The 57,671-nt window shown below is 45.5% G+C and carries 52 protein-coding genes (1 of these 52 only partly in view); 22 read left to right on the top strand and 30 right to left on the bottom strand.

Features of this window, described 5'->3' with window-relative positions:
* Positions 1 to 381, top strand: the 3' end of a protein-coding gene (locus A3IE_RS0102085) for a 3-deoxy-7-phosphoheptulonate synthase (RefSeq protein ID WP_020393922.1). It extends 690 nt beyond the left edge of the window; only the last 381 of its 1,071 coding nucleotides appear in the window; its start codon lies off the left edge, out of view; it ends in the stop codon at positions 379 to 381.
* A gap of 71 nt (positions 382 to 452) precedes the next feature.
* Here the strand turns inward: A3IE_RS0102085 and dinB are convergent, their stop codons facing one another.
* Positions 453 to 1,523: a DNA polymerase IV gene (dinB, locus tag A3IE_RS19665; protein WP_020393921.1), complete on the bottom strand. Its 1,071-nt coding sequence runs from the start codon at positions 1,521 to 1,523 to the stop codon at positions 453 to 455.
* Between the two features lie 94 nt (positions 1,524 to 1,617).
* Here dinB and betC point away from each other — a divergent pair, with 94 nt between their 5' ends.
* Entirely contained in the window at positions 1,618 to 3,144 is a 1,527-nt protein-coding gene (betC, locus tag A3IE_RS0102075; RefSeq protein WP_020393920.1) for a choline-sulfatase, read from the top strand.
* Here the strand turns inward: betC and A3IE_RS0102070 are convergent.
* On the bottom strand, positions 3,133 to 4,077 hold the full coding sequence (locus tag A3IE_RS0102070; RefSeq protein WP_020393919.1) for an alpha/beta hydrolase: 945 nt from the start codon (positions 4,075 to 4,077) through the stop codon (positions 3,133 to 3,135). The two genes, betC and A3IE_RS0102070, sit on opposite strands and share 12 nt — an antisense overlap.
* Positions 4,078 to 4,251: 174 nt before the next feature.
* Between A3IE_RS0102070 and A3IE_RS0102065 the strand changes: the two genes are divergently transcribed.
* The 5 genes from A3IE_RS0102065 (at position 4,252) to asd (ending at position 10,627) form a co-directional block, all read left to right on the top strand.
* Entirely contained in the window at positions 4,252 to 5,850 is a 1,599-nt protein-coding gene (locus A3IE_RS0102065) for an ABC transporter substrate-binding protein (RefSeq protein ID WP_020393918.1), read from the top strand.
* 76 nt (positions 5,851 to 5,926) lie between these two features.
* A complete protein-coding gene (locus A3IE_RS0102060; protein ID WP_020393917.1) occupies positions 5,927 to 6,883 on the top strand; it encodes an ABC transporter permease in 957 nt (318 codons plus the stop codon).
* Positions 6,880 to 7,773, top strand: coding sequence for an ABC transporter permease (locus tag A3IE_RS0102055; protein WP_020393916.1), 894 nt, complete (start codon positions 6,880 to 6,882; stop codon positions 7,771 to 7,773). Before A3IE_RS0102060 ends, A3IE_RS0102055 begins: the two co-directional genes overlap by 4 nt.
* Positions 7,763 to 9,403: an ABC transporter ATP-binding protein gene (locus A3IE_RS0102050; RefSeq protein WP_020393915.1), complete on the top strand. Its 1,641-nt coding sequence runs from the start codon at positions 7,763 to 7,765 to the stop codon at positions 9,401 to 9,403. Before A3IE_RS0102055 ends, A3IE_RS0102050 begins: the two co-directional genes overlap by 11 nt.
* A 105-nt stretch (positions 9,404 to 9,508) precedes the next feature.
* Positions 9,509 to 10,627, top strand: coding sequence for an aspartate-semialdehyde dehydrogenase (asd, locus tag A3IE_RS0102045; RefSeq protein ID WP_020393914.1), 1,119 nt, complete (start codon positions 9,509 to 9,511; stop codon positions 10,625 to 10,627).
* Between the two features lie 11 nt (positions 10,628 to 10,638).
* Here the strand turns inward: asd and A3IE_RS0102040 are convergent, their stop codons facing one another.
* The 7 genes from A3IE_RS0102040 to A3IE_RS0102010 all read right to left on the bottom strand — a co-directional run bounded on the left by A3IE_RS0102040 (position 10,639) and on the right by A3IE_RS0102010 (position 18,784).
* Complete coding sequence (locus A3IE_RS0102040; RefSeq protein WP_020393913.1) at positions 10,639 to 11,517, bottom strand: nickel/cobalt efflux transporter; 879 nt, start codon at positions 11,515 to 11,517, stop codon at positions 10,639 to 10,641.
* 175 nt (positions 11,518 to 11,692) lie between these two features.
* A complete protein-coding gene (locus A3IE_RS0102035; RefSeq protein WP_020393912.1) occupies positions 11,693 to 13,525 on the bottom strand; it encodes a SulP family inorganic anion transporter in 1,833 nt (610 codons plus the stop codon).
* Positions 13,526 to 13,654: 129 nt separating this feature from the next.
* The gene (gene glmS, locus A3IE_RS0102030) at positions 13,655 to 15,490 is read right to left on the bottom strand and encodes a glutamine--fructose-6-phosphate transaminase (isomerizing) (protein WP_020393911.1); all 1,836 of its coding nucleotides are present in this window, start codon (positions 15,488 to 15,490) and stop codon (positions 13,655 to 13,657) included.
* Positions 15,490 to 16,884, bottom strand: a complete 1,395-nt coding sequence (gene glmU, locus A3IE_RS0102025) for a bifunctional UDP-N-acetylglucosamine diphosphorylase/glucosamine-1-phosphate N-acetyltransferase GlmU (protein WP_020393910.1) — start codon at positions 16,882 to 16,884, stop codon at positions 15,490 to 15,492. The genes glmS and glmU overlap by 1 nt, the downstream gene beginning before the upstream one ends.
* A gap of 29 nt (positions 16,885 to 16,913) precedes the next feature.
* Positions 16,914 to 17,606, bottom strand: a complete 693-nt coding sequence (gene mtnC / locus A3IE_RS0102020) for an acireductone synthase (protein WP_020393909.1) — start codon at positions 17,604 to 17,606, stop codon at positions 16,914 to 16,916.
* Positions 17,606 to 18,151, bottom strand: coding sequence for a 1,2-dihydroxy-3-keto-5-methylthiopentene dioxygenase (locus A3IE_RS0102015; RefSeq protein WP_020393908.1), 546 nt, complete (start codon positions 18,149 to 18,151; stop codon positions 17,606 to 17,608). Before A3IE_RS0102015 ends, mtnC begins: the two co-directional genes overlap by 1 nt.
* Positions 18,152 to 18,154: 3 nt before the next feature.
* Entirely contained in the window at positions 18,155 to 18,784 is a 630-nt protein-coding gene (locus A3IE_RS0102010; RefSeq protein WP_020393907.1) for a methylthioribulose 1-phosphate dehydratase, read from the bottom strand.
* A 222-nt stretch (positions 18,785 to 19,006) separates the two neighbouring features.
* Between A3IE_RS0102010 and A3IE_RS0102005 the strand changes: the two genes are divergently transcribed.
* Together A3IE_RS0102005 and A3IE_RS0102000 are read left to right on the top strand one after the other, a co-directional pair.
* Positions 19,007 to 19,300 (top strand): hypothetical protein, encoded by a 294-nt coding sequence (locus A3IE_RS0102005; RefSeq protein ID WP_020393906.1) that lies wholly within the window; start codon positions 19,007 to 19,009, stop codon positions 19,298 to 19,300.
* 114 nt (positions 19,301 to 19,414) lie between these two features.
* Positions 19,415 to 19,762 carry a DMT family protein gene (locus A3IE_RS0102000; RefSeq protein ID WP_026154727.1) on the top strand — a complete coding sequence of 116 codons (348 nt, stop codon included), beginning with the start codon at positions 19,415 to 19,417 and terminating at the stop codon, positions 19,760 to 19,762.
* Positions 19,763 to 19,803: 41 nt separating this feature from the next.
* Here the strand turns inward: A3IE_RS0102000 and A3IE_RS0101995 are convergent, their stop codons facing one another.
* From A3IE_RS0101995 to rpoE, 4 genes are read right to left on the bottom strand one after another with little or no spacing between them, the layout of a single operon-like run.
* The gene (locus tag A3IE_RS0101995) at positions 19,804 to 20,361 is read right to left on the bottom strand and encodes a SoxR reducing system RseC family protein (RefSeq protein ID WP_083900562.1); all 558 of its coding nucleotides are present in this window, start codon (positions 20,359 to 20,361) and stop codon (positions 19,804 to 19,806) included.
* On the bottom strand, positions 20,351 to 21,307 hold the full coding sequence (locus tag A3IE_RS0101990) for a MucB/RseB C-terminal domain-containing protein (RefSeq protein WP_020393903.1): 957 nt from the start codon (positions 21,305 to 21,307) through the stop codon (positions 20,351 to 20,353). Before A3IE_RS0101990 ends, A3IE_RS0101995 begins: the two co-directional genes overlap by 11 nt.
* Positions 21,297 to 21,929: a sigma-E factor negative regulatory protein gene (locus A3IE_RS21805; RefSeq protein ID WP_020393902.1), complete on the bottom strand. Its 633-nt coding sequence runs from the start codon at positions 21,927 to 21,929 to the stop codon at positions 21,297 to 21,299. The genes A3IE_RS0101990 and A3IE_RS21805 overlap by 11 nt, the downstream gene beginning before the upstream one ends.
* Positions 21,930 to 21,966: 37 nt before the next feature.
* Positions 21,967 to 22,542, bottom strand: coding sequence for an RNA polymerase sigma factor RpoE (rpoE, locus tag A3IE_RS0101980; RefSeq protein ID WP_020393901.1), 576 nt, complete (start codon positions 22,540 to 22,542; stop codon positions 21,967 to 21,969).
* 137 nt (positions 22,543 to 22,679) lie between these two features.
* Between rpoE and nadB the strand changes: the two genes are divergently transcribed.
* The 4 genes from nadB (at position 22,680) to A3IE_RS21795 (ending at position 29,360) form a co-directional block, all read left to right on the top strand.
* On the top strand, positions 22,680 to 24,293 hold the full coding sequence (gene nadB, locus A3IE_RS0101975) for an L-aspartate oxidase (protein WP_020393900.1): 1,614 nt from the start codon (positions 22,680 to 22,682) through the stop codon (positions 24,291 to 24,293).
* Positions 24,293 to 25,084: a tRNA cyclic N6-threonylcarbamoyladenosine(37) synthase TcdA gene (gene tcdA / locus A3IE_RS0101970; RefSeq protein WP_020393899.1), complete on the top strand. Its 792-nt coding sequence runs from the start codon at positions 24,293 to 24,295 to the stop codon at positions 25,082 to 25,084. Before nadB ends, tcdA begins: the two co-directional genes overlap by 1 nt.
* Positions 25,085 to 25,108: 24 nt before the next feature.
* A complete protein-coding gene (locus A3IE_RS21800) occupies positions 25,109 to 26,041 on the top strand; it encodes a hemerythrin domain-containing protein (protein ID WP_020393898.1) in 933 nt (310 codons plus the stop codon).
* A gap of 367 nt (positions 26,042 to 26,408) precedes the next feature.
* A complete protein-coding gene (locus A3IE_RS21795) occupies positions 26,409 to 29,360 on the top strand; it encodes a cadherin-like domain-containing protein (protein WP_020393897.1) in 2,952 nt (983 codons plus the stop codon).
* Between the two features lie 47 nt (positions 29,361 to 29,407).
* Here the strand turns inward: A3IE_RS21795 and A3IE_RS0101955 are convergent, their stop codons facing one another.
* Positions 29,408 to 30,451, bottom strand: a complete 1,044-nt coding sequence (locus A3IE_RS0101955; RefSeq protein ID WP_020393896.1) for a threonine aldolase family protein — start codon at positions 30,449 to 30,451, stop codon at positions 29,408 to 29,410.
* Positions 30,452 to 31,017: 566 nt separating this feature from the next.
* Here A3IE_RS0101955 and cas1f point away from each other — a divergent pair.
* Positions 31,018 to 31,977, top strand: coding sequence for a type I-F CRISPR-associated endonuclease Cas1f (gene cas1f, locus A3IE_RS0101950; RefSeq protein ID WP_026154726.1), 960 nt, complete (start codon positions 31,018 to 31,020; stop codon positions 31,975 to 31,977).
* Positions 31,974 to 35,276 carry a type I-F CRISPR-associated helicase Cas3f gene (gene cas3f, locus A3IE_RS0101945; protein WP_020393894.1) on the top strand — a complete coding sequence of 1,101 codons (3,303 nt, stop codon included), beginning with the start codon at positions 31,974 to 31,976 and terminating at the stop codon, positions 35,274 to 35,276. The genes cas1f and cas3f overlap by 4 nt, the downstream gene beginning before the upstream one ends.
* Before the next feature lies 1 nt (position 35,277).
* Here the strand turns inward: cas3f and A3IE_RS0101940 are convergent, their stop codons facing one another.
* Both A3IE_RS0101940 and A3IE_RS0101935 read right to left on the bottom strand, forming a co-directional pair.
* Entirely contained in the window at positions 35,278 to 35,700 is a 423-nt protein-coding gene (locus A3IE_RS0101940; protein WP_020393893.1) for a type II toxin-antitoxin system VapC family toxin, read from the bottom strand.
* On the bottom strand, positions 35,697 to 35,942 hold the full coding sequence (locus A3IE_RS0101935) for a type II toxin-antitoxin system Phd/YefM family antitoxin (protein ID WP_020393892.1): 246 nt from the start codon (positions 35,940 to 35,942) through the stop codon (positions 35,697 to 35,699). Before A3IE_RS0101935 ends, A3IE_RS0101940 begins: the two co-directional genes overlap by 4 nt.
* A gap of 434 nt (positions 35,943 to 36,376) precedes the next feature.
* Here A3IE_RS0101935 and csy1 point away from each other — a divergent pair, with 434 nt between their 5' ends.
* Genes csy1 through cas6f form a run of 4 tightly spaced genes read left to right on the top strand, consistent with a single transcriptional unit; the run spans position 36,377 to position 40,145 of the window.
* Positions 36,377 to 37,618, top strand: a complete 1,242-nt coding sequence (gene csy1, locus A3IE_RS21790) for a type I-F CRISPR-associated protein Csy1 (RefSeq protein WP_157832819.1) — start codon at positions 36,377 to 36,379, stop codon at positions 37,616 to 37,618.
* Positions 37,615 to 38,511, top strand: coding sequence for a type I-F CRISPR-associated protein Csy2 (gene csy2 / locus A3IE_RS0101925; RefSeq protein ID WP_020393890.1), 897 nt, complete (start codon positions 37,615 to 37,617; stop codon positions 38,509 to 38,511). The genes csy1 and csy2 overlap by 4 nt, the downstream gene beginning before the upstream one ends.
* 11 nt (positions 38,512 to 38,522) lie before the next feature.
* On the top strand, positions 38,523 to 39,533 hold the full coding sequence (csy3, locus tag A3IE_RS0101920) for a type I-F CRISPR-associated protein Csy3 (protein ID WP_020393889.1): 1,011 nt from the start codon (positions 38,523 to 38,525) through the stop codon (positions 39,531 to 39,533).
* Between the two features lie 9 nt (positions 39,534 to 39,542).
* Complete coding sequence (cas6f, locus tag A3IE_RS0101915; RefSeq protein ID WP_020393888.1) at positions 39,543 to 40,145, top strand: type I-F CRISPR-associated endoribonuclease Cas6/Csy4; 603 nt, start codon at positions 39,543 to 39,545, stop codon at positions 40,143 to 40,145.
* A 178-nt stretch (positions 40,146 to 40,323) separates the two neighbouring features.
* On the opposite strand, the gene A3IE_RS0101910 is transcribed toward cas6f, so the two are convergent.
* Positions 40,324 to 41,349 carry a thioredoxin family protein gene (locus A3IE_RS0101910; protein WP_026154725.1) on the bottom strand — a complete coding sequence of 342 codons (1,026 nt, stop codon included), beginning with the start codon at positions 41,347 to 41,349 and terminating at the stop codon, positions 40,324 to 40,326.
* A gap of 61 nt (positions 41,350 to 41,410) precedes the next feature.
* Positions 41,411 to 42,007, bottom strand: a complete 597-nt coding sequence (locus A3IE_RS0101905) for a DUF938 domain-containing protein (protein WP_020393886.1) — start codon at positions 42,005 to 42,007, stop codon at positions 41,411 to 41,413.
* A 144-nt stretch (positions 42,008 to 42,151) separates the two neighbouring features.
* On the opposite strand from A3IE_RS0101905, the gene uvrA reads away from it, so the two are divergent.
* Positions 42,152 to 44,974: an excinuclease ABC subunit UvrA gene (gene uvrA, locus A3IE_RS0101900; RefSeq protein WP_020393885.1), complete on the top strand. Its 2,823-nt coding sequence runs from the start codon at positions 42,152 to 42,154 to the stop codon at positions 44,972 to 44,974.
* Between the two features lie 143 nt (positions 44,975 to 45,117).
* Here the strand turns inward: uvrA and purT are convergent, their stop codons facing one another.
* From purT to alaC, 5 genes are all read right to left on the bottom strand, one after another.
* On the bottom strand, positions 45,118 to 46,314 hold the full coding sequence (gene purT, locus A3IE_RS0101895) for a formate-dependent phosphoribosylglycinamide formyltransferase (RefSeq protein WP_026154724.1): 1,197 nt from the start codon (positions 46,312 to 46,314) through the stop codon (positions 45,118 to 45,120).
* A gap of 88 nt (positions 46,315 to 46,402) precedes the next feature.
* Positions 46,403 to 46,789 (bottom strand): cystatin family protein, encoded by a 387-nt coding sequence (locus tag A3IE_RS0101890; RefSeq protein WP_020393883.1) that lies wholly within the window; start codon positions 46,787 to 46,789, stop codon positions 46,403 to 46,405.
* A gap of 129 nt (positions 46,790 to 46,918) precedes the next feature.
* Positions 46,919 to 48,358, bottom strand: coding sequence for a threonine synthase (thrC, locus tag A3IE_RS0101885; protein ID WP_020393882.1), 1,440 nt, complete (start codon positions 48,356 to 48,358; stop codon positions 46,919 to 46,921).
* Between the two features lie 3 nt (positions 48,359 to 48,361).
* The gene (locus tag A3IE_RS0101880; RefSeq protein ID WP_020393881.1) at positions 48,362 to 49,678 is read right to left on the bottom strand and encodes a homoserine dehydrogenase; all 1,317 of its coding nucleotides are present in this window, start codon (positions 49,676 to 49,678) and stop codon (positions 48,362 to 48,364) included.
* 15 nt (positions 49,679 to 49,693) lie between these two features.
* Positions 49,694 to 50,908 carry an alanine transaminase gene (gene alaC, locus A3IE_RS0101875; protein ID WP_020393880.1) on the bottom strand — a complete coding sequence of 405 codons (1,215 nt, stop codon included), beginning with the start codon at positions 50,906 to 50,908 and terminating at the stop codon, positions 49,694 to 49,696.
* A gap of 127 nt (positions 50,909 to 51,035) precedes the next feature.
* Between alaC and A3IE_RS0101870 the strand changes: the two genes are divergently transcribed.
* The gene (locus A3IE_RS0101870) at positions 51,036 to 51,404 is read left to right on the top strand and encodes an Mth938-like domain-containing protein (protein ID WP_020393878.1); all 369 of its coding nucleotides are present in this window, start codon (positions 51,036 to 51,038) and stop codon (positions 51,402 to 51,404) included.
* A 63-nt stretch (positions 51,405 to 51,467) separates the two neighbouring features.
* On the opposite strand, the gene rpoS is transcribed toward A3IE_RS0101870, so the two are convergent.
* The 6 genes from rpoS to A3IE_RS0101840 all read right to left on the bottom strand — a co-directional run bounded on the left by rpoS (position 51,468) and on the right by A3IE_RS0101840 (position 55,131).
* Entirely contained in the window at positions 51,468 to 52,478 is a 1,011-nt protein-coding gene (gene rpoS, locus A3IE_RS0101865; RefSeq protein ID WP_020393877.1) for an RNA polymerase sigma factor RpoS, read from the bottom strand.
* Between the two features lie 258 nt (positions 52,479 to 52,736).
* Positions 52,737 to 53,375: a tetratricopeptide repeat protein gene (locus A3IE_RS0101860; protein ID WP_020393876.1), complete on the bottom strand. Its 639-nt coding sequence runs from the start codon at positions 53,373 to 53,375 to the stop codon at positions 52,737 to 52,739.
* A gap of 67 nt (positions 53,376 to 53,442) precedes the next feature.
* Positions 53,443 to 53,919: a DUF3106 domain-containing protein gene (locus A3IE_RS0101855; protein WP_020393875.1), complete on the bottom strand. Its 477-nt coding sequence runs from the start codon at positions 53,917 to 53,919 to the stop codon at positions 53,443 to 53,445.
* Positions 53,920 to 53,930: 11 nt separating this feature from the next.
* Positions 53,931 to 54,137 carry a hypothetical protein gene (locus A3IE_RS0101850; protein WP_020393874.1) on the bottom strand — a complete coding sequence of 69 codons (207 nt, stop codon included), beginning with the start codon at positions 54,135 to 54,137 and terminating at the stop codon, positions 53,931 to 53,933.
* A gap of 35 nt (positions 54,138 to 54,172) precedes the next feature.
* Positions 54,173 to 54,601 carry a hypothetical protein gene (locus tag A3IE_RS0101845; protein WP_020393873.1) on the bottom strand — a complete coding sequence of 143 codons (429 nt, stop codon included), beginning with the start codon at positions 54,599 to 54,601 and terminating at the stop codon, positions 54,173 to 54,175.
* Positions 54,598 to 55,131, bottom strand: a complete 534-nt coding sequence (locus tag A3IE_RS0101840) for an RNA polymerase sigma factor (RefSeq protein ID WP_020393872.1) — start codon at positions 55,129 to 55,131, stop codon at positions 54,598 to 54,600. The genes A3IE_RS0101845 and A3IE_RS0101840 overlap by 4 nt, the downstream gene beginning before the upstream one ends.
* 265 nt (positions 55,132 to 55,396) lie before the next feature.
* On the opposite strand from A3IE_RS0101840, the gene ypfJ reads away from it, so the two are divergent.
* A complete protein-coding gene (gene ypfJ / locus A3IE_RS0101835; RefSeq protein WP_020393871.1) occupies positions 55,397 to 56,257 on the top strand; it encodes a KPN_02809 family neutral zinc metallopeptidase in 861 nt (286 codons plus the stop codon).
* Here ypfJ and A3IE_RS0101830 read toward each other — a convergent pair.
* Positions 56,254 to 57,627, bottom strand: a complete 1,374-nt coding sequence (locus A3IE_RS0101830; RefSeq protein WP_020393870.1) for a leucyl aminopeptidase family protein — start codon at positions 57,625 to 57,627, stop codon at positions 56,254 to 56,256. The two genes, ypfJ and A3IE_RS0101830, sit on opposite strands and share 4 nt — an antisense overlap.
* Between the last annotated feature and the right edge of the window lie 44 nt (positions 57,628 to 57,671).

Raw genomic sequence — 57,671 nt, 5'->3', positions numbered from 1 at the left:
CATATTATTTTACGCGGTGGCAAGCACCCGAATTATGATAGCGTGAACATTGCGCTTTGCGAAAAAGCGCTAAGCAAAGCGGGTTTAGCACAGAATATTATTGTCGATTGTAGCCACGGCAATTCCAGCAAACAACACGCTTTACAAGCACTGGTAGCAGAAAATGTTGCGAATCAAATCGCTGATGGGAATAAATCGATTGTTGGCATTATGCTGGAAAGTAACCTTTTCCCCGGCAATCAAAGTATTCCAAGCGATTTAACGCAATTAAAATATGGTGTATCGGTCACCGATGCCTGTATTGATTGGGATACGACTGAGCAATTATTAAAACACATGAGCAAACGTCTGAAAGAAATTCTACCAACGCGTATTGCTTAGTTACATCTGGCAGCTAGCCGTTAATGGCTAGCTGCTAAAGCCCCCCCAATATCCTCAAATTAGCTTAGCTATTACAAATCCAAACTCAACTGCTCTGGCCTCCAAGGCTCAGCAAAATGCACGCCAACTCCCAATAAACGCACCGGCACTTGGCGACGTTCCCATGCTTGTTTAATAAGTGGTAAAAACAAATGTTGTTCTACTAGCGAAGTCGTAGTCTGTGCAGTCGTCAATACAAAGTCATGAAAACGGATTTTTACCACTAAGCTTTTCGGGACTAAACGCTGCGTTTCTTGTGCCTTGGCTAAACGCTGCTTTAATGCTTGAAACAAGGCTGGTAATTCAGCATAGCAACTGACTAAATCCGGTAAATCAGTGGCGAAGGTATCTTCTACACTGATCGATTTATATGTGTTGTCTACACTCACTGGACGATGGTCAATGCCACGCGCAAGATCATATAAGCGTGTCCCAAAACGGCCAAACTCTGCACAGAGCTTTTCCTCCGACCATGTTTGCAAATCAGCACAAGTACGCACCCCTAATTCAGCTAAACGTTCGCTAGTCATTTGCCCTACGCCTGGAATTTTTTTCACCGACAAAGTGAGCATGAATTTACTAATCATTGTTGGGCGAATCACAAACTGACCATTGGGCTTATGCCAATCACTAGCAACTTTAGCGAGGAATTTATTGGGCGCAATGCCAGCAGAAGCCGTGAGCTGTAGCTCTTGCCAAATACGTTGGCGAATTTCACTGGCAATTAAGGTTGCACTGCCTTGATGCTGCGAAGCAGCAGTCACATCCAGATAGGCCTCATCCAAGGATAATGGCTCAATCAAATCAGTATAAGCCGAAAAAATGCTATGAATCTGTGCAGAAACGGCTTGATAAACCGCACGACGCGGTGCTACGCGAATTAAGTTTGGACATAAGCGCATCGCAGTCTTCATCGGCATCGCCGAATGCACACCAAACTGCCGCGCTTCATACGAACAAGTTGCTACCACACCGCGCGCATCAGGTGAACCACCCACAGCAATAGGTTTTCCACGCAAAACTGGATTATCCCGCACCTCAATCGCCGCATAAAAGCAATCCATGTCGATGTGAATAATTTTGCGCAATGAAGTATCAGTCATGTGCAGCAGTGTAGCAAAACTTGCTACTGCAAAATAACTGGCATTTCGCTACGCTAAATTTAATAAACATTATTGAGAGGAGCACGCAAGCACCATGACCCAAACTAATTTTCTGATTTTAATGGTCGATCAAATGAGCGGCTGCATGTTGGCTGAACCCATGCTCAAGTACCTACACGCGCCCAATATCAAGCGTCTGATTGAGCAAGGTGTGAAGTTTGAAAATGCTTATTGTGCGAGTCCATTATGCACACCAGCGCGTGGGAGTTTTATGACGGGGCAACTCCCTTCGCGCTCAGGTATTTATGATAATGCGGCGGAATTTCCTGCCAGCACGCCCACTTTTGCTCACTACTTACGCTTAAAGGGCTATCAAACCGCCTTAAGTGGAAAAATGCATTTCGTCGGGCCTGATCAATTACACGGCTTTGAAGAACGCTTAACCACCGATATTTATCCCGCTGATTTTGGCTGGACACCGAATTGGCATGATCCACTCAACCGTATTGATTGGTGGTATCACAATCTACATTCAGTCACTGAAGCAGGTACAGCGGAAATTAGTAATCAACTTGAGTTTGATGATGAAGTGGCCTATTTTGCTCGCTTAAAGCTGCATCAATATGCCCGCCGCTTGGACACGCGCCCGTTCTGCTTAACCGTGAGTTTCACCCATCCACATGACCCGTATGTGGCACGGCAGAAATATTGGGACTTATATGAAAACATCGATATTCCCATGCCGAGTGTAGCTGCTATTACTTATGCACAGCAAGACCCACATTCACAGCGTTTGTATGATGCGGTGAACTATAGCCACTACAGCATTACAACAGAACACATCTATCGTGCGCGCCGCGCTTATTGCGCCAATATTAGCTATCTGGATGAAAAAATCGGTGAGTTACTGCAAGTGTTAGATGATTGCGACTTTACAGATAACACGGTGATTGTGTTTTGTGCAGATCATGGCGATATGTTGGGCGAGCGTGGGTTATGGTACAAAATGTGTTTTTATGAATATGCGATGCGCATTCCCTTGATACTTCATGCCCCCCAGCAATTTACCGCTAAGCACATCAAAACGCCGGTTGCCGCACAAGATATTCTGCCCACCTTAGTGGAATTAGCCGGTGCTAATCCACACAATTTAGCCTGCCCGATTGATGGCAAAAGTTTAGTTAGCCTCGCACAAGGTGAGGAACAGAACGGGCGCGTGGTGTATGGCGAATATTGTGCAGAAGGCTCGGTGGAACCCATGATTATGATCCGTCAAGGCAGGTTTAAATTTAATTATTGTGAAGCTGATCCGATCCAGTTATTTGATTTAGAGGCTGATCCGCAAGAGCTGAATAATCTAGCGAACCATCCAGACTATGCGCCTTTATTACAAAGCTTTCAGCAACAATTAAAACAGCGCTGGAATCTTGAGCAGTTCAAACAGCAGGTGATGCATAGCCAAGATTGTCGGCGTTTAGTCGATAGTGCGAATCGCCAAGGCCAATTCAAATCGTGGGATTTTCAACCGCAACACGATGCCACCCAACGTTATATGCGGAATCACCTCGATTTGAATGTGTTAGAGGCGAATAACCGCTATCCCAAACCCTCAAGCCACTAAATCGCTAAGTGCTTGTTGAATTCGTGCAAAACTGGCTTGAGCAGCCTTGACTTGATGACGTGCATGGAGATAACCGTGCACTAATCCGGCCTCCAAAACCCAAGTCGCTTGACCACCAACCTCTTGAATCTTTTCACAATACAGTTGTGCTTCATCTACCAAAGGGTCGTATTCAGCACTAAACACAAGAGCAGGAGCTAAGCCTGTAAAATCTTGCTCAGCTAACGGAATACCTGCTAATGCTTGAGGAAGCTCCGTTTGTCCTAGCCATAGCTGCCAATAAGTTAGCATACTGGTGGTGGTAAGCAGCGGGGCTTCAGCATAACGTTGATAACTATCCAAACTCAAATCTGAACCTAGCACCGGATAAATCAGCACTTGTGCTAATGGTGGCTTTGGCGACTGTTTAGTAGCCTGCGCGACATGAGCAGCTAGACAGGCACCTGCACTGTCACCCATGACAATCAGCGGCAAATCGCTCTGTGTTGCAAGCTGCGTATAGGCAAAGACTGCATCTTCTAAAGCAGCAGGATATAAATATTCGGGTGCCAACCGATAATCAATCGAACTAATTTTTAGTCCAGTCCCTGCGCACAAATCCGCACAAATGCCATGATGACTATCCAAACCACCTAAAACAAAACCACCACCATGAAAATAAATAATCTGCGCACGAGCTGATACTTTTTGATGCTGATAAATGCGTGTATTGATGGTGTGTTGCTTGGAAATAAATTGCCCATCCTTAACACTAATGTCCTGCGAAATCGGCACTGCAAAACTCGCCAATATTTGATTATATAAGGCTCTTTGTGCCTCAATCGCTTGCGTTTCTGCACCGACGGGATAGTGCGCATCCACCTGCTGAATAAATGCCTGCAAATCTGGCTCTAGCAAGAGAGTATTCTTTTCTTGCAAAAAAATAGTTGACATAGTTTCTCTCCAAACTCTACTTTGTAAATAAAGTAAAGCATAGACCTTCAAGACTGAATAGAGGAGAGCTAAGGTTTTGAATACATGTACTTATAAAGTGCACGGTTCATCTGGAGCTTATTGATCACTAAGATCGAATAGCCAAGATCAAATTGTAGAGGAGGAGATAAATTTATGACGAACTTACCACAGCTAGAAGCAGAGCTGCGCGCGGGCACCTTATCAAGACGCGACTTTCTAAAAGCAGCTGCCTTGTTTGGATTAAGTGCTGCTGCACCTTCAATTCTCTTAGGCACATCCGCTTATGCCGCTGAACCCCAAAAAGGTGGACATCTCAAAATTGGCACTGGCCACGGCTCTACCACTGACTCCCTAGACCCTGCTACCTATGAAAATAACTGTATGCAGTCGATTGGCAAAACCATTCATAACTACCTCACCCAAGTCGGCGCAGATGGCAAATTAGGCCCTGAGCTGGCTGAGAGCTGGGAAGCGAGTGATGGTGCAAAGAAATGGGTCTTTAAACTGCGCCAAGGTGTCGAATTCCATAACGGTCAGAAAATGACTGCGAAGGATGTGGTAGCCTCGCTCAAGCATCATAGTGGTGCGGATAGTAAATCGGGCGCAAAAGTGATTGTGGATACCTTTGCCGATATGCAGGCGGATGGCGACCACACCGTTATCATTACTTTAAAAGATGGTAACGCCGATCTCCCCTATCAAGTCAGCGACTTCCACCTAGCCATTATGCCTGCAAATGCAGACGGTAAAGTAGATGCCAAATCAGGGATTGGCTGCGGTTACTACAAACTGAAAAACTTTGAACCTGGTGTGAAATCTTCGGTAGAAAAATTTGCGAATCATTGGAACGCAGGCGCAGTCCACTTAGATTCCGCTGAGTTTATTACTATTGCCGATGTGACTGCACGGGTAAATGCCTTAACCACAGGCGAGATTGATGCTGCTGACCGCATGGATGTAAAAACCTTGCATCTGCTAGCACGTAACAAAAATGTGCGAGTGATTGAAACCAGTGGCAATGCGCATTATTCCATGCCGATGCGCTGCGATACCGATCCTTATAAAAACCCAGATGTACGCTTAGCCCTCAAATATGCGGTTGACCGTAATGCTATGCTAGAAACAGTATTGCGTGGACACGGTTATATCGGTAATGACCATCCGATTGGGCGCGCGAATCGCTATCTTGATAATAATTTACCCCAACGCGCTTATGACCCTGATAAAGCCAAATCCTTACTAAAGAAAGCGGGCGCAGAAGGTTTGAAAGTACAGTTGAGCACCTCTGATGCAGCCTTTGCCGGTGCGGTGGATGCAGCCGTACTTTACAAAGAACATGCCGCCAAAGCTGGGATTAATGTAGAAATCATTCGTGAACCTAGCGATGGTTATTGGTCGAATGTGTGGATGAAGAAACCGTTCTGCTTCTGCTATTGGGGCGGTCGTCCAACAGAAGACTGGGCATTCTCAACCGCTTATGCTGCCGATGCTGAATGGAATGATACGGTTTGGAAAAACGATAAATTCAATAAGCTCTTGGTAGAAGCACGGGCGGAATTGGATGAACCCAAACGTGCAGCCATGTATGCCGAAATGCAAATGATCCTTAGCGATGATGGTGGGGCGATTATTCCAATCTTTAACAACTATATTGGTGCAGTCACCAATAAAGTGGGCACACCCGAGGTCATTGCCAATGACTGGGATTTAGACGGTCAACGTGCCGTATTACGTTGGTGGAAAGTAGCCTAAACATCACTTAGCCAGTTAGCAACTCCTTCTTGATTAGAGAAGGAGTTTCCAAGTAGATGCTTTAGGAGCTAGATCAATGGGGTCTATTGTCAATGTCATTTTGCAGCGATTAGGCTTGGGCATCCTGGTTCTATTTGCCGTATCACTGATTATTTTCCTAGGCGTAGAATTACTGCCAGGGGACTTATGCCAAGCCATTCAGGGACAGGCTGCAACTGAATCGACGGTTGCCGCGTGCCGCCGTGATCTTGGTTTAGATCAAGCAGCCCCCGTGCGTTACATCCACTGGTTAGGCAATATTGCGCAGGGGGATTTTGGAACATCCCTAGCTAATGGCCGCAAGATTTCCGAACTTATTAGTGTTCGCTTAGGTAATACTTTTTTTCTGGCTGCTGTGGCTGCTGTGATTGCCGTACCTTTATCCTTAGCCTTAGGCATTTTAGCAGCCCTGTATCGCAATAGCTGGTTTGACCGCTCGATCAATATACTCACCCTATCTTCGATTTCCTTTCCCGAATTTTTTGTGGCGTATATTTTAATTCTTATTTTTTCGGTGAAATTAGCATGGTTTCCAAGCCTTGCTGATGTGAGCCCAGATACGCCGTTTTTTGAGCGCTTGCATAAAGTCTTTCTTCCCGCTTTAACCCTGACTTTAGTGGTGATGGCACATATGATGCGTATGACACGCGCAGCCATTATCAACTTAATGGCCAGCCCCTATATTGAAATGGCTAAATTTAAAGGTTTGAGTCGGGCACATATTATTATGCATCATGCCCTACCCAATGCGTGGGCACCGATTGTAAATGTGGTTGCGTTGAACTTAGCTTATTTAATTGTGGGTGTAGTGATTGTTGAGGTGGTATTTGTTTATCCGGGCTTGGGGCAATTAATTGTAGACTCGGTACAAAAGCGTGATATTCCTGTGGTACAAGCCTGTAGCATTATCTTTGCTGCCACTTATGTGCTGTTAAATCTGACAGCGGATATTTTGTCGATTGCGACTAACCCAAGGCTGTTACATCCACGATGAAACTCGATAGCCCTACAAACCTAAGCACCCATACTGCGGTAATTCGCCCCAGCAAATTAAACCTTGCTTTACGCGAGCTTTGGAAAGCACCCTTGAGCGCTAAGCTTGGCATCATTATTGTATTGGCATATGTCTTTGTCGCGCTGTTTGCGCCTTGGCTCACGCCTTATGGTGAATCTGAAATTGTCGGCGGCCCCTTTGAACTGTGGAGTGAAAAATATCTACTTGGCACTGATAATTTAGGCCGCGATATGTTTACGCGCTTACTATACGGTGCACGCAATACTATAGGGATTGCGTTAATAACCACGCTGCTTGCTTTCTTCATTGGCGGTATTACTGGCATTCTTGCGGCGATTCTAGGTGGTTGGGCTGATCAAATCATGAGTCGCGTTGTGGATGTGTTAATGGCGATTCCTTCACTGATTTTCTCTTTATTACTGCTGACGATTTTTGGTACTTCTATTCCAGTGCTAATCGTGATTATTGCAGTGCTGGATTCAACCCGCGTGTTTCGCCTAGCGCGTGCAGTGAGCTTGAATGTAGTGGTCATGGATTATGTGGAAGCAGCACGTTTACGTGGCGAGGGTTTGGCATGGATTACTTTACGTGAAGTTTTACCAAATATTATGCCTCCCTTAGTCGCTGAGTTTGGCTTACGCTTTTGCTTTGTGTTCTTAACCATTGCTGCGTTGAGCTTCTTAGGCTTAGGCATTCAGCCACCCACTGCTGACTGGGGCAGCATGGTGCGCGACAATGCCACACTCATCTCTTATGGTGACGTTACTCCTCTTCTGCCAGCGGGCGCGATTGCACTCCTAACCGTGGGGGTGAACTTCATTGTGGATTGGTTCTTACAAAAAACCAGTGGATTAAAAGATGGACAATGAAACTCAGGCAAACAAATCCAGTGTGTTATTAGAAATACGTGCTTTACGCATTGATGGAATGCGCGATGATCGCTGGCATGAAATTGTCAAAGGCATTGATCTTACTCTGCACCGTGGTGAAGTCTTGGGTTTGATTGGTGAATCGGGTGCAGGCAAATCCACTTTAGGTATTGCCGCCATGGGCTATGTGAAGCCCGGTTGCCGATTTTCTGGAGGCTCTATTCACTTTGACGGTATTGATATGCTCGCCGCGAGCGAAGCAAAGAAACAGGCTTTGCGTGGAGTGCGTATTGCTTATGTTGCCCAAAGTGCAGCGGCCTCTTTCAATCCCGCTCACCGTCTCATTGATCAATTTGCTGAAACCCCAATTCAGCATCAGCAATGTAATAAAGCTGAAGCCTATGCGGATGCCAAAGATTTATACGGCAAATTGCAAATGCCTGATCCTGAACAGATTGGCTTTCGCTATCCACACCAAGTCTCTGGTGGGCAATTGCAGCGTGCGATGACAGCGATGGCGATGTCCTGCCGCCCTGACTTAATTATTTTTGATGAACCGACCACCGCTTTGGATGTCACCACACAAATTGAAGTGCTGATGACGATGAAGGATATTGTGGAGAAATTTAATACCGCAGCGATTTATATTACCCACGACCTTGCGGTGGTGGCACAAATGGCGGATCGAATTATGGTATTGCGCCATGGCGAATTGGTCGAAGAAGCCCCAACCTGTACCATGCTATCCGCTCCTCAGCAGGACTATACTAAATCGCTCTGGGCTGTGCGTTCGTTTACTAAAACTCGCCTAGCAGAAAATACTGATGAGCAAGCCATTATCAGCGTAAAGAATGTGACGGCTGGTTATGGAATGCTCGATATTTTACACGAGATAAATTTTGATCTACATCGAGGGCAAACTGTGTCGGTGGTGGGTGAGTCGGGTAGTGGTAAAAGCACCACAGCACGAGTGATTACGGGTTTATTACCGCCGCGTATAGGTGAAGTGCTGTTTCAAGGCCAAGCACTACCGAAAGATTATCGGCAACGTAGCAAAGATCAACTGCGCCAAGTACAAATGATTTATCAAATGGCAGATACGGCGATTAATCCACGCCAACGCATTCGTGATATTATTGGCCGCCCCCTGGCCTTCTATTTAGGGATGAATCCTAAGCAGTGCGAAGCACGCACCCGTGAATTACTCGATATGATTGAACTCAAACCTGATCAATTTATTGACCGTTTCCCCAGTGAACTATCCGGTGGGCAAAAACAGCGGGTTTGTATTGCCCGTGCCTTAGCGGCAGAACCCAGTTGTATTATTTGTGATGAAGTTACCTCGGCGCTTGATCAACTCGTGGCTGAAGGTATATTGCGCCTGTTAGATCGCTTACAGCGCGAATTGAATTTAGCCTATATGTTTATCACCCACGACCTTGCAACCGTGAAAGCCATCTCGGATGAGGTCGTCGTCATGCTCAAAGGTCGGATTGTCGAACAAGGCAGTAAAGACACGATCTTCTCACCGCCTCATCATGAATATACCGAAAAACTGCTTTCCTCCGTGCCACAAATGGATCCTGATTGGATGAGGAATTTGGTGGCACAACGCTCGCCACAGCACTAAGCACCCGACCATTTGTGCACTGCACACACTAGCATACCAAGAGCGAAACGCTTTGTGTTACACTCACTCCCCCCACGCAATAAATAAAAGTTGAGGTAGTTTGCAATGCTTAAGGTAGGTTTTGTTGGCTGGCGCGGTATGGTCGGCTCCGTATTAATGGAGCGGATGCAGGCTGAAAATGATTTTAATGGTTTCGAGCCTGTATTCTTCACCACATCTCAGGCTGGCTCGTTAGGCCCAAATGTTGGCACGGGTGCTAAGCCTTTAGAAGATGCGATGAATATCGACAAATTGGCTGAGATGGACATTATTGTTACCTGCCAAGGCGGCGATTATACCACGGCTGTTTATGAGCCCTTGCGCGCACGCTGGAATGGTTACTGGATTGATGCGGCCTCCACCTTACGCATGGCCTCTGACAGCATTATCGTGCTCGACCCGGTCAACCGTTCGGTCATTAACAATGGCTTACAAAAAGGCATCAAAAACTACATTGGTGGCAACTGTACCGTGTCTTTGATGCTGATGGCTTTGGGCGGCTTATTTGAGAATGATTTGGTCGAATGGCTCAGCTCGATGACTTATCAGGCTGCCAGTGGCGCTGGTGCAAAGAACATGCGCGAACTCTTGGTACAGATGGGACAATTGAATAGTAGCGTGTCTGACTTACTGGCGAACCCTTCTTCCGCGATATTGGATATTGACCGTCAAGTGACTCGTAAACTAACTGACGGTAGTTTGAGCACAGAAAACTTCGGTGCGCCGCTAGCAGGTAGCTTAATTCCTTGGATTGACAAAGCGTGGGAAAACGGTCAAACCAAGGAAGAATGGAAAGGTATTGCAGAAACCAACAAAATTCTCGGCTTAACGGAAAGCAAGACGATTCCCGTGGATGGTCAATGTGTGCGTATTGGTGCAATGCGCTGCCACTCCCAAGGCTTCACGATTAAGCTCAAGAAAGATTTACCGCTCACTGAAATCGAATCCATCATTGCCAGCCACAATGAATGGGTAAAAGTGATTCCCAATGATAAAGCCTCTACCTTAGCAGGTTTAACACCGGCAGCGGCATCGGGCACGCTAACCATTCCCGTGGGGCGCTTGCGTAAAATGAATCTAGGGCCACAGTATTTGACAGCCTTTACCGTAGGGGATCAATTATTGTGGGGCGCTGCGGAACCTGTACGCCGTATGCTCAATATTACCTTAGCTTACTTACGCTAAGCTCCATGAGCCTAGCCAGCCTGTGTTAGTGCAGGCTGGCTAGCCGCATCTTGCAGATGATGATAGCCACTATAGCCCACATACAGCCCTACTAAAATAATCAGTACCCCAGAAATATAAGGTGCTTTACGAGCAAATTCGCTAAAGCCGCTCCACTTTTTCGAGGCATGATTCACACTCCAAGCTGCCACCGCGCCCACCGTTACTAAGGTTAAGGCCAGGCCAATACTAAAACACAGAACCAAAGCCGCACCCAAGACAAACTGTTTGAGCTGTAAGCACAGCAATAATACGGTGATCGATGCTGGGCAAGGAATTAAACCACCCGTTAAGCCGAATAAAGCAATTTGCCACGTGGTGACTGTACGGTTGGCAAAGCGTTTTTGAATATCCTGAGCATGAGCGCGCTCATGGGCATCTTGGTAAGCTTGACCGGATAAGTGCGCAAAGTCTTTGTGATCGTAGTCGTGGTCGTGGTCGTGGTCGTGGTCGTGGTCGTGGTCGTGGTCGTCAGTATGATGCCCGTGATGATGAAAACAGGCGCGTTGATCTTGATAAGTACGCCACAACATCCATGCCCCAATCGCGATAATAATCAAAGCTGACGCTAATTGTAGATAAGGCTCTGAGGACTCTGCCCCCCATTGTTGCCCTAAATACATACCACCAAGCGCAATCACCCAAACCACAGCGGTATGTGATAAAGCGGCTGCCAAACCTAATAAAACAGCCTGCCCTATGGTACCGCGCACTGCTACAATAAAAGCCGCCATCATGGTTTTTGAATGGCCTGGCTCTAGCCCATGTAATGCACCTAAGAAAATCGCGCTAGGTACAAATAACCAAGCACTGGTGCCACCCTGTTGCAGTAATGCCGCGAAATCCATCATATGCTTGTCTCATCAATATTGGGTAATCGCTTTGAATTCGCGAATGGCCGCTTGCGTATTCGTAGTTACTTTCGCTTCAAGCAGAATCAAGACAGTAGTCAATTCCTAGGTAATAGGATATACATCAGCAAAAAAGCTGCAATCTTAAGCTGACAGCGCCATAGGCAAATAGGACTTAGGCAGCGCTTATGGGGTGAGCCAACTCATTAGGAATGGTCTCTGATTCATCTTTAACGGACTCTTCCACGTCGGGCTCTGGTAAGGGAATAGTATGCAAGAATGGTTCAATATCAATGGCATTACCAAGCTTGGATTTAGCTTGCTTAATCGCTTGGGTACGCTCACGGAAAAAGCGTTCGCGCCCTATTTTATCGACAAAGCCAGAACGCTCTAAGGTTTTATAAACTACATATTTAGCACGTGCCATAAAGAATTCAATGCCCGTGGATTGAAAACGATCGGCCATTTTAGTCAGCATTTCTTCGCCGGTTGAATCAATATGATCCACCGACTCTAAATCTAAAACCACGACCTTGAGTTTAGGCTTATTCGCCAAGGCATTGAGTAGTTTACCTTCGAGATAACCACTATTAGCAAAATATAACTGCCCATCAAAACGATAAACCGCCACCGTTTCACTGGTCTGTAAATGATGTAGTGCAGCATCACGCAAAGAGCCATCCGGATGACGTACCACCTCCACAAAATTCGGGCGCATCGTGCGATACAAAAACAGCACTAACGATAAAACCACGCCGAGCAAAATGCCTTTATCCAAATGCGGCGCAAAAGCAAGCGTGGCTATGAAGGTTACAACCGCGACCAAACCATCTTGCGGTTCAACTTTCCACGCATGACGAATGGGTGATATTTTAATCAGATTAATCACGGCCATAATAATAACCGCGCCCAAAGTCGCTTGGGGTAAGTGGTATAATAAAGGCGTTAAGAATAATAAAGTGAGTGCCACTAAGAGACCGGTCACCACCGAAGAAAATCCAGTGATAGCCCCTGCCGTAAAATTCACGGCTGAACGCGAAAACGAACCTGATACCGCATAGCCACCAAATAATCCGGAACTAATATTTGCTAAACCTTGCCCAATTAACTCTTGATTAGCGGATAAGCGTTGGCGCGTTTGGGAGGCCATGGCTTTGGCAATAGAAATTGCCTCCACAAAGCCAATTAAACCAATCACTAGAGCAGTCATAAAGAGGGAGCTTAAAACTTTAAACTCCATGTCGACGATAGGTAGATTAAAAGCTGGTAAGCCCGCAGGAATTTGGCCTATCACCTGTCCACCCTGTTGTTCATAGCCTATTGCCCACGCTAATACGGTGGCAATCACAACGGTAATTAGTACGCTGGGTTGGCGTGGTGCGAATTTTTTAAGCCCCAATAATAAAATCAAGGACAGCACACTAAATCCTAGCACTAGCCACTGAGTATTTTTTAGTGCAGCGAGTATCGCCCACATAAATTCATAATGATGATGAAATTTATCCGCTCCAAGTCCTTTTAAACCAAATAATTTGGGGACTTGAGAGCTGGCAATAATTAAAGCACCCGCATTGGTAAAACCTGAGACAACGGGATGCGAGAGGAAATCAACGAGCACACCCAGTTTAAGGACGCCTAAGGTTAATTGGATGATTCCAATCATTAAGGCCAATAAGGCAGCATATAGCACTAAGGCTTCAGGGCCATGACTGGCATACGGCAATAGCGCAGCCGCTGACATTAAGGATACCACCGCTACTGGGCCGGTTCCCAATTGGCGCGAAGAACCAAATAAAGCGGCAATAATGACCGGCAAGAAAGAAGCATATAAGCCCACATAAGCAGGCAGGCCAGCTAATTGCGCATAGGCCATGGACTGCGGCACGAGAATGAGAGCAACCGTAATCCCAGCCAATACATCCGCTTTTAAAATAGCAGGATTTTTAAGTTCTTTAAGCCAATCGGTAAAAGGGAAAAATCGCTCTTTCCATCCTTGAGTACTAGACACGCCATAACCTCGCAGTCAAGATTTTTAGGCTACTGACGTGGAAAACTGCCAGCGCTTACTGGCAGTATCATAAAGGAGATTCAGATTTTACGAATTATCAATAAATGGATAGGCGCAGAAACAGTAGGCTTATTCCACCGTCACCGACTTCGCTAAATTCCGTGGCTTATCTACATCCGTACCTTTTAGGACTGCTACGTGATAGGCTAATAATTGCAAAGGAATGGTGTATACAATCGGCGCAAGCATTTCTGGAACTGCTGGCAATTCAATGACATGCGTTTGTTCATCCGGTTTCATCTGCGCATTTTGGCTGGCAAAGACATATAACTGACCGCCACGCGCATGAACCACTTCTAAATTAGATTTTAATTTTTCCAGTAATAAGCCGGTTGGTGCAATCGCCACCACAGGCATTTCGCTATCCACCAAGGCTAAAGGCCCATGCTTCAACTCACCGGCTGGATACGCTTCAGCATGAATATAGGAAATTTCCTTAAGTTTCAGAGCGCCCTCTAAAGCAATCGGGTATTGTGCACCTCGACCTAAGAATAATGAATGATGCTTGTCGATAAACTGCTCAGCCAATTTTTCAATAACAGGATTTAACTCTAATACTTGCTCGACCAAAATCGGGAGTAATTGCAAATCCTGCGCTAATTTGCGGCTTGCGTCCGTTTCGCCGGTTTTAGCTTGAATCAAGGTGCCTAACAATAATTGCAAAGCTAGCAGTTGTGTGGTGAAAGCTTTGGTAGAAGCAACCCCAATTTCCGGTCCTGCAACCGTCATTAAGTTCATATCTGATTCGCGAACCAGCGAACTTTCTGCGACATTACAGATACTTAAAGACGCCAAGCAACCTTTGGCTTCTTTGATCTTTTCCAAAGCCGCTAAGGTATCCGCCGTTTCACCCGACTGTGAGATCGTCACGAACAGCATATTTTTACGCAGCGGCTGACGACGATAACGGTATTCGCTGGCTACCTCCACGGTGCAAGGAATATCGGTCATGGATTCAATCCAATAGCGCCCAACCATACCCGCGTGATAGCTAGTACCGCAGGCAATAATTTGAATTTCTTCAACTTTTGCCAATGTTTCCATCACATTTTGCCCCACAATGCTTGGCAAAAAATGACCACTGGCTAAACGATTCTCTAAGGTTGACGCGATCGCTGTTGGTTGCTCAAAAATCTCTTTCAGCATGAAATGGCGATATTCGCCTAATTCAGAAGCGCTGTCTTTGGCACGCGACTCACGAATCGGTCTTTCAACCAACTCCCCTTCCTCATTGTAAATTTCGATCTTATGCAAACCCACATAAGCGACGTCGCCATTTTCCAAATAAATGAAACGATTCGTGACGGGCAGCATGGCTTGAATATCAGAGCCGACGAAATTTTCACCAATCCCCAAGCCAATAATTAAAGGACTGCCTTGGCGGGCTACTACTAGCGTATTAGGCTCTTCAGGGGACAAAATCGCTAGCGCATAAGCCCCTTTAAACTCTTGGCGAGCTTTCAAAGTCGCTTTCAACAAGCTACCTTCGCGTTTTAAATGCAGGGCGACTAAATGTGCAATCACCTCGGTATCGGTTTCAGAATCAAAACCATAACCATAACTCCCTAATTTTTCACGTAAGGCAAGGTAGTTTTCAATAATGCCGTTATGCACAACACCTAACCACGTGCCGCTGACATGCGGATGGGCATTCATTTCCGCAGGCTTACCATGCGTCGCCCAACGTGTGTGGGCAATACCGGTTTTACCATCAATAGGCGTTTCCAATAACTTGGTGGCTAACATCGCCACCTTGCCTACCGCACGTGAACGTTGTAAGCGATTCGTACTATCTAATACCGCAAGGCCTGCCGAGTCATAGCCGCGATATTCCAAGCGACGCAAACCTTCAATGAGAATATCTGCCACCGGACGTTGCGCTACCGCGCCAATAATGCCGCACATTATTTTTTCTCCTTGACTGGACGCTGCCAGCCTTCAATCGTTATTTGACGTGCGCGAGACACAGTGAGTTTACCCGCAGGGGCTGTTTTAGTAATGGTTGAACCAGCACCAATCGTGGCATCATTTTCTATCGTAACCGGAGCAACTAATTGTGAATTAGAACCAACAAATACACGATCACCAATAATAGTTTTAAATTTATTCACACCATCATAATTACAGGTAATCGTTCCGGCTCCGATATTCACATCCTCGCCCATATCGGTATCACCAATATAACTTAAATGACTGACTTTACTATTTTTACCAATTTGAGCTTTTTTAGTTTCTACAAAATTACCGACTTTTGCGCCAGCACCTAATACGGTACCAGGGCGAATACGGGCAAAAGGACCAACCTCACAATTTTCGCCTAATACAGCATCTTCAATCAAAGTATGTGATTTGACATGAACATTATCGGCAATTTTTACATTTTTTAAGACACACCCCGAATCAATCGTGACATTCGCGCCTAATTCCACATGGCCTAATAACACCACATTCACATCAATAAAGCAGTCTTGACCCGCTGTGACTTGGCCGCGAATATCCAAGCGCGTGGGATCTGCAACGGTCACGCCTGACAACATTAAAACCTCAGATTGGCGGCGTTGCGCTTCGCGTTCTAAGCGTGCTAATTGGGCACGATTATTAGCCCCCTCGACTTCCAGCGGATCGGCACATAATACCGTTGTTATTTGACCGCCTTCAGCGACCGCTAAACTCACACAATCCGTTAAATAGTATTCACCTTGTGAATTTTTCGGACTTAATTGATCTAGCCAGCGAGCGAAATCCTTAGCACGGGCTGCCATAAAACCCGTATTCACTTCCTGAATCAGGCGTTGCTCGTCCGTCGCATCTTTTTCTTCGACAATAGCTTGCACTTGGCGCTGGTTATTACGCACCATTCGTCCATAACCCGTCGGATTATCGAGACGAGTAGTAAGAATCGATAAAGCCGATTGCTTCAGGCTATTCGCTAATAATTGTAACGTTTGCGGACGAATTAATGGAACATCACCATAAGCAATTAAAACGACAGTATCGTCTTGAGCATATTTCAAAACACTCGGCATCGCTTGTTTAACAGCGTGGCCTGTACCCAGTTGCTGTTCTTGTAAAGCCCAAGCTAAATTCTCACCTTGGGTGCCACGCATTACCTGCTCGCCCCCATGTCCATACACCACTGTAATTTGCCGTGTACCAATCAATAAATTACAAGCGTCCACTACATGTTGCAGCATAGGTTTGCCAGCCACGGGATGCAGCACTTTCGGTAAAGCGGAACGCATACGTGTGCCTTGTCCTGCTGCTAGCACAATCGGAAATAAAGTCGTTACAGTTGGCATAATAAAACTGGGTGTCCTACCACAATCAATTAATAATTCTTGAGATTAATATGTGTAAAATCACTAACCCAAGTATGGGTTAAACCAAGTAAAGATTGCTTTTCACGAACCAAACAGCAAGTTTTTAAACCTGCTTGTGCCGCAGCATCTAACTCTTCGTGAATATCCGATAAAAACAAAATGCTTTCAGGCTCACTATTAATCAATTTGGCAATCGTCTGATATGAGGCAGATTCACGCTTGTGTCCAACTTTCGTATCAAAATAGCCACTGAATAAAGTGGTTAAATCACCAAAATCGGAATAGTAAAATAATAAGTACTGTGCTTGTACCGAACCAGACGAATAGACATACAGTTTTAAACCTTGCTCGTGCCAATGGCGCAATACACTGGCAGCATCCGGATAGATATGTCCGGTAAAATCACCTTGTTGATAAGCATTTTCCCATAGCAAACCTTGCAAGGCTTTTAATGAAGTGACTTTTTTATCCGTGGCAATCCAAGTACGTAATTGCTTAATCACTGACGCTAAATCATCAGCATCACACTCTGCATCTGGCTCTTGGCAAGCTTGCTCAATCAGGCTAGCGACTTCAGGCCGGTTCGCATACTGTGTTACGAACTCAGCTATATGCTGATCAGCATAAGGAAACAGCACATCTTTAACGAAAGACAGGCTAGTCGTTGTACCTTCAATATCAGTTAAAATAGCTTTAATCATTAGTTTTCTAAACGTGGAAAACGATTAGCAATATCATTATTCGTAAAATTCGCTACCCAACCTTCAGGATTGGTGAATAAACGAATCGCTTTAAAATTCGGATTAGGGCCCATATCAAACCAATGCGTGGTTCCCGCTGGGACAGAAATCAAATCACCTTTTTCACATAAGACCGTGTAAACCTTATCGCCTAGATGCAAATAGAATAAACCTTGGCCATCCACGAAAAAACGCACTTCATATTCAGAATGAGTATGCTCATTTAAAAACTTCTGGCGTAACATCGCTTTATCGGGATGATCAGCACTTAAACTAATGACATCCACTGACTGAAAACCATTTTCTTGCATTAAGCGCTCAATATCAGCTTTATAAGCTGAAATGACCTCATCCTGCTGTGCCTGAGTACTTAAAGGCTGACTGGCTTGCCAACGCTCAAAGCGCACGCCCTTTTCAGCCAGTATTGTTGCAATCAGATCATGATTTACATAATTAGCCTCAGGCTGCTCACTATTCGTCTCAGAATAAATTTTTAATTCACTCATGGATTAAATCCTTGCTGTTGCGGCTTGATATAAAGCAGTGTGGTATTCACACGCTAATAAAAACTCCAATGCTTCAATATGGCGACGCGCCTCAATTATGCTTTCTCCCCAAGTATAGAGACCATGCCCTCGAATTAAATAGCCTAAGGTTTGTGGGTTTTCCTCTAAATAGGTATTCACTTGTCGTGCTAACGCTTGAATATCTTGGCTATTGGCAAAAACGGGCAGGACAAGACAAGTTTCATGGCTAGCAATAGTGGGAAAAGCCTTTTGAACTTCATAACCCTCGAAAACAATTTGATCACATTGCCTAGACAGTACGGTTGCCATGACGGAATGGGTATGGAGTACACAACCTAAGGATGGATCACGACGATACATCAGCGTGTGCAGACCCGTTTCAGCGGAAGGGCGTTTGCCCTGCTCCAAGGAAATACCCTCAAGATCAATACATAAAAAGCCAGCTTCATCTAAATAGCCTTTATGTTGCCCTGAGCTCGTAATGAGAATTTCAGTGGGTGACAAACGGGCAGAAAAATTACTGCTAGTTGCAGGAACCCAGCCTTGGCTATGAAAAAACTGACCTGCGGCAATCAATTGCTCGCGTAATAAGGCAAGGGAGTTAGACTTCATTTTTAGTATTCAATACAGACACTAGATAAAGTACTAGCATAACGGATCAACCTTAGACCGACCAGAGCTGAATCAGCGATTGCACTATAAAACCGAAAAATTCTACCGCTAGTCAATCTTCACAGCAGCTTCTGGGATCAATCCTAAACTTAAATAGCGTAGTTATAACGACGCCATGTTGAAATTATAAATATTCATCGACTTAGCATAAGGAACATCGCTATGAAAAAATCTCTGAGCATCACTAGCTTGAGCGCCACTGCACTATTAAGTCTAAGCTTACTCACCGCAACCGAAAGCGTTGAAGCAGCCATGTATCGCCCAGTTTCCAACCCAGCTTGCCCGCAACTCGCTCAACAATTGCGAGCTAAAATCAATCGCTTAAAACAAGTAGCGGCCCAACGCCGTGCTGAAGGCAATTTCTATGGTGAACGTAAATTATTAGCGACTGCGAATGTCGTGGCAGCGCACTGGGGTAATCTACCCTGTGTTGGTAAACGAAACTGTGGTGCTTAAGATCTGATTCTGGAAAGCCTGCCGCTGCGGCAGCTTTCCATATACGGATAAAACTTGCCCAAACTTTGCTAATAGGCTTATAGTGCCGCCACTTGTTCTCAGCGCTATCGCACCATGAATCATCCTGTATTAATTTCCATAGGCTTGTTGATTTGCAGCAATGTGTTTATGACTTTTGCTTGGTATGCGCACTTACGCGATTTAAGTCACAAGCCTTGGCTCTACGCCGCGCTATTTAGCTGGGGTATTGCCTTGTTTGAATACTTATTACAAGTCCCCGCGAATCGTATTGGCTATACCGCATTAAATGTAGGACAGCTTAAAGTTATTCAAGAAGTAATCACTTTATCGATTTTTGTGCCGTTTTCGTATTTTTATATGCGTGAGCCGCTAAAGCTCGATTATCTCTGGGCAGGCTTATGTTTAGTGGGAGCCGTGTATTTCATGTTTCGCTCGCGTTGAGCACGTTGCTTTACATGCTCAATCTTTATAAGATATATTTATTATGCTAAGCTTTTTAATTGATGCAAAGGAAACTGACTTTCTTTATGGCGTAAAATAACGGGCTGACTATTTGCTGAATCAACCAAGTGCTGCATAATCCACGCGACCACGCGCAAGCCACCCAATAAACCCGCCAAACCTGCTAAAATAGCGGAAGCCTCTCGGGGTAAACTTAATTGCAGTGCTAAAGCTTCGCCTAACATAGCGAAGACAAGTAAACTGACTAAAGGCAGTAAATAGGCTAGCATGGAATAAAATACTAAGGCTTGACTATGCAGTCCAATCACTACCATATCACCCGGCTTGGCATGTAAAGGATTAATAGCATAAAGCTTATCAGACTTAGGTTTCATAAAATCAAATAGCTTACTTTTACCACAAGCTATAGTCTTAGTCGTCGCGCAACTAGCACAGTTAGCTATAGACTCAGGCATTACCCATGCGTAATTGCCTTTAATACTTACGACACGTGCGATTTGTTCAATCATCATCCCGTCCCCGTCCTTGTTAGGATTATTCAATATAGTCGGATCGTGGGATGAATTATTAATCAACATACCTTAAGCCCTTCTGAATTGCTTGCAAAGTAGCCAATGGCACCTCCCCAACAAAGGTGAGTGAGTGTCCGGCCATATCATGACTTAAAATATGGGTCGCACCGCTAGCCATCGTAATATTATCTTCGACTTTAGGCGCTCCATTTGGAGAAATGAAAATGGAAACCGAGGTCATACCATCGGATAGGATAATTTGAGGCGCTGCTTTTTCTTCGGTCTCAGATATCACTTTGACCACTTTGAAGCCAGCGGGCAGCGCACTAACATCCCAATGACCAAAGACTAACTTAGTATTGCCAAGTTTAGCATTATCGGGGGTATTGACTTTGGCCGGCTCACGCGCCGCCATACGTGCTATGGGCGCGGGCGCTGTATTGAAAGCTGCTGCTTCAACCATAGTGGCCGTATCCGCTATCGGACTCGCTGCGGTATCAACATCGACCGAGAGTTGAGTAAATACTAACTGTTCTAATACGCGCTGATCCCGATCCATCATGGAATACTTAAGCAACATACCGGTGTCAGGATTAATACAATAACGATGCAAATAACGCAATTTGTCTTTAGGGCGCGCTACGACAACCTTGCAAGTCTGCCCCGCTACACGCATATCCGAGCCAAAATCAAAGGAATAATTTTCTTCTTTGGCTGCATAGAGAGGATCAAAACGCGAGAGTGAAAAACTTTCTGTTTTATCCACCTGCGTGCTTTCACTGGCATCTAAACGCACCACACTGTCTTGCTCTTCACCGGCTTGGTGCGTAATGCGATAAGTGGCTAAATCAGTACCTTGTGAATAGGCGAGTTGCCCCGAATAATTCAAACTACGCAGCGAAGTTTGCATACGTGCTAATAACTGTAGGGCATCATTAGCAAAGGCAGGCGTCATTATCACTGCACCAGCCAATACAATACCCCATTTCATAAGATGTGGTTTAATAATCATCAGAGTTCGACACAGCTCGCACAGAAGGGACAATGGCAGTGGTTGAAGCGTATTTCACATGCTGCGCCATATACATTTTAATCATCTCACGCGTTTGTGGATCAAGACGATTATTAGCTATTTGCTGATCTTTGTTAGACTCACGAACCGTCGAAGCGGCCAAGGCTGGTTGTGGTTCCCCTTTTATTACGGCGGGTTTTACAGTCGGCGTAGCGGGAACTTGGGCTAAAGTGGCTTGCTGTTGAGCATTATTTTGTTGTTGGATCACCCAAATGCCACCGACAAGCGCCAATACTGCGCTGGCGGCCATCGCGTAGCGCCAAATAGGCGCACGTTTTACGGCTGCCCTTGCGGCGGCTGACTCTTTGGCAGCCGGTAATTTAATCGGCTCGACCTTTAGTGCTGGCTCATCATAAAGCTCCGCATGGATACCATCTAGCAAGCTTCTTTTAGCGACAATGGTCTTTTTACTACGCATCGCCTCGCCAATTAAGGCATAGCGGCTAAAAGCTTGCCCCAGCTCATGGTCTTGTTTTAATTCATCCAATAAGCGGCGCTGCTCAAAACTACCGACCTCATCATCTAATAAGGCAGATAAAAACTCGTGTTTACTTGTATTCATTTACTTTCACCTCAAAAAAAGGCGAACCCCTACTTTATTAATTAAGCAGAGGTTGTAGCACCTTATCAATGGCCTCACGCGCACGGAAAATCCGTGAACGTACTGTGCCGATAGGACAGTCCATTGCCTCTGCAATTTCTTCATAACTCATGCCTTCCAGTTCACGTAGCACAATCGCGGTACGCAAATCTTCCGGTAGACTATCGATGGCATGGGTGACCACGGTCTGAATTTCATCGCGTAATATTTCATGTTCCGGCGTAGCATATTCCTTTAGAGCAGACTCACCCTCATATTGTTCCGCATCTTCTGCATCAATATCAAAATCAGGTGCACGCCGCCCTTGAGAAACCAGATGATTTTTCGCGGTATTAATCGCAATGCGATACAACCACGTATAAAAAGCTGATTCACCACGAAAGCTCTGCAAGCCGCGATAGGCCTTGATAAACGCTTCTTGGGCGACATCTTGTGCGGTATCGTGATCATGCACATAACGTATAATTAAATTAATAACCTTATGCTGATATTTTAATACCAGCACATCAAAAGATTTTTTGTCGCCTGACTGGACACGCTGTACCAGTTCAAGATCAGTTAAACTTGCGCCCATACGGGCTTGGCTCCTTATCAATGTGGAAAATAATGCCACAAAAAAGCTATATGCTACCGTGACTGCGACAAGAAGCATAGAATAAGAATAAATCGCCTGACGCATTTTGGTTTAACCACAAAGGATGAACGTAGCGCATGTACGATGTATTGATTATTGGTAGTGGCGCGGCTGGCCTCAGTTTGGCCTTAAGTTTGCCATCCACCTTGCGTATTGCTGTGTTAAGTAAAAATACCATCTACGAAGGTAGCACTTTATACGCCCAAGGTGGCATTGCAGCGGTCTTAGATCAAGATGACAGCTTACAGGCGCACATTAATGACACACTCGTTGCTGGAGCTGGTCTATGTAATGAAGCTACTGTAGGGTTTGTCGTGAATAATGGTCCCCAAGCCATTGCGTGGTTACAAGAACAAGGCGTACCTTTTACGCGTGTAGAAGGCAGTGACGATGAATTGAGTGAGGCAGGCTTACATTTAACGCGCGAGGGCGGACACAGCCATCGGCGTATTGCTCACAGTAATGATGCGACAGGACGTGCGATTGAAAATAGTTTGGTCGAGCAAATCCGCCAACGCAGCCATATTGAAATATTAGAAAATCATATAGCTATTGATTTTATTACGACTCGTAAGCTAGGTTTAGCAGGCAATCGCTGTGTGGGAGCTTATGTACATAAGCGTAGTACCCAAACCACCGAACCGATCCGTGCACGCTTTACCGTACTAGCCTCTGGCGGCGCCAGTAAAGTTTATCTTTATACCAGTAACCCCGATGGCTCCAGTGGGGATGGTATTGCTATGGCGTGGCGTGCGGGCTGTCGGGTTGCCAATATGGAATTTATGCAATTCCATCCAACTTGCCTATATCACCCCCATGCGAAAGCCAATCTCATTACTGAAGCGGTACGAGGTGAAGGGGGGTTATTAAAGTTGCCGGATGGCACACGCTTTATGCCCAATTTTGATCCGCGCGCAGAACTAGCACCTCGTGATATTGTGGCACGTGCTATTGACCACGAAATGAAACGCTTAGGAGTGGACTGCGTTTATTTGGACATTAGCTACAAACCGAAAGACTTTATTCTCAGTCACTTTCCGAATGTCTATGCCACCTGTTTATCCTTTGGCTACGACATGACCAAAGAACCTTTGCCAGTGGTTCCTGCGGCGCATTATACCTGTGGTGGTGTAATGACTGACTTGAAGGGTCGCACCGACTTGGATGGTTTATATTGTATTGGTGAAGCCAGTTATACCGGCTTACATGGCGCGAATCGTTTAGCGAGTAACTCTTTATTGGAATGTATTGTATTTGCGCGTTCCACCAGTTTAGATATTCTTGAGCGTTTAGATGAGCCGTTCCCAATGCCAGCATTGCCAGCTTGGGATGAAAGCAGGGTCACCAATTCCGATGAACATGTTGTCATTACCCACAATTGGGATGAAATTCGCCGTTTCATGTGGGATTACGTTGGTATTGTACGCACTACTAAACGTCTACAACGGGCACGCCATCGTTTAGAATTATTGCTGCGTGAAATTGATGAATACTATGCCAACTTTAAAATTACCAGCGATCTGATTGAATTACGCAACTTGGCGGTCGTCGCTTGGCTCATTATTCACTCTGCCTTGCGTCGTCATGAAAGTCGTGGACTACATTATACCTTGGACTATCCCAACTCCGATCCAAGACTTCAACAGAAACCCACTATTTTAGACCCCCTTAGCATGTCGTATCCGCATTAATGATGACCCTTGATTTTGATTTAGACCGCCGCTTTGGTGGGATTGCCCGTATTTATGGGAACGAAGCATTACAACGTTTTTATCAAGCGCATGTTTGCGTGATTGGTGTTGGTGGGGTTGGCTCTTGGGCGGTAGAAGCCTTAGCACGTAGTGGCATTGGCCAATTAACCTTGATTGATTTGGACAATGTGTCGGAATCGAATATCAATCGCCAACTACCCGCGCTAACCAGCACCATTGGCGCAGCTAAAGTCGAGGTATTGCGCCAACGAATTGTCGATATTCACCCGACTTGCCAAGTACACTTGATTGAAGATTTTGTGGATCAGGCTAATTTGAGTGTAATGCTCAGCCCTAGTTTCGATTATGTGATTGATTGCATCGATAATGCTCGGGTCAAATCCGCCATAATTGCGCATTGTAAACGCCAGAAAATTAAAATAATTACCTTAGGTGGCGCGGGTGGACAACGTGATCCCAGTAAAATCCGTTTAAGCGATCTGGCGCGCAGCCAACAAGACCCACTTTTAGCGCGAGTACGCAAACAATTACGCCAAGATTACCACTTTAGTCAAAATCCCAAACGACGCTTTGAGATACCGTGTGTTTGGTCAGAAGAAGCCATGCGTTTTACTACACTTGACGGAAAAATCAGCACGGCACGCCCCGTCGATACTACAAATACCGGCTTAAGCTGCGCGGGAGGCTTAGGCTCAGTCATGACGGTGACTGCCAGTTTTGCCCTCATGGCGGTGAGTTATGTACTCGATAAACTCGCCCACATATCTTAATGTTGCTCGTTTCAGAGGTTTTATATGAGTGTCGCCCCTAACCCAGCTTTAGCTAAACTACTGCATGAGCATCAGACCTGTATCGCCTTGGCAGACCAATTATTGATTATCGCGGCGGATGGTTCGGAGGATGCAGTCGATCAGGCGGCTGCTTATATTCACAATTATAATGACGCCGAATTAGAGCCTCATTTGCAGCATGAAGAGCAGACGATTTTCGCCCCTTTACTTCAAGAACATCGCGAACATTTAGCGCTTATCGTTCAATTAGGCCAAGAACACGGTCGCCTAAGAACACTCGCTGAACAGGTTATGCAAAATAATAAGCGGCGCAATGTTATAGAATTTGCCGAGCTCTTAAAAAAACACTCCATTTTAGAAGATGAGCACGTTTTTCCATTAGTAGACAAATTATTAACGCAACAACAATTAGCGGCTATCAAAAACTTCAACCCCTTAGCTAAGCGCCCTTACCTACCCGAAAATAATCCACTACTAAAAACCTCTACAGCAACCCATCAAGCTTGGCTCAATGCCGTCACCCAGCATTTTGCACAACACGGATTAACGGGGGGTCACGTGGTGCTATTTCCACGTTATCAACCTGAACTCATGCAAGTTTTGGCAAAACATTTGGGTCTAAGCTTTGTTGACTATCAAAAATTAGTCATGGAACCCTTACGCGAACAAGCAGAATTTATCGAGCTTTCTGCGTTATCAGAAACATTACAACACCTTAGCTCACAACAAGGTTTCGTTTGTCATAATGTGGAAGCCCTATTGTGTGTCAAACCTGAAACAGAACGTCGTGCTTGGCTAGAGAGTTTCCTAAATACTGCTTGGCCTCAGCCCATTGTTGTGCCCTTAACGATTTACCAAGCCGAAATTCCTGAAAACCATCCTCACATTTGCGACTTGGAGTTAATTAAAATTCCGCGCCATCTGCCCCAAGCTTAGAAATTTAATTTTTTCAAAATAGTATTGACTTAAAATTATAAGTTATTTTCTATACTTTATATTGGCTATTGAGCCTTTTATGAATTCTGATAAATGGTTTATGTGGCCAGATAGGTGACCACTCTAAAAAGGTTTAGTAGTGCTATTCTGATTAAGCAAAACTGGAATATCTTTCAAGCTTCTTTTTTAATCATTCTTAATATCTTGGTTACTAACGCCTATAATGGTAGTTAGCCCTTTGCATTACAAAAGATAGTCCGGATTTTTTAATCAGCTTGTTGTGCGAAATAATCACACCCCCAAGAAATTTATTTGGCAAACAAGGCATTGCAGTTCTGGCTGCGTTTAATAAAAGGTATTTATCCTTATGCAACAGCGAAAACTCTCTTCACGTACTAAATTAGCTAGCTTGGTATTAGCATTAAGTGGCTCTCTGTTAGCTTCCTCTACTTGGGCCTTATCACCGCCTAACTTGACAACAAATATTCCTTGGGCAAATGCTGATAATGCGCCTACAACCATAGCAGCGATTGAAGCAGCCTTTAATGCTGCACGCCGCGCAGAAGAAACACAACTCAGTTTGCCTGCTAATAAATTAGGTAATTTAAAGCTGCCTAGCACTTGGTTTAGCTTAACAGATAATCAGAAGGCTCTTTACCTAATCAATGCCGAGCGCACTGCGCGTTCTGGGATGCAAACTGGTGTCCAAGGCTTACCATTGGCCGGTGTCGAAGAAAAGATTTCTGCTATTTCAGCCGCTTATGCGCAGCTTCTGGTCGATAATAGCGCTTTTAGCCATTTCCTGCCTTCAGAAAACGAGACTATCGACAATCCGCCTAAGCGGATCAATCAAGGGGTGTATGACACCAGTGGAGCACTTAAAGCCATAGGTGTTGGGGCAGGCTGTACAGAGCCCTTAGCACGCTCAGAAAATCTTGCTTATTTCTTTAAGCAATCCACTAGCCCTTTGACCGCAGCGAGTATTCCTCTTCCCTTAGAAAGAGCTATTTATGGTTGGATCTATGATGATGCAGGGTCGGCATGGGGACATCGTGAAGCCGTTTTATTACAAGATGGCTCACTAGCAAATCCTAATAATCCTACAACCGGTTTTAAAAACAATAATAGCACTGCGGCTCATGAAGGATTTCTAGGCTTTAAGGTGTTGGGTAGTAGCACATATTTGCCACCCGATGTCGAAATTACTGACTTCACCAATATTTATGGTGTCGTGGTAGTGATGAACATCTATGACCCTGTGAGTGATACAGCCGCGTCGGCTCAAGCTTGTAATTACAATATAACGACTAAAACAGAAGACCTACCTAGTACACCTGCTACCAATGTCGCGCCAGAGCCAAAAGCTGACTCAACCACTACCAAATCTAATACAGCTATTACTATTCCAAACGCTCTCCTGTTAGCTAATGATGTGGACTTAAACAACGATCCCCTAACCATCATTGCTGTGGATAATCCAAGTACACAAGGTGGAACAGTAACATTTAATGCTACAGGGATAGTTTATACGCCAAAAACCAACTGGAGTGGAACGGATACCTTTAAATACACCGTAAAAGATCCCGCAGGCGAAACAGGCGCCGCAACTGTCACGGTGATAGTGACCAATCAACTCCCTGATGCGGTAAATGACACCGCTGATGCGGTGGCTGGGGTTGCTAAAACAATTAGTGTTCTCAGTAATGATACTGATCCTGAACAAGCTAACTTGACCATTCGCGCTGTCACGCAACCTAGTAAAGGTACTGCGGTTATTAGCGCTAGTACGATTATTTATACACCCGCCGCGAGTGCAACCGGTACTGACACCTTCAGCTATACGATTGCTGACGACAAAGGTGCTACAGATACCGCAACCGTAACCGTAGACATTAGTGCGGCAAATAAAGCCCCTACGGCCAATAAAGACACAGCCACCACCACCGTCGCCAAAGCCGTAACGATTAACGTTATTGCGAATGATACCGATCCAGAACAAAACCCCCTGACTGTCACCAATGTGAGCACCCCTAGCAAAGGCACAGCCGTGATTAGCAACAATCAGGTTGTTTATACCCCTAGAACCGGACAGATAGGTGACGATACCTTTACCTATACAATTAGCGACGGTAAAGGGAATACGGCTATCGGCAGCGTAACCGTCACCATTAATCAAGCACCTATCACTATAGATGATACCGCGACTACAACCGTCAACACACCGGTTACGATTGATGTCTTAGCCAATGATACTGATCCGAATAGCACGGATGTCTTACGTATTATCGGTGGGACTTTACCTGCTAATGGGACAGTACGGATTGTTAACAACAAACTGGTGTACACGCCACGCACCGGTTTTGTGGGAACCGATAGCTTCACTTATACCGTGACTGATGACAAAGGCAATCGCAAAACTGCTAAAGTGACTATTACGGTTGGTACTGCGCCTAATGCAAATAAAGCACCTACTGCTGTGCGTGATACCGCTACGACTACCGCAGGAAATCAGGTAACCATTAATGTCTTAGCAAATGATACTGATCCTGAAAATAATACCTTAACCTTGTTAGGGGGTACTTATCCGAGAAATGGAACGGTTTATAAATCTGGCAATAGTGCTGTTTATATACCGCGTACAGGGTTCGTAGGGACTGACACCTTTACTTATTACATCACGGATGGAAAAGGTAATTACGATACAGGCATCGTCACGGTCACTGTAAATAGTGGCAGCACCAACGTTGCACCTGTTGCGGTCGCAGATACTGCCACCACCACCAGTGGCCCCACTCTGGTGAAGCCGGTAACGATTGAAGTGTTGAAAAATGACACCGATGCTAATGGTGATACGTTAAGCTTAGTAGGTGGCACCAATCCCGTTAATGGCACCGTCACCAAATCTGGCAACAATGCGATCTATACACCGCGTTTAGGTTTTATAGGAACAGATACCTTTACCTATACGGTCAGTGATGGCAAAGGCAAAACCGCACGTGGCACGGTAACCGTTACAGTTAAGGCCAATACAGCACCGAAAGCCGTTGCGGATAACGCTAGCGTGACTAGAAACACTGCCACAACCTCACCTAAAAATAAGGTGACCATTAATGTGCTAAACAATGACAGCGATCCCGATGGCGACACCCTGAGCTTACTGGGTGGTACCAATCCGACCAAGGGTACGGTGACTCAATCAGGTAATGCTGCTGTTTACACACCAAACAATGGTGCAACAGGCACTGATACTTTCACTTACCGCGTTAGTGACGGCTATGGCAAAACCGCTACTGCCACTGTGACAGTAACGATTAATTAATCAATTGCTCTCAAATTCTTACCAGATCTTCACGAGCTGGTAAGATGTTAAGACTTGAACGTCTCGCACATCGCTTTAATCGCCTCGGCAAATCGCTCCACCGTTTCGGGTTGTGTGTCCCAAGCACACATAAAGCGACACCCACCAGCGCCAATAAATTGATGAAAACGCCAACCCTTAGCATGTAAACCTTTTATGATCGGCAAGGGTAATTCAGCAAATACCGCATTGGCTTGGCGTGGGAACATAATACGTAAGTGAGGTAAGTCTTTAATACCTTGGTACAGTAACTCTGCCATGGCATTAGCATGTTGCGCATTACTCAACCAGACATTATTTTCCAGTAAACCCAACCAAGGTGCTGAAAGAAAACGCATTTTGGAGGCGAGCTGACCAGCTTGCTTAACGCGGTAGGCAAAATCTTCAGCTAAATGGGTATCGAAAAACACTACCGCTTCGCCAACCGGTAGACCATTTTTTGTGCCACCCAAACATAAGACATCAACACCGGCACGCCATGTCACTTCAGAAGGATGTACATTCAAAGCGGCTACAGCATTCGCGAAACGCGCACCATCCATATGTACTTTCATGTGGCGACGCTTGGCAATCGCGGCAATTGCACGAATCTCCTCCACACTATAAACCGTGCCCACTTCAGTGGATTGGGTGAGAGAGACTACTTTAGGACGAGGAAAATGCAGATCGCTACGTTTAGTCGCAATAGACTCAATAATATCAGGTGTTAATTTACCGTTTTCACCGCGCCCCACTAATAATTTCGAGCCATTGGAAAAAAACTCAGGGCCACCACACTCATCCGTTTCAATGTGAGCCAACTCGTGACAAATGACTGACTGATAACTTTCGCATAAAGAAGCTAGGGCTAAGGAATTGGCCGCTGTACCATTAAAGACAAAAAAGACTTCACAATCAGTTTGAAATAAATCACGGATCGCATCACAAACCTTTTGCGTCCAAATGTCATCCCCGTAAGCTAGCTCATGCCCAGACGCATTGGCTTGTTGAAAGTACTTAAACGCAGCAGGGCAAACCCCAGCGTAATTATCAGAAGCAAACTGTTGCTGCATAGCGCGAAACCTTTATTAGTGTAATGTTCTATATTATTGCGCAGTTTTCTCAAACCAACCATGCTATTCCAACAAATCCACCACTAAACCGCGCGCTTGCAAAATTTCACGGCGTTGTTGCAAGAAACGTTGAAATTCGGGCTGGCTTGTGTGGATACAGCTTTTAATACGAAATACTGCCTTAATGGTTGACTTGACTCAGTACCTACTCCGAGCTTTAGGTTGATAGGCCAGGCTCGCTGGCTAAATTTACACCGATCCATATCAATAACATGACGATCGATGCCCTTACTTTTAAATAGAATAATAAATATTCCAAGCAGTAGTTAGTTATAAAATACTGAGCAAATGTAAATTAACCAGACAATGCACCTTTAGCGTTTCTTAGTCAGCTTGATACAAGGACAAGTGATTTGCACACTATATTTTTTCACCTACTTCAGCAACTGGGTACTTACTTATTAAAAATGAATAAAGACATTAGTTTTTTAAAAATTAATTTTTCATCTATCTATTAGTCTGCCTGTATTTTATACTAAAAATACTCTTAACGGATTAATGTTCTTATGCCATCCACTTCCCAAACCTCACACACAGACATTCTCCATTCCAAACGCGCCAATCTATATTACCTCGAACACTGCCGCGTTATGGTCAAAGACGGGCGCGTGGTATTTTTAAAACCTGCCCAAGAAGAAAATCACTATTGGAATATTCCAATTGCCAATACTACCGTGTTGTTGCTCGGTACAGGTACTTCCATTACTCAAGGTGCGGTAAGAATGTTATGCGGAGCGGGGGTAATGTTTGGTTTTTCAGGTGGCGGCGGGACACCTTTACTCGCAGCCACTGAAATTGAATGGCTTTCACCGCAAAGTGAATATCGCCCTACAGAGTATTTGCAACAATGGATGCATTTTTGGTTTGATGCTCACAAACGTTTAAGCATTGCTAAATTTTTCCAAGTAAAGCGCTTAGAGTATTTAGTGAAAGTCTGGACTAAAGATCGGGTGCTCAAAACTTATGATTTTGCGTTGGATGATAATGGTTTAGAAAAAACCTTAAATCGTTATCAGCAAGACATTCAAAACAGTAGCGATGTTACTAAATTACTGGCAGCAGAAATGCAGCTTACTAAATCCCTCTATGCTTTCGCTGCGAATCGCACTAAAACCGAAGACTTTACTCGTAATCACGACCCTATCGACACGGATAATGCTAATCACTTTTTAAATCACGGTAATTATTTGGCCTATGGTTTGGCGGCAACCTGTTTGTGGGTATTGGGGATTCCGCATGGATTTGCGGTGATGCACGGCAAAACGCGACGTGGCGCATTGGTGTTTGATATTGCTGATTTAATTAAAGATAGCTTGGTGTTGCCTTTAGCGTTTATTGCCGCTCACGAAGGTGATACAGAACAAGAATTTCGTCAGCGCTGTTTGCAGGCATTCACCCAACATGAAGCCCTGGATTTTATGTTTGATTGCGTGAAAGAAGCGGCTTTAACTGGGCAAGGTTTATGATTGTGACCTTCATTTCGCAGTGCCAGAAAAACTCGCTAAAAATCACCCGCCAAATTTTAGATGCTTATGCCAATCGCATTGGTGAGCGTACTTGGCAAACTGTGATTACCCAAGAAGGCTTAAATGCGGTGAAAAGTCGTCTTGCCAAGACCGCGCGCAAAACTACCGCTGTGGCTTGTCACCGTATGCATGGCACCAGTCGCACCGAGTTAGTATGGGTAGTCGGGAATAAACGCGAATTTGATTTTGCGGGTAATGTGCCCGTGAATCGCACCCAACGTGATTTGCTCAAAGAGCATTTAGAAAACGATTGGCAGTATTTGCAGATGATTAAAACTTTAGTAGCACTTTCCGCCTTATTTCATGATTTTGGCAAGTCGTGGGACTATTTCCAGATCATGCTGAAAGATAATAAAAAGCGCGATCCGATACGGCATGAGTGGGTTTCGGTTTTATTATTTCGGGCGTTTGTATTAGGGAAAACGGACGAGCAATGGCTTAGCGAATTAGCCGCGTTAGGTAGTGCAGACGCAAAAACACGCAAAGCCGCTTCTCAGCGTTTAATTAAATCACCTGTACCTACGCAAAAAAATGTTTTAAAGCCCTTACACGGGTTGTCGCCTTTTAGCGCTTGGGTGGCTTGGTTGATTGTTTCACATCATCGTTTGCCAGAGTTGAACGAGTCGGATTTTGGCAACGGAGATGAAGTTGTCACGCCTAAGCAAATATTTCGCTCTATTAGTTTACAGCAAGCGGGCTATCTCAAAGGGGCGCTAAAAGAGTCCGAGCTGAAGTGGAAATTCTCTAATGATTTGCCGCTGATTTCAGAAAAATGGTGTAAGGAAGCGGCTAAACAAGCCGAAAAAGCTAAGCAGTGCTTAGCGTTATTTTCAACTGAGCAATTGCAGGCGATTGAGCGTAGTAATCTCACTTTAGCTCGCTTGTGCTTGATGCTTGGTGACCATCATTATTCTGCGGCTAAAGCAGAGAAGGGCTGGAATGAGCTTGAGCTATTTGCCAATACTGATAAAGCGGATGCTAGCGGAATTAGACCTCTTAAGCAGCGTTTAGATGAGCATTTGTTCAATGTTTCTAAAGAGGCTTTAAAGGTCGCACATTTATTACCAGCCATTGAAGAAAAGTTGGCACGAGTCGGTAAAATCCGTGCTTTACGCAAACCTTCACCACCTGATTATCATTGGCAAAATAAAGCAGTGAATGAGATTAGCCAATGGAAAAAAGACCATGACTTAAGCAAAGGTGGCTTTTTTGCGATCAATATGGCAAGCACCGGAACAGGGAAAACCTTTGCCAATGCCAAAGTCATGTATGCACTTAGTGATGATGAAAGCCTGCGCTATAACTTGGCTTTAGGTTTACGTACTTTAACCCTACAAACGGGTGACGAATACCGTGAAAAGATTTTTCAACATCGTGCTGAAGGTGAAACCGAGTTAGCGGTTTTAATTGGCTCAGCGGCTGTGCAGTATTTGCATGAACAAAAACGTGAGCAAGCACAAGATGAAGTAGTTGCCGAGGGTTCGGAGTCTGCTCAATTAATTGATGACTTTTTCGAGGTATCAAGCGGCAACATTGGCGATGATTCTGTTTTAGAAACGCTATTTAGTTGCCGTGGTGAGGATGCGTATAAACGTAATCAGAAAAAGCGCCGCTTCTTAGATACACCGATTGTAGTTTCAACCATTGATCATCTTATGCCCGCTACCGAAGGTGTGTGGGGTGGCAAGCAAATCTTGCCTACTTTGCGCTTGATGTCAGCGGACTTAGTGATTGATGAGGTCGACGATTTTAATGAGCAGGATTATCCAGCGATTTGCCGCCTAGTACATTTGGTAGGGATGTTGGGGCGTAAGTTAATGATTTCTTCTGCTACTATCCCCCCTGCCATTGCTCAAGGGTTATACCAAGCTTATCAAGCGGGTTGGTCTATTTTTTCAGCAAGTTGCAAACGTAGTGCCACAATTACGGTGCTATGGCTGGATGAGTTTCAAGCTAAACCTTATGCATTGAGTTCTACTCAGGAATTTTCGATTAAGCACACTAACTTTGTTAATGAGCGCCTCAAAAACTTAGCTAAATTACCACCAAAGCGCAAAGCTCAGATTTTACCTATAGAGCCTGCCAATGCAAAGCTAGATAAGTCTCAAGCTCAAACGGAGTATTTTGCTAAGCTGTTTGATGCAGCGTTAGCCTTACATCGTAATCATGCACTTGATGAACCAACTACAGGCAAGCAGTTTTCTGTGGGAGTGATTCGCCTAGCCAATGTTGAACCCTGTATCGGGATGACACGTTATCTACTGAGCTGTGCGGTACCGGATGATATTGAAATTCGGGTGATTGCTTATCATGCACGACAAGTTTTGCTCTTGCGTTCACGCATAGAGGCGCATGTAGAGCTGATGTTAAAGCGCAAAACTGAGCAAAAATTGCTGAGTAATATCATTCCGCATCTACAAAGCACCAGCAAAAAACAGGTGGTGTTTATTGTAGTGGCTAGCCCTGTTGAAGAAGTAGGGCGTGACCATGATTTTGATTGGGCAGTGATTGAGCCATCTTCTATGCGCTCAATTATTCAGATGGCAGGTCGAGTGTTACGACATCGTGAAAAAGCTATCAATACACCTAATATCAGCCTGCCAGAATACAATTTAAAAGGCTATTTACAGCCTGAGTCTATTGTCTTCATGCACCCCGGCTTTGAATCCAAAGAGCACCCCTTGATCGGTAAGCATAGCTTACAAACCCTACTCGATACAAAAACGCTAGCGAAAAAGCTGGATGCTAGTGCACGCATACAACCCAATCAGCCTTTGCAACCAACAACACGTTTGGATGATTTAGAGCATCAGGTATTGAATGATTTATTACTCAATCAAGATCATCGACCTGAGCAGGTTTGGGGTTGGTTAGAGGGTTCATATTATTTAACAGGTCTGGCACAACGCATCACACCTTTTCGCAAGCAATCCATGAGTGAGTCGAGCTACAAATTACATCTGACCGAAAACGATGCGTTTGAAATACGCTCACCCGATGGCAAAGGTTTAGGCAAAAGACATCAACATATCACGCTGCAGGCATTGGATAAGTCTAGCCAACAGCGGCTATGGCTAACTTTGGATTATGTAGCGGCGATTGAGGAGGAAGTTGCCAGTAGTGGTAAATCGCGTCAGCAGATCTGTGAGTTTTTAGGCGAGTTTGCTTTGCCTGATAACGAGGGTGAGCAGAGTTTTGTATTCACTCCTGAATTAGGTTTTGAGAAGTGTAAAGCCTAACTTATGCATCTTCCCAAGGATTAAATAACAGAGCGCCAGTAGCGATGAAATCAGAGGTATTACGAGTCATGACCGTTAATCCGTGGCGTAAAGCAGTGGCTGCAATGAGGCCATCATTGGCTGCCACGATGCGTCCTGAGCGCTGTGCTTTAGCCGTGAACTCACCCCAAATACGGACTGTTTCCAAATCAATGGGTAGGATACGGTCATGGTAGTGGGTTTCTAATGTGTTTAGCCATGATCGTAAATCGCGTTTGCGTTGGCTGTCATCCAGTAAAGCGATGCCTTTAGTGATTTCGCCAATGGTAACGACGCTGACAAATAAATCTGTGTCTTGTTGTATGGCTAAGGCTTGGCGAACTTGGGGTGGGCAGGTGGGTTTACGCAGCTCTGAGAGTACACAGGTATCCAGTAAGACTCTCATAAATCGACCTCACGCATGGCTGAGCGATCACGTTGCAAATCGAGATCGTCCAAGGCGGGCGTGCTGTCGAGGAGAAACTGCCGGAAATTGGGGCGATCTCCTAACAGGCGTTGATAGTCTTGTAAGGAGAGAATAACCACCGATTCATTACGGCGCAGTATTTGTTGGGGGCCTTGGCTCAAGGCCAGTTTTACCACTTCGCTAAAGCGATTTTTAGCATCTGCTAAGCGCCATTGCATCATAACTAAGCTCCTTTAAATCTAGCTAATCTAGCCAAAATGATGAACTGATTGCAAACCAATGTCCAGAAGACTATTATTTTCAAGTAGATTTTTATTAAGATCAATATTAAACATTACATGGTCGTTGACTAATATCGTTCACAAGCTTAAGCTTTAATCATCTTGAATATTAAGATTGGGGTTAGCCTCTAATGGTTGAGTTGTTACAGACGGTTTCAGAGCTATTGCAACGTCTCTCAAATGTAAACTGGTCATTTGCTGAGGTTGTAGCTGTTATGGCGTTAATTCTGGTCGGCTTAGCTATGCTAGTGCTTTTGAAAAAAGGACGTTGACCAATTTATTACTACCGCATGGGTAGCTTAGAAAATGTAGTGTTTTTATTGCTCTTAAATGTTTACTGCCGCTTGGGCAGCTTATTTTTCACGGGAAGTCTTATGAGCAATCCGATTGTCACATTTTTAGAAGGGCGCAAACAAAAGCCTTTAAAAGAAGGCAAAAAACCTGCTGCGGAAATCGAGAGCGATTACTCTGTTTTAGTGTGGGTGGCAAACGCGGCACAGCGTGCTCCTCAGCTAAGTCTCGTATCGCATCCGGCTAAGTTTAGCCATCCTGATGCGCGTACTAGCCCGATTCTGTTTTCCACAGCGCGTAAGGCGGATGGCTTGTTGCGCTCTGGTAATGCACATGCAGGTCAGGATGTAGTGGGTAATGCAGCCGCTTTAGATGTATATACATTTTTAAGCCTAAGTTTGGACGATGGGCAAACCGTATTGCAGCATTTTGAAGCGCAAACCGATCACCTAAAGCGTTTGTTAGGTGCTGATGAAGACAGCTTTCAAGTATGGCGTAAGTCCTTTTTACAAATCAAAACCAATGCAGAAGGCTACAAAACTCATCCAAACGTCAAGCAGGTTTATTTTCCGGTAGAAAGCGACTATCACTTGTTGTCGGTGCTTTATCCTTCTGGTTTAATGACTGAGCATCGCGAACGTTTAAAGCGTATGAAACCTTATGCGCTAGAAGTAAAAGAAGCGCGGACTGCCAAAAAACAGCAGCTCTTTCATCCTCAAGGCTATGCAGAAATAACCGGCACACTGATTCAACATTTTGGTGGCACCAAGCCGCAAAACGTCAGCAAATTGAATAGCAATAATGGTGGCGAGGCATGGCTATTGCCCTGTTTTCCCCCTGAATTAGACCTGCTACGCCCTACTTTACCTCAAAAAGATTTCTTCGCTACTTTACGTTTAGATGAGGAGTCAAAAGCGCTATTTAAAGCCTTTAGGGATTTACTGGTTGCTGGCAACAATAATACTGACATTACTCGACAAGATTTCTTGCAGTGGCGTGACCAATTACTAGTGCAGTTGTTTGATTGGATGCTACTGAAGGCAAGCGCTATACAAAACTATCAAGGTGGTTGGTCTGAAGCCAAGGGATATACCTTAAGCCTAGAGCAACAAGTATGGTTGGATCAAGCGCAGTTTTCTAAACGAGCTGGACAGAGCTGGCAAACAGCGATTGCACAACAGATGGTCGCTTGGCTCGCTAGGCGCCATAACCGAATGATTAAAGGTCATCCCTTGGCAGCCTATTTGGAGTTGGGCAAAGAAGAAAAAGATGAATTTTATGCTCTAGCTTTACAGTGTTTAGCGGAGATGGAGGATGGACAATGAAACGATACCTCTTGATTAAACAGCTCCAAGTCCAAAATGCTAATGCCTTATCTAGCCCTTTTACCTATGGGTTTCCCGCCGTGACTGCCTTTTTAGGCTTTGGTCATGCTTTGCAGCGGCATTTGAATCGCTATGTCAGCAATGATGCAGAGGCTTATTTTAAGAAGCTATCCGTGTCAGGCGTTGGAATAGCCTGCCATGCCTTAGCGATGCAGGATTATCAGAGTCAATACGAAAGCACCTTAAAGCTAACCGCAAATCCTTTGGATAAAGATGGCAACCGCCCTTCTTTTGTGGAGGAGGGGCGATGTCACTTGACGGTGTCCTTAGTGCTTGAGCTTAAGAACTTAGGCAATGGCTTAGAAGATGAGTTAGTAGAGGCTGTTGCTGATTTGCTAATGGGGCGTATGAAGTTAGCGGGTGGCGACATTTTGCCTTTACGTGAAATTAGTCAGCAGATCATGCTTATTCCCAATGAAAAGAAAAGCCTACATAGACTCATGCCGAGCTACGTCCTAATAGAACAGCGCGATTTGATGGTTGAAGCGATGCAAAGCGGGCAAGACGCCTTGGATGCGTTGCATGGCGCATTGCAGCTCAATCACACTTGCACGGATTTGGGCGAAGGCAAAGGGCAATGGCAAACCAGCCGCGCACACAAAGGTTGGATTGTGCCAATTGCGACGGGCTTTCATGCACTCACACCCGCCACTCTGGCCGAGAATCAACGCGACAGCAGCACGCCGCATCGTTTTGCGGAATCAGTCGTGACCTTGGGCGAATTTAAGATGCCGATTCGCTGTGAAACGGTGAGTGAGATCATTTGGCGCTATCAGCAGGATGGCGATTTGTATTTATGTACGCAGCAAGTGGCTGAAATCAGTATTCAATAAGGAGCAAGAACATGGCAAAAGAACCTAAAAAGGGCAAAGCAAGCATGCCATCGGTATTGGCATTTGAGAAAAAGCTAGTGCCTTCGGATGCGCAAATGTTTGCGGTGAGTTGGGCAGATCGCCACGGCACAGCACAGGGTTTGAAGCTACAATTGAAGTCGGTGCGCGGTACGATTTCTAATCGTTTATCCACGGCTTTGGAAAACGATCCTGCCAAATTGGATGCGGAAGTCGAAAAAGCCAATCTGCAAACCGTTGACCATTGTGCGTTGCCTAACGATAAGGACACACTAAAAGTTCGTTTCACACTCAAAGTATTAAGTGGTGTGGCTACGCCTTCAGCTTGTAATAACCCTGATTTCCATGAAACTTATAAAGCGGCTGTGAACGCTTATGTGGAGAAAACTGGCTTTAAAGAATTAGCCCAACGTTATGCGACCAATATTGCCAATGCACGCTTCTTGTGGCGTAACCGTGTAGGCGCAGAGCAGCTTGAAGTACGTGTCACGCATGTCAATAGCGACGCTAAAACGCAGTGGGTGTTTGATGCGAAAGCGATTGGTTTAATCGGGTTTGATAGCCAAGCGGTACAAGCTTTAGCGACAGTGATAGCGGATAGCTTAAGCGGTAAAACGGATTTTGCCTTGCTGGATATTGAGGCGTATAGCCAATTGGGTGAAGGGCAAGAAGTTTATCCGAGCGAAGAATTAGTTACGGAAAAAGGCGATAAGAGCAAGATTCTGTATGAAACCGATGGGATTGCCGCCTTGCATTCGCAGAAAGTCGGCAATGCCTTACGCACGATTGATACTTGGTATGCCGCTAGTGTGGAACGTCCGATTGCGGTGGAGGCTTACGGCTCAGTTACAAATTTAGGTACAGCTTACAGACTTCCTAAAAAGAATGATTTTTACACCCTATTCGACAAGTTCGGAACGGGCGAAACAATTGGCGAGAATGAAGCGCATTATGTCATGGCGATGTTGGTGCGCGGTGGTGTGTTTGGTCAGTCCTCGAAATAGGCGGCGCTTATGTATCACTATATCGAATTAAGCTGCCTGCCGGATGAGGGCGTGCCTGCCGCTTTTATTATGGGCAAAGTGATGGACATTGTGCATCTGTGCTTGGTCAATCTGCAAAAGGAAGTGGGGCATAATCCAGTCGGTTTGAGCTTTCCTGAGTATCGTTATGATTTGGATGAGAGCGGTAAACTAAAAGAAAAAGCGAAAATAGGTACTAAATTACGCCTATTTAGTTTAGACAATGCCCATTTGGAGCGTTTGAATCTTAAGGCGCAATTGCGGCGTCTGGAGGATTATGTGCATCAGCGCCAAAGCTCGATTGAGCGTCCGAATCTAAATTTTGCGACGTTTGAGCGCGTGCAAGTACGTTCATCGGTGGAGCGTTTGGTACGCCGTCGCATGAAGTCTACAGGTGTGTCTGAAGAGGTCGCTCAAGCAGCCTTTAAGGACTTCAAACCCATGCTTTCGGATTTGCCGTTTGTGCATCTGCATAGTCAAAGCAACGAGCAGGCGTTTCGTTTGTTTATTCGTAAGCAAGTGGCTGCTAAATCTGAGAGCTGGCAATTTAGCTCTTATGGTTTGAGTCAGTCGGTGGCCGTGCCCGACTTTTAGACTTTACCCCCAATTTTGCTGTAGTCAAAATGGTTCTTTAACAATCAAATACTTAGAGAACTGCTGGAAAAAAGGGGTAAAACTTAGGTTTTGCCTCTTTTCGTTTGAAAAACCGGAGCTTATAGAGTTATAGTTCCTGTTCACTGCCGCATGGGCAGCTTAGAAAATAGCCCAATGCTTATTCCAACAAATCCACCGCCAAACCACGCGCTTGCAAAATTTCACGGCGTTGCTGCAAGAAACGTTGAAATTCGGGCTGCCAGCGATAAGCTTGTGTGGCTACATAATCCAATGCACCATGCACATGAAACGCTTTCAAATAAGCCTCATTGCGAAACACTTCCTGACCATCTGAGTCAAAAAACACCAAGCTTGGACTATAGTGAATCCCCAAAGTTTTTGCCCAATCCTTCGCAGTCATATCCTTGCCCGCTGGCGTTTCGAGCCTAGTGTCGGCGTGAGGATTGACAGAGGCCAGCTCAAAATTGCTTAACGCAATAGCCACCTCTTTGCGCTTAAAAATCTCGCGTAGCTCTATACAAGGCGCACCACAATCCTCCGACTCAAATAGAAGCAATAAAGGCTTATGACTGCGCCCTGTTTTTAATTTCAAAGGCTGAGGCAAACTGGCTGGAATCGAGGCTAATTGGCTTGATAAATCAGTTTGCTGCTTAGCCAAGTAATCGACAAAACCAGCTTTGCTCTCTTGCTTATCGGCGACATACTGTAACGCTACTCGGAATTTGTCAGGCGCATAATAACCATTCGCCCTTAATACTGATTGTCCTGATTCATCGAGAAATAATAGCGTAGGAGTGAATTGTACTTTTAATTGCTTAGCAAACTCTTTTTCACTCAGTTTTTTGCCCGCTAAATCCGTCACTTCCTTATCGCCCCACATATTCAATGCAATAACATCAAAATGCTGTTGGGTAAATTCAGCAATGCTGGTTTGGCCAAAATTATCGCGCAATAATTTCGTGCAATAGGGACAACCGTCTTGATAAAAGTAAAGCATAACACGCTTGTTGGCTGCCTTGGCCTCCGCAATATCCTCACGTAAATCCAGAAAGGACTCTTTAAACCAAGTGGGTTTTTCCTGATAACCCGGATTCACCATACCAGACTCTAACTGTTTAGTAGGCTGCGCGGCAAAGCTCATACCAACGACCAGCATCAAACTCATTGCAAGCAAGACTTTCACTGCATCCTCTCCTCTAACCTCAAGCTTGCCTCATGATAAACTATTCCTGCCCAGAACACTGTTAATCACGCTGCCACAACAAAATACGGTTATTGACTGGCATTTCGTAATCGTGCACCAAACGTAAGCCTGCTTGCTCAGCTAAACGATTGAGATCCGCCACATCACGAATCCCACTCAAAGGATCACGTTGTTTTAACCATTGATCAAAACGCGCATTGCTCGCGCTAGTATATTGACCGTTGTAATTAAATGGGCCATACACAACGAATAAGCCTTGGGGCGCTAATAGTTTTCCTACACCAGCAAAAAATGCTTCTACCGCTGTCCAATGCATAATATGCGTGGTATTGGCAGAAAACACGGCATCGACCGCGAGCGTTGGCCACGTGTCACTTTCTACCTCTAAAGCTAAAGGGGGTCGCGTATTAGGCAATTGCGCTTCCTCTAGCCATTGCTGGATCGCAGGATGATTGTCCTTTATGTCGCTGGTGTGCCAAATCAGATGCGGCAAGTGTTTAGCAAAATACACTGCATGCTGACCAGTGCCGCTACCGATTTCTAATACCGCGCGACGCTTTTCAAATAAAGGTTTGATAACCGCGAGGATCGGGTCTTTGTTTTGCTCGCAGGCTTCAGAATAAGGTTTAGCTAACATAGGGGCGCTCTCAGTGATAAGATTTGCCTTAAGTTAGCATAATTGGATTGGATGATTCCCCTGCTTTTTGCTCTTGTTATTCCCTTGGCTCGCCCCTATTGTTAGAGTCCCAATATTAACCCTGCCACGAGCTGACACATCCCAATGGACACCTATATCCGCATTCGCGGTGCGCGCACCCATAACCTCAAAAATATCGACCTTGACCTTCCGCGTGACCAATTAATTGTAATTACAGGATTGTCTGGCTCGGGTAAATCCTCACTCGCCTTTGACACGATTTTTGCGGAAGGTCAGCGCCGTTATGTGGAATCGCTGTCTGCTTATGCCCGTCAATTCCTCTCGATGATGGACAAGCCGGATATTGATCATATTGAAGGCTTATCGCCCGCGATTTCGATTGAGCAGAAAACCACCTCACATAATCCACGCTCGACGGTTGGTACCATCACTGAAATTTACGATTACTTGCGTTTACTGTATGCCCGTGCGGGCGTACCGCGTTGCCCGACCCATCATATTGATTTACAAGCACAAACGGTTAGCCAGATGGTGGATCAAGTCTTAGCTTTGCCGGAGGGCTCAAAGTTAATGCTGCTTGCCCCGATTGTACGCGAGCGTAAAGGTGAACACGTCCAGCTCTTTGAACAATTACGCGCTCAAGGTTATTTGCGTGCGCGCGTCAATGGCACTGTTTATGACTTAGAAGCTCCACCCACGTTGGAGTTACGTAAAAAACATACCATCGAGGCAGTGATTGACCGTTTCAAAGTCCGTGATGATTTGCAATTGCGCTTGGCTGAATCGTTTGAAACCACGCTTAAACTAGCTAATGGCTTAGCGATTATTGCGCCCATGGAGGGTGAAACACTCGAGGAAATAACCTTTTCCGCCAACTATGCTTGTCCACATTGTGGCTGGTCATTGCCCGAGTTAGAGCCACGTTTATTTTCCTTTAATGCACCAGCCGGTGCTTGCCCTACCTGCGATGGTTTGGGCGTTGAGCAGTATTTTGATCAAAGCCGAATCGTGCAACATCCCCATTTAAGTCTAGCCGATGGTGCCGTGCGTGGCTGGGATAAGCGCAATGCCTATTACTTCCAAATGCTGACTTCTTTGGCTGAATACGAAGCGTTTGATGTCAATAAGCCTTGGGAAACCTTATCGAGTGCGGCGCAAAATCTGATTCTGAATGGCAGCGGCAAGGATGATATTAAGTTCACCTACATCGGCAATAAAGGACAGGTTTACCAGCGCTCGCATCCCTTTGAAGGAGTATTGAAAAACCTCGAACGCCGTTATCGTGAAACCGACTCCGGTGCGGTGCGCGAAGAATTAGCCAAATACCTAGCGACTCGTTCTTGCCCAAGCTGTAAAGGTACACGCTTGAATGAACAAGCGCGCAATGTATTTATTGCCGATAAAAACCTACCCGCCTTGACTAGCTTAGCGATCAGCCAAACTTACGAGTTTTTTAACCAACTAGAACTGAGTGGTAAACAAGGCAAAATCGCAGAAAAGATTGTGCGCGAAATTTGTTTGCGCCTTGAATTTCTGGTGAATGTCGGTCTGGATTATTTAACCTTGAGCCGCAGTGCTGAAACTTTATCTGGCGGTGAAGCACAACGGATTCGCTTGGCCTCGCAAATTGGTGCTGGCTTAGTTGGCGTCATGTATGTACTGGATGAACCCTCGATTGGCCTGCATCAACGCGATAATGAACGCTTACTCAAAACTTTATTCCGCCTGCGCGATTTGGGCAACACCGTCATTGTGGTCGAGCACGATGAAGATGCCATTCATGCCGCCGATCATGTGGTAGATATTGGCCCTGGTGCGGGTATTCACGGTGGGCAAATCATTGCACAAGGTTCCCCCCAACAAGTCGCCGCTACCCCTGAATCGATTACCGGACAATTCTTAGCGGGAAAACGCAAAATTGGTATTGATAAACCACGCACAGCCGTTAATCCTGAACGCATCATCAAAATCATTGGCGCCAGCGGCAATAATCTGAAAAACGTCGACGTAGAAATTCCACTTGGATTATTAACCTGCATTACAGGCGTTTCTGGTTCGGGCAAATCCACCCTCATCAATCGCACCCTCTTCCCTTATTTAGCGCGCCATTTGCACGACAGCAGTGTAGAAGTGGCGCCGGTGCGCGAAATAAAAGGGGTAGAACAAATCGATAAAATTATTGATATTGACCAAAGCCCCATTGGACGCACCCCACGCTCCAATCCAGCCACCTATACGGGTGTATTTACTCCGATTCGTGAAATGTTTGCCGCAACCCAAGAGGCGCGTTCGCGTGGTTATCAAGCGGGGCGTTTCTCATTCAATGTCAAAGGTGGACGCTGCGAAGCCTGTGCGGGCGATGGTGTGATCAAAGTCGAAATGCACTTTTTGCCCGATGTATATGTCACCTGCGAAGTCTGTGGCGGCAAACGCTATAACCGCGAGACCTTAGACATTCGTTATAAAGGCAAAAATATCAGCGAAGTCTTGGAAATGACGGTGGAAGATGCCTGTGAATTCTTCTCAGCCGTGCCTAGCATTCATAGTAAACTGAAAACTTTGATTGATGTGGGCTTGACCTACATTACCTTGGGGCAAAACGCGACTACCCTATCGGGCGGCGAAGCGCAGCGCGTCAAACTCGCCAAAGAATTATCCAAACGCGAAACGGGCAAGACGATTTACATTTTGGACGAACCGACGACCGGCCTTCACTTCCACGACGTAGATCAGTTATTAAAAGTGCTGCATCGTTTACGTGATGGGGGCAATACCGTGGTGGTGATTGAGCATAATTTAGATGTGATCAAAACTGCAGACTGGATTATCGATTTAGGCCCTGAAGGGGGTAGTCGGGGCGGTGACATTATTGCCGTAGGAACGCCCGAGCAAGTAGCAACAGTTAAAGATTCCTTCACAGGGCAGTTTTTGAAGCGGATCTTATAACTACTCTAATTAGACCTCTTTCTTAGTAAAGCAACGCGCTACCCATCATTTACGAAAGAGGTCTATTGCGACCACTGCAGCTATCCCCTTAAACGCCCCGCCATTTTTCAAGATTAGCCAAGGCGTTTTGAAACGTGAAACACTTAAACTTTAAGTGGTTTCACTCGACTTGCCACCAAGGCCGCCTTTTCCCGCGCTTCTGCTGTATTTTTGCCTCGCGCTAAGGCTACCCCCATGCGACGGCGTTCGAACGATTCTGGCTTACCAAATAAACGAATTTCACTATCTGGGACTTGTAATGCCTCAGCCAGTCCTTCAAAAGCAATGCCTTGGGCATCCATACCACCATAAATAACAGCACTCGCTCCTGTTGAATGCAAACGTGTATCGACAGGGAGCCCTAAAATTGCACGTGCATGTAACTCAAATTCATTTTGATATTGCGTAATCATGGTTACCATACCCGTATCATGTGGACGCGGACTGACCTCTGAAAACCAAACGTGATCACCCTTAACGAACAATTCCACACCAAACAAACCGCGCCCGCCTAAATTGCTGGTAATATGATGCGCAATATCTTGCGCTTTTGCCAAAGCGGCCTCACTCATAGCTTGAGCCTGCCAACTTTCTACATAATCGCCCTTCACTTGGCGATGCCCAATGGGCGTGCAAAACTGTGTTTCTACTTGCCCATTAGCCGCCAAAGCGCGCACAGTTAATAAAGTAATTTCATAATCAAATTGAATACACTCTTCCACAATCACACGCCCATGATTGACCCGCCCTGCATCCAAAGCATAGTGCCAAGCAGCCTCTACCTCGGCCTCACCTTTCAACAGAGATTGCCCTTTTCCAGAAGAGGACATCACAGGCTTTACAAAACACGGATAGCCTAATTCATTCGCCGCGGCACGCATTTCTTCCACGCTAGACGCAAAATAATAACGTGAGGTCGGCAAACCCAATTCTTCCGCCGCCAAACGCCGAATACCTTCACGATTCATGGTCAACTGCGTTGCACGGGCAGTCGGAATAACTTCTGCCAAACCATCGGCCTCAATCCGAGCCAATTCATCGGTCGCAATCGCTTCGATCTCTGGCACAATTAGGAGGGGCTTTTCTTGTTCAACTAACGCACGCAAGGCTTGTGGATCAGCCATATTAATCGTATGAAAACGATGTGCCACTTGATGACCAGGGGCATTCGAATAACGGTCGACAGCAATGACTTCAACGCCCAAACGTTGCAAAGCGATAATGACTTCCTTACCAAGCTCACCGCTACCTAATAGCATAACGCGCGTGGCGGAAGGAGAAAGAGGGGTTCCAAGACGCATGGGTTTACTCCGAGCTTCCAATCAAAAGCGCGGAGAATAACACATTCACTTCGAGCAGAAACCTGACAAACTTATAGGTGCTAGCGGTTTAACTGATTTTCTTTAGCGCCATCAGTGCCATTTTGCCATCAAGCTTTTTATAGACCTGCACGTCATATTTGCGCCCATTGGCCATTTCGAGCACGAGATAATAGTTCATGCCAGCAACGACTTGCTGTTCTGCTTTGACAACCGACTTGACCGAGGTATTCAAACGCTTCGCCGCGAATTCAGCCGCCGCTTTTACTTCTTCGCTATCAACCTTCACCGTACTTAAACCACCGACTACTTTTCTAGTGGCAATTGCTGCATAAGGCGAAGCTGGCGTTGAAACTTCTAACGCCGTTGTTGTTGGCTCCGGAGCAGTGGAAAACAAACTACAGGCTGTCAAACCAAAGCTACAAATCACTAATACACCAAATAATTGAGTTTTCATGCGGATTGTTAACCTTTATTAGAACCGCTATCAATAAACTTTGGGATTTAGTTTAGCTGGTATTGAGTCATTGTGCTGAAAAATCTAACTAAAAAAGAGCAGCTTAGTGCTCTTTTTTAACAGATTATTCTAAGAACCTACTGAGGTATGCGCAATAATATACTGCTTAACGGCATGAGCGTCCGCTTCCATGACCTCAAAACGCTGCGGCAAACGCTCTAAGTTCTCCAAACCCTTTGGACGATCAGGTCTACGCCCTAAAGCTTCTTGAATCGATTCCTCAAATTTAGCTGGCAAAGCCGTTTCCAACACCACCATCGGAACATTTGGCTCGCGATATTCCAAGGCTACTTTCAAGCCGTCCGCGGTATGGGTATCAATCATCAAGCCATACGTTTCATAAGTTGCGCGAATGGTATTCAAGCGATCCTGATGTGAGCTTGAACCCGAGACAAAGCCAAAATCAGCAACCTTATTTAATAAACCGCTGGCTTTTAAATCAAACGCACCACCTTGATCGACACTCGCCCATAATTCACGAACTTGTGTACCATTGCGACCGACTACATCGAAAATAAAGCGCTCGAAATTAGAGGCTTTGGAAATATCCATCGATGGACTAGAGGTATGATAGGTATTTGCCGAGCCGCGTGGGCGATAAACACCGGTTTTGAAAAACTCGTCCAATACGTCATTCTCATTGGTAGCAACGATTAATTGCTTAATCGGCAATCCCATCATGCGTGCAATATGTCCCGCACACACATTACCAAAATTGCCTGAAGGAACCGCAAAACTTACTTGCTGATCATTCGATTGAGTAGCTGCAAAATAGCCTTTGAAATAATAAACAATTTGCGCTGCTACGCGTGCCCAATTAATCGAATTCACCGCGCCAATTTGATACTGTTTCTTGTAAGCATGATCATTGGAAACGGCTTTAACAATATCTTGGCAATCGTCGAAAACACCTTTTACTGCAATATTAAAAATATTGGCATCTTGTAGGCTAAACATTTGCGCTGTTTGGAAGCGTGACATTTTGCCATGGGGCGAAAGCATAAATACCTTCACGCCTTTTTTGCCACGCATCGCATATTCAGCCGACGAGCCGGTATCCCCTGAAGTTGCCCCCAGAATATTAATACCCTGCCCTGCTTTGGCCAGCACATACTCGAATAAATGACCGAGTAACTGCATCGCCATATCTTTAAAAGCCAAGGTCGGGCCATTCGATAAACCCAATAAATGTAAACTCGGCTCTAGGGTATGCAGTGGTGTAATATCCTCAGGATTATCCCCGTCGCGCACATTGCAATAAACTTGTGCGGTATAGGTTTTATCAATAATGCCTTTTAAGTCTGCGGCTGGAATATCGGTAGCAAACGTTGATAAAATCTCAAAGGCTAATTCACGATAATTAAGAACACGTAAACGTGTTAGATCAGCATCAGAAAATTGCGGATAGCATTCCGGTAAATACAAACCACCATCCGGTGCTAAACCACCCAATAGAATTTGGCTAAACGATTGTGCTGGCGATTGGCCGCGCGTTGAAAGATATTGCATGGTTTACTCCAACGTCTCAACGCGAATCCGTGTTACCGCACCGCAAACGGAGTCCAGTTTCTCAATGGCCGCAATCGCTTCATTCATATTTGCCTCGCGCACCTTCTGGGTGAGCATAATAATGTCCACCTCATTTCCACTACGCACCGGTTCTTTCTGAATAAAAGCCTCAATACTGATGGAGCGATCACCCAAGATACGGGTAATGTCGGCTAAAACCCCTGGGCGATCTATCGCACGCATCCGTAAATAAAAGGCCGTTTGTACATCCTCAATCGGCAAAATCGGTGTGTCCGCCAAGGTAGAAGCTTGGAAAGCTAAGTGAGGTACACGATTAGTCGGATCAGCGGTCATCGCACGAACGACATCAATAATATCCGCAACTACTGCTGATGCCGTCGGTTCAGCACCTGCACCACGCCCATAGAACAAAGTTTCACCAACCGCATCACCTTTTACCACCACCGCATTCATAACCCCATCGACGCTTACAATTAAGCGGTTGTGTGGAATCAACGTTGGATGGACACGTTGTTCAATGCCTTTTTCGGTACGACGCGCAATACCCAAATGCTTAATGCGATAGCCTACCCCCAGTTCAGCCGCATACTTCACATCTTCAGCAGCGATTTTGGTAATGCCTTCGGTATAGGTCTTTTCAAACTGCAATGGCACACCAAAAGCAATCGAAGATAAGATCGTCAACTTATGCGCCGCATCAATCCCTTCCACATCAAAAGTGGGGTCAGCTTCGGCATAACCTAGTTCTTGCGCCTCGCGTAATACGTCCGCAAAAGCACGCCCCTTATCCCGCATTTCGGTTAAGATAAAATTGCCTGTACCATTAATAATACCCGCCAACCACTGCATCCGATTTGCCGCTAAACCTTCGCGAATTGCCTTAATCACCGGAATACCGCCCGCCACTGCCGCCTCAAAAGCGACCATAACGCCCTTTTCTTGAGCGGCTGCAAAAATTTCAGAGCCATGCAACGCAATTAGGGCTTTATTGGCGGTCACCACATGCTTGCCATTATCAATCGCACGCAAAATCAAATCTTTGGCAATGGTATAGCCGCCGATTAATTCGACCACAATCTCAATATCAGGATCAGTCACCACATCCAAAGCATTCTGCGTGGTGCGAATAGTCGTTAAACCTAGCTCGGTGATACGGTTAAGATCCAACGAGGCTGCATAGTCAATCACAATGCCACGACCCGCACGACGCGCAATCTCTTCAGCATTCCGTGATAAAACTAATGCAGTACCACCGCCGACGGTACCTAGCCCCAGAAGGCCCACCTTGACAGGTTTCATGTGAATATACTCCTCTTATGATTTAACTGTTTTATGAGCGGATGCTGCTAACTCATCCTGACGAAACATTTGTTTAATACCGCGCATAGCTTGGCGGGTGCGATGCTCATTTTCAATCAAACTAAACCGCACATGATCATCCCCATAGGCACCAAAACCAATGCCCGGTGAAACGGCAACTTTGGCATCGTTTAATAGCTTTTTGGCAAACTCCAACGACCCGAGTCCTTTATAGGGTTCAGGAATTTTAGCCCAAACAAACATACTCGCTTTAGGACGTTCTACCGGCCAACCGGCTGCATTTAAACCATCACACAGCACATTACGCCGACTTTCATACATGCTACGGATTTCTTCCACACAATCTTGTGGACCATCTAAGGCTGCAATAGCTGCGACTTGAATCGGGGTAAATGTACCGTAATCTAAATATGATTTAATCCGTTCCAAAGCCTTGACTAAGGTGGTATTACCGGACATGAAGCCGACACGCCAACCCGGCATATTGTAGGTTTTAGAAAGCGAATAAAATTCTACTGCAATATCCTTTGCACCCTTGACCTGCAAAATGGAAGGGGCTTTATAACCATCAAAACAAATCTCACCATAGGCAATATCATGAATGACCCAAATACCATGCTCTTTACCGAAGGCAATTACACGTTCGAAGAAAGCCAAATCCACCACTTGTCCTGTTGGATTCCCTGGAAAATTAATAATTAGCATTTTCGGCTTAGGCCACGAAGTTTTCACCGCAGTTTCTAATTCTTCGAAGAAATCTTTACCCTCTACTAACGGCACATGGCGAATATCCGCATCCGCAATAATGCTGCCATAAGGATGAATCGGATAGGCCGGATTCGGCACCAGTACCGTGTCGCCACGACTCAAGGTCGCTAACGCCAAATGCGCTAACCCCTCTTTCGAACCAATCGTGGCAATGGTTTCCGTTTCGGGATCAATATCCACCTCGTATTTACGCTTATACCAATTGCTGATTGCTTTGCGCAGGCGTGGAATCCCGCGTGACATAGAATAGCGGTGCGTATCCATACGCTGCGCACTTTCGACTAATTTATCAACAATATGCTGAGGGGTAGGCTGGTCTGGATTTCCCATCCCAAAATCAATAATATCCTCGCCCCGCGCTCGTGCCTCGCGCTTTAGCGCATCCGTAATTTTGAATACGTAAGTGGGTAAGCGGTCGATGCGTTGGAAATCTTGTTGCACAGCCTTGGCCTCTCAAAAGAAAATAATCCCTCACGGGGCGATATAGAGCCGGTCACATTACAATTCAGTATACTAGCTGTCAATTGCAGCGCACGTTTAATCAAGGGTTTAGTCAAGGAAGGTCAAGGTGAAGTTTAGTGAAGATTCGAATGATGCCACTTATCGCATCATGTCCTATGGCGCGGGTTGGGTACAAGTCAATAATCAGCGTTTAGAACACCCATTTATTATTGGCCCCCAGCACTTAATTACCGACTGGAACGCCGAGCGCTTTGAGAGCCTTAACGCAAGTCAGTTACAGACTTTGTTGGACATCCCTGCAAGTATTATTATTTTGGGCACAGGTGAGCAACACTTATTACCTTCACACGAGGTTTTAAAAACCTTGGTCACCCATGGGAAAGGTTTTGAAATAATGACTAGCGCTGCAGCTTGTCGTACTTATACAGTATTAGCCGCAGAACAACGCTCTGTTGTCATGGGTGTGTTTCCCTAATAGTTTAAAGGCAAGCTGCAAGAGCTTGCTTCTTTAAAAATAAGTATGACGATTGGATTATGCTTAATTGCCTAACAAGCTTTCGCTGGAAAAACCTTGGTTTTCCAAAATACGGCGCAAGCGTTTTAATGCATCCATTTGAATCTGACGTACACGCTCACGCGTTAGATTCAACTCAGCACCCACTTGTTCCAGCGTAGTACGCTCATGACCATAAAGACCGAAACGACGAACAATGACTTCTTTTTGCTTTTCGTCTAATTGCGTCAGCCAACTTTCAACCGAATAGCCAACACGCTCATCCTCTAAGATAAATGAGGGTTCTTGCTCTTCTTCAGTAGCAATGAAATCAACTAATGGACTATCGCTTTCCTTGCCTACCGGTAGATCCAGCGAGGAAACATGCTCATTAAAACCCAATAAACGACGAATACTGTCTACCGAACGCCCTAATAACTCAGACATTTCAGTCAAAGTTGGCTCACGACCTAACTTCTGTGCCACTTCGCGCTGCTTACGCATATAAGCACTCAGTTCTTTATTGACGTGAATCGGTAAGCGAATCGTGCGCGTTTGATTCATTAAAGCGCGTTCAATATTTTGGCGAATCCACCAAGTTGCATAAGTAGAAAAGCGGAAACCACGCTCAGGATCAAACTTTTCGACCGCATGAATTAAGCCTAAATTACCTTCCTCAATCAGGTCTGGCAAAGGCAAACCGCGCCCCAAATAACGACGCGCAATTTTTACTACCAGACGTAGATTGCTAGTAATCATTTTCTTGCGCCCAAGAGGATCGCCGTCACGTGCTAGACGACCAAAATGAATTTCTTCTTCTGGGGTCAATAAAGGCGCAACCTCTATTTCACGAAGATAGAGCTGTGTTGCATCACGTTCAGGCAGATTAGCGGCCTGCAAATCGGGTTGAACAAATAAATCGTCTACAGTGCCCTCAAGACTTAGTTCATCTAAGTCATCTGGTTGTTCAGTAGCCTCAAGTTCCAAATCATCTTCATCGCTACTCAAACAATAATCGGTTGTTTTGAGATGCGCATGAGTCTGTGGGCTGTGCATTACTGCCTCCTCTGGGTTTGTTACAGGACCAACATCCTGCTATTAACAAGCAAACTTTATAAATCCCCAAACTTGCTACTCTCTCAACAATCAACATTACTTTATTAAATCGACTATTAAATTTTTATTGAAATACTTATTTTTAGTTCAAAATATCACACTTTCTCAAACCTGAAAAGAGCTTAACCAAAACTTAATATTTTCTAAAATATTGATTTAAAAAGCTTTTAAAAAAAATTTGAAAAATAATTGCCAAGCTTAAGCTGAATACAAGCTTAACCTGCTTAACCATTGATCAACTTGCTGGCTAGCCTGTGAACGTTGCTGCACGGTGAGATCACGGCCAACACGCTCCCGATGCTGTTCGGATTTGGTTATACCTAGTTTCGCAGCTATGCTAAACCATTTAAAGGCTTCTGTTTCATCGCGCTTTACCCCTTCACCTAGGGCAAAACAGCGCCCTAAATTGTGACAAGCTTCAGCCTGCCCTTGGGCAGCGGCTTCTAAATACCACTTAACTGCCTGCTCGGAGTCAGCCGGTAAACCATCACCGGTGTCAAATTTTAAGCCAATACGAAATTGGGCATCGGCGTTACCCTGCTCTGCAGCCAGCCAATACCAGCGCACTGCTTGGTTCGGATTTGCCCTCAGGCCATCACCTTGATCGAGCATAACCCCCAAATTAAAAGCCGCATCTGCGAAACCTTGCTCAGCCGCTTGCTGATAATAATAAGCGGCCAAGGTTGCGTTACGTTCAACGCCATTGCCTTGATCTAATAACATGGCTAAATGGTATTGCGCGTTCAAATCACCTGTTGATGCCAGTGTCTGCCACGCGCGAATGGCAACTTCGCGCTTACCTTGTTGCCAAGCTGTTAAAGCTTGTTCGAATGTCATACGCACGCCCCCATAGCCCGTCACTGAAGCAGATTTTTAGCGAATGCTCTAACACTAAAATAAATTTTTAAGGTCTACCGTACTGCTTTTCTAAATTTTTAATATAAGACTTACGCTGATCGGTTGATAAATTCGGCCATTTGGCAAGCAGCTTTTTTCTTTCATCACTTGGTAATTTTTGTGTCCAACGCCACCATGCTTTTATTTTCTGACGCTGCTCGGGTGTTAGACTGCGATAATGATCTAATTTGCGTTGCAATACGGCGCGCCGAGCACTTGAATAAGCGAGCCACTGTTGGCGGCGCTGTTTGATTAAGCCACGTTCAGTCACCGAGAGATTGGCCCAATCGCGCAAGGCTTGTTGGGTTTGGGGCGGAAATTGTGTCCACTGCGCTTGATAGTCTTTTAGGACTTGCTGCTCGCGAGTACTGAGTTGACTCCAACTCTCCGCCCAAACCGATGAAATAGTTAAGAAACTGATACAAAAAACGAATAAACAACGGTGTAGCACCAGAAATGCCCAATCTGACGCAGTTTGCCTCATCGCTTGCCCTCCTATGGCTGATGAACGTCCTGTGCTAGCGCGAACAGATCAGGAGAGTCCGTATTCGTATCAACACCGATCTCCTCCCAATAGCGTCCATAGGTTTGCCACCAGTTCATGAGCGCTACAATATCCTCTGCTTCTTCTTGCGCCACACTAGGCGTTATCCACAGTGTTAGTGCAAGTAAGCACCAATGGAATCCTTTCCCTTGGGTCATCGCTTTTACCTCATTGTTAAGTTAATAGTGGCTATTTACACGTTGGTAGCCAGCCACTCATACATTTCCAGATGTTCGAGAAACTCAGTGTCCTCGGTCATCATGGTGTCTTTAGCCACACCACTGGCTTCCACTGCACGCGGCAAAACTGGCTCTGATCCATCAATCGTCTTGCTTTGCGTTAGAAACCAACCCACTGCTATCACGGTAACGACCGTAAAGGTTAAGCGTGATACCAGTGAATAATGACGAGACCTCACTGGCAACGTAAAAAACCGCCCCATTTTTTGCCGCCACGCCATTAAGCTGGTCATTGATTGACCTTGCAAAGCTTGCTCACGAAGGTTTTTTAAGGCTTGTAATTCCTTAGCCGTTAAACGCTCCGTTTGCGCTTGCAAGCCCTCTCGAACAGCGTGCATTAACTCTAATGTTTGATATGCAAGCTCATCCCGCCCGTTTGTCATCGAAAGACTCCTAAATGTTGGCGCAAACTATGCACAGCCCGTGAAAAGTGAGTTTTTACACTTCCCTCAGAACAGCCCATGATCGCTGCGGTTTGCGCAATGTCATAACCTTCCCACGCCCTTAGCACTAATGCCTGCTGCTGACGTAACGGCAAAGCCTCAATTAATTTCACTAATTCTTCACCCAACTGTTCACTTTGCAGCTGTAGCTCTGGCTCTAAAAATTGTGTTTGAGCGACGGTATTTTCAGGCTCCCAAACCTCATTATCATCTTCAAGTTCTTCTGGTTGCGTGCGCGAAAATACCCTCCACCGTGAGCGTACTTGACGCCGACGATGCCAATCATTAATTTTGCTGTGTAAGATACTGTGAAATAATGCGCCCCACTCTTTTTCAGAGTGGTCTTGATAACGACTGACTAAAGCCAACATCGCATCCTGCACGATATCCAATGCTTCTTCGCTATCTTGCGTAGCTAGCCGCGCTGTTACCAAGGCACGCCGCTCAACGGATTGCAGAAACGCATTCATCAAAGCTGACGAATCCAGACCAATGCTCCTTTATACTCTCTACCACTGTCGTATGGATGCCTTGTTATAATGGCTGCTTGTTACGACAGTGGCTGCACCCCATGTGCTACAACGCGCCTGATTTAAGCATACTAACGCCTCATCATTTTAAACGTTGACACCTGTACGCCATTTGGCATTATTCTTCTGAAGCGTAAAGGCAGACTAAGTTCCATAACTTTTCGCCACGACTAACATTAGCTTAACTATTAAGAGAGGCCCCAGAATGCGCTGGAGAGACGGAAGACGCAGTGACAATATCGAAGATCGCCGTGGTTCAGGGATGGGTGGTCCGGTACGAATTGGCGGGCTTGGCCTAATCGCCACAGTGGTGATTGCTTGGCTAATGGGCGCTAATCCTAGTCAAATCTTTGGTTTAGTAGCCGATAATATTTTAGGCGGCGGTGGCAGTTCGAACGTTAATACCGCCTATCAAGAAACCGGTGTCGAGCGCGAACAAGCGGAGTTTGTTTCCGTGGTCATGGCGAGTACTGAAGATATTTGGAACCCCATTTTCCAAGAGGCTAACGCTCAATATCAAGAACCTAAACTAGTGCTTTTTAAAGACCAAACGTCTTCGGCTTGTGGCATGTCTAGCTCCGCTACCGGCCCTTTTTATTGCCCCGGCGATCGCAAGGTTTATATCGATTTAGGCTTCTTTAATGAACTGCGTCAAATGGGCGCTTCAGGCGAATTTGCACGTGCTTATGTGATTGGTCATGAAGTAGGACACCATGTTCAAAATCTTTTAGGCATTACGACTCAAATTAGCCGTATGCAAAACCAATCCTCTCAACGCGATTCTAATGCTTTATCGGTTTTATTAGAATTACAAGCAGACTGCTTCGCCGGTGTCTGGGCCAATCAAGCCCAACGCAAATTTAATATTCTTGAGCAAGGTGATATTGAAGCCGGCTTACAGGCCGCCGCCTCGATCGGCGACGACCGCTTGCAACGTATGTCAGGCCGTGCCGTTAATCCAGATCGCTTTACCCATGGTAGCTCAGAACAACGCGTTCAGTGGTTTAAAACAGGTCTGCAATATGGCGATATGAATCGTTGTAATACTTTTGCCTCTGCTCGCTAATCGGCTGCGAAATTCATTTCTAAATAATTGAACACTGCCAAAAGCCCCATTGCCTCACCACCAATGGGTCTACCGGGGCGAGCGCGTAAATTCCATGCCATGACATCAAAATGCGCCCAAGGCACTTGGGCGGGCACAAACTCGTTCAAAAATAAAGCAGCCGTAATAGCACCACCATAACTATCCCCACTATTGCTCAAATCAGCAACGGAGCTTTTTAATTTCTCGAAATAAGGCTTATGTAAGGGTAAATTCCAGATCAATTCATTGCAGCGCGTTGCTGCAGCTTGCAATTGCTGCATGAGGCTACGATCGTTGGTGAAAAATACCGGAATTTCAGTACCTAAAGCGATACGAGCCGCACCGGTTAGGGTCGCAAAATCGATAATGACTTCTGGATCACTTTCTACGGCATAAGCCAAAGTATCACATAAAATCAAACGCCCTTCCGCATCGGTATTATCTACCTCGACCGTTTTGCCTAAACGGGTTGATAATACATCACCTGGGCGAAACGCATCACCGCCGATGGCATTATCCACCGCTGGCACTAACACCTGTAAACGCACTGGTAATTCGAGCTGCATAATAAGTTTGGCTAAGCCCAACACATGCGCCGCCCCACCCATATCTTTTTTCATTAAACGCATGGCTGAAGAGGGTTTAATATCTAACCCACCGGTATCGAAGCAGACCCCTTTCCCCACCAAGCAAACACGCGGATCGCTCTCATCCCCCCAATTTAGCTCTAATAGGCGCGGCGCATGAACACTAGCACGCCCTACTGCATGAATGGCGGGAAAATTTTGCGTTAAGAGACTTTGACCAACAATACTTCGAAACTGTGCTTCGTGCACTTCAGCAAGGCGACTCATGGCCTGTTCCAGATCGTATGGCATCATATGGTTAGCTGGCGTATTCACCAAATTACGCACCCAATGAATAGCCTCCACGATGGCTCTGACACGCTCTTGGTGCTGCTCAGGCAAATGCAGTAAAGGCGAGATTTTAGTATCTGGTTTCCGAAACTGTTCAAAACGATAACTACCCAGCCCCCAGCCTAAAGCAAGCTGCTCGACTTGATCTTCCAACCAATCCCCACTCAGCGCATATTCGCCACTGGGTAATTGGCTCGGCAACTGCCCCAAAGCCCACGTGTAGCCCTCACTACTATCGAATCCGACCCATACCTCAGCCACATGCCCTTCATCATCCGGCATTAACACGAATTGACCTGCCTTCCCCTTAAAACCTTGTAACTCAAGCCAATTTAAACGTCCTGCCGCCAACTGCAATTTGGTTTCAGTCCATTGGGCTTCTGTGACAAGGTGTAAAGGAATAGTGAATTCATTTTTTTCAATAAAGAACATAATAGCTACCCTAAAAGACTGTTAATGTTGATTATATAGATTAG

It is taken from the genome of Thiolinea disciformis DSM 14473, from assembly GCF_000371925.1.
Classification (GTDB): domain Bacteria; phylum Pseudomonadota; class Gammaproteobacteria; order Thiotrichales; family Thiotrichaceae; genus Thiolinea; species Thiolinea disciformis.
The sequence above is the reverse complement of the archived record's forward strand: the minus strand, read 5'-3'. Positions and strand labels throughout refer to the sequence as shown.

Coding starts and splice junctions, on each gene's coding strand:
- dinB (WP_020393921.1), bottom strand. CDS start 1,523: ATGACTGATACTTCATTGCGCAAAATTATTCACATCGACATGGATTGC.
- betC (WP_020393920.1), top strand. CDS start 1,618: ATGACCCAAACTAATTTTCTGATTTTAATGGTCGATCAAATGAGCGGC.
- A3IE_RS0102070 (WP_020393919.1), bottom strand. CDS start 4,077: ATGTCAACTATTTTTTTGCAAGAAAAGAATACTCTCTTGCTAGAGCCA.
- A3IE_RS0102065 (WP_020393918.1), top strand. CDS start 4,252: ATGACGAACTTACCACAGCTAGAAGCAGAGCTGCGCGCGGGCACCTTA.
- A3IE_RS0102060 (WP_020393917.1), top strand. CDS start 5,927: ATGGGGTCTATTGTCAATGTCATTTTGCAGCGATTAGGCTTGGGCATC.
- A3IE_RS0102055 (WP_020393916.1), top strand. CDS start 6,880: ATGAAACTCGATAGCCCTACAAACCTAAGCACCCATACTGCGGTAATT.
- A3IE_RS0102050 (WP_020393915.1), top strand. CDS start 7,763: ATGGACAATGAAACTCAGGCAAACAAATCCAGTGTGTTATTAGAAATA.
- asd (WP_020393914.1), top strand. CDS start 9,509: ATGCTTAAGGTAGGTTTTGTTGGCTGGCGCGGTATGGTCGGCTCCGTA.
- A3IE_RS0102040 (WP_020393913.1), bottom strand. CDS start 11,517: ATGATGGATTTCGCGGCATTACTGCAACAGGGTGGCACCAGTGCTTGG.
- glmS (WP_020393911.1), bottom strand. CDS start 15,490: ATGTGCGGCATTATTGGCGCGGTAGCGCAACGTCCGGTGGCAGATATT.
- glmU (WP_020393910.1), bottom strand. CDS start 16,884: ATGCCAACTGTAACGACTTTATTTCCGATTGTGCTAGCAGCAGGACAA.
- mtnC (WP_020393909.1), bottom strand. CDS start 17,606: ATGATTAAAGCTATTTTAACTGATATTGAAGGTACAACGACTAGCCTG.
- A3IE_RS0102015 (WP_020393908.1), bottom strand. CDS start 18,151: ATGAGTGAATTAAAAATTTATTCTGAGACGAATAGTGAGCAGCCTGAG.
- A3IE_RS0102010 (WP_020393907.1), bottom strand. CDS start 18,784: ATGAAGTCTAACTCCCTTGCCTTATTACGCGAGCAATTGATTGCCGCA.
- A3IE_RS0102005 (WP_020393906.1), top strand. CDS start 19,007: ATGAAAAAATCTCTGAGCATCACTAGCTTGAGCGCCACTGCACTATTA.
- A3IE_RS0102000 (WP_026154727.1), top strand. CDS start 19,415: ATGAATCATCCTGTATTAATTTCCATAGGCTTGTTGATTTGCAGCAAT.
- A3IE_RS0101995 (WP_083900562.1), bottom strand. CDS start 20,361: ATGTTGATTAATAATTCATCCCACGATCCGACTATATTGAATAATCCT.
- A3IE_RS0101990 (WP_020393903.1), bottom strand. CDS start 21,307: ATGATTATTAAACCACATCTTATGAAATGGGGTATTGTATTGGCTGGT.
- A3IE_RS21805 (WP_020393902.1), bottom strand. CDS start 21,929: ATGAATACAAGTAAACACGAGTTTTTATCTGCCTTATTAGATGATGAG.
- rpoE (WP_020393901.1), bottom strand. CDS start 22,542: ATGGGCGCAAGTTTAACTGATCTTGAACTGGTACAGCGTGTCCAGTCA.
- nadB (WP_020393900.1), top strand. CDS start 22,680: ATGTACGATGTATTGATTATTGGTAGTGGCGCGGCTGGCCTCAGTTTG.
- tcdA (WP_020393899.1), top strand. CDS start 24,293: ATGATGACCCTTGATTTTGATTTAGACCGCCGCTTTGGTGGGATTGCC.
- A3IE_RS21800 (WP_020393898.1), top strand. CDS start 25,109: ATGAGTGTCGCCCCTAACCCAGCTTTAGCTAAACTACTGCATGAGCAT.
- A3IE_RS21795 (WP_020393897.1), top strand. CDS start 26,409: ATGCAACAGCGAAAACTCTCTTCACGTACTAAATTAGCTAGCTTGGTA.
- A3IE_RS0101955 (WP_020393896.1), bottom strand. CDS start 30,451: ATGCAGCAACAGTTTGCTTCTGATAATTACGCTGGGGTTTGCCCTGCT.
- cas1f (WP_026154726.1), top strand. CDS start 31,018: ATGCCATCCACTTCCCAAACCTCACACACAGACATTCTCCATTCCAAA.
- cas3f (WP_020393894.1), top strand. CDS start 31,974: ATGATTGTGACCTTCATTTCGCAGTGCCAGAAAAACTCGCTAAAAATC.
- A3IE_RS0101940 (WP_020393893.1), bottom strand. CDS start 35,700: ATGAGAGTCTTACTGGATACCTGTGTACTCTCAGAGCTGCGTAAACCC.
- A3IE_RS0101935 (WP_020393892.1), bottom strand. CDS start 35,942: ATGATGCAATGGCGCTTAGCAGATGCTAAAAATCGCTTTAGCGAAGTG.
- csy1 (WP_157832819.1), top strand. CDS start 36,377: ATGAGCAATCCGATTGTCACATTTTTAGAAGGGCGCAAACAAAAGCCT.
- csy2 (WP_020393890.1), top strand. CDS start 37,615: ATGAAACGATACCTCTTGATTAAACAGCTCCAAGTCCAAAATGCTAAT.
- csy3 (WP_020393889.1), top strand. CDS start 38,523: ATGGCAAAAGAACCTAAAAAGGGCAAAGCAAGCATGCCATCGGTATTG.
- cas6f (WP_020393888.1), top strand. CDS start 39,543: ATGTATCACTATATCGAATTAAGCTGCCTGCCGGATGAGGGCGTGCCT.
- A3IE_RS0101905 (WP_020393886.1), bottom strand. CDS start 42,007: ATGTTAGCTAAACCTTATTCTGAAGCCTGCGAGCAAAACAAAGACCCG.
- uvrA (WP_020393885.1), top strand. CDS start 42,152: ATGGACACCTATATCCGCATTCGCGGTGCGCGCACCCATAACCTCAAA.
- purT (WP_026154724.1), bottom strand. CDS start 46,314: ATGCGTCTTGGAACCCCTCTTTCTCCTTCCGCCACGCGCGTTATGCTA.
- A3IE_RS0101890 (WP_020393883.1), bottom strand. CDS start 46,789: ATGAAAACTCAATTATTTGGTGTATTAGTGATTTGTAGCTTTGGTTTG.
- thrC (WP_020393882.1), bottom strand. CDS start 48,358: ATGCAATATCTTTCAACGCGCGGCCAATCGCCAGCACAATCGTTTAGC.
- A3IE_RS0101880 (WP_020393881.1), bottom strand. CDS start 49,678: ATGAAACCTGTCAAGGTGGGCCTTCTGGGGCTAGGTACCGTCGGCGGT.
- rpoS (WP_020393877.1), bottom strand. CDS start 52,478: ATGCACAGCCCACAGACTCATGCGCATCTCAAAACAACCGATTATTGT.
- A3IE_RS0101860 (WP_020393876.1), bottom strand. CDS start 53,375: ATGACATTCGAACAAGCTTTAACAGCTTGGCAACAAGGTAAGCGCGAA.
- A3IE_RS0101855 (WP_020393875.1), bottom strand. CDS start 53,919: ATGAGGCAAACTGCGTCAGATTGGGCATTTCTGGTGCTACACCGTTGT.
- A3IE_RS0101850 (WP_020393874.1), bottom strand. CDS start 54,137: ATGACCCAAGGGAAAGGATTCCATTGGTGCTTACTTGCACTAACACTG.
- A3IE_RS0101845 (WP_020393873.1), bottom strand. CDS start 54,601: ATGACAAACGGGCGGGATGAGCTTGCATATCAAACATTAGAGTTAATG.
- A3IE_RS0101840 (WP_020393872.1), bottom strand. CDS start 55,131: ATGAATGCGTTTCTGCAATCCGTTGAGCGGCGTGCCTTGGTAACAGCG.
- ypfJ (WP_020393871.1), top strand. CDS start 55,397: ATGCGCTGGAGAGACGGAAGACGCAGTGACAATATCGAAGATCGCCGT.
- A3IE_RS0101830 (WP_020393870.1), bottom strand. CDS start 57,627: ATGTTCTTTATTGAAAAAAATGAATTCACTATTCCTTTACACCTTGTC.